This is a genomic window from Actinokineospora terrae, from assembly GCF_900111175.1.
GTDB classification, from domain to species: domain Bacteria; phylum Actinomycetota; class Actinomycetes; order Mycobacteriales; family Pseudonocardiaceae; genus Actinokineospora; species Actinokineospora terrae.
In genome coordinates this window covers 371,342-427,477 of the sequence record NZ_FOGI01000006.1, presented here as the reverse complement: position 1 = coordinate 427,477, position 56,136 = coordinate 371,342, and the positions used below count along the sequence as shown (strand labels likewise).

General features: G+C 71.3%; 58 protein-coding genes and 1 riboswitch (2 of these 59 only partly in view). Of the genes, 18 read left to right on the top strand and 40 right to left on the bottom strand.

Going from position 1 to position 56,136, the window contains the following annotated elements; all coding sequences use genetic code 11:
* From BMY07_RS16015 to BMY07_RS16005, 3 genes are all read left to right on the top strand, one after another.
* On the top strand, window positions 1-497 hold the 3' portion of the coding sequence (locus BMY07_RS16015) for an ABC transporter permease (protein ID WP_092778906.1). The gene continues 238 nt to the left of window position 1, outside the view; only the last 497 of its 735 coding nucleotides appear in the window; the start codon falls outside the window, past its left edge; its stop codon occupies window positions 495-497.
* Between the two features lie 90 nt (window positions 498-587).
* Window positions 588-1,169, top strand: coding sequence for a S1 family peptidase (locus tag BMY07_RS16010; protein ID WP_092778905.1), 582 nt, complete (start codon window positions 588-590; stop codon window positions 1,167-1,169).
* A 51-nt stretch (window positions 1,170-1,220) separates the two neighbouring features.
* Complete coding sequence (locus BMY07_RS16005; protein ID WP_143073511.1) at window positions 1,221-2,171, top strand: DUF3558 domain-containing protein; 951 nt, start codon at window positions 1,221-1,223, stop codon at window positions 2,169-2,171.
* Window positions 2,172-2,202: 31 nt separating this feature from the next.
* On the opposite strand, the gene BMY07_RS16000 is transcribed toward BMY07_RS16005, so the two are convergent.
* Window positions 2,203-3,858, bottom strand: coding sequence for an alkaline phosphatase D family protein (locus tag BMY07_RS16000; RefSeq protein WP_092778902.1), 1,656 nt, complete (start codon window positions 3,856-3,858; stop codon window positions 2,203-2,205).
* 143 nt (window positions 3,859-4,001) lie between these two features.
* On the opposite strand from BMY07_RS16000, the gene BMY07_RS15995 reads away from it, so the two are divergent.
* The 3 genes from BMY07_RS15995 to BMY07_RS15985 all read left to right on the top strand — a co-directional run bounded on the left by BMY07_RS15995 (window position 4,002) and on the right by BMY07_RS15985 (window position 5,332).
* Window positions 4,002-4,331, top strand: a complete 330-nt coding sequence (locus BMY07_RS15995; RefSeq protein WP_092778900.1) for an ArsR/SmtB family transcription factor — start codon at window positions 4,002-4,004, stop codon at window positions 4,329-4,331.
* Window positions 4,328-4,804, top strand: coding sequence for an SRPBCC family protein (locus tag BMY07_RS15990; protein WP_092778898.1), 477 nt, complete (start codon window positions 4,328-4,330; stop codon window positions 4,802-4,804). The genes BMY07_RS15995 and BMY07_RS15990 overlap by 4 nt, the downstream gene beginning before the upstream one ends.
* Before the next feature lie 138 nt (window positions 4,805-4,942).
* Complete coding sequence (locus BMY07_RS15985) at window positions 4,943-5,332, top strand: PPOX class F420-dependent oxidoreductase (RefSeq protein WP_092778896.1); 390 nt, start codon at window positions 4,943-4,945, stop codon at window positions 5,330-5,332.
* Window positions 5,333-5,532: 200 nt separating this feature from the next.
* Here BMY07_RS15985 and priA read toward each other — a convergent pair whose 3' ends face one another.
* Window positions 5,533-6,258 (bottom strand): bifunctional 1-(5-phosphoribosyl)-5-((5-phosphoribosylamino)methylideneamino)imidazole-4-carboxamide isomerase/phosphoribosylanthranilate isomerase PriA, encoded by a 726-nt coding sequence (gene priA, locus BMY07_RS15980; RefSeq protein WP_092778895.1) that lies wholly within the window; start codon window positions 6,256-6,258, stop codon window positions 5,533-5,535.
* A 9-nt stretch (window positions 6,259-6,267) separates the two neighbouring features.
* A complete protein-coding gene (gene hisH / locus BMY07_RS15975) occupies window positions 6,268-6,903 on the bottom strand; it encodes an imidazole glycerol phosphate synthase subunit HisH (protein ID WP_092779166.1) in 636 nt (211 codons plus the stop codon).
* Window positions 6,904-7,019: 116 nt separating this feature from the next.
* Between hisH and BMY07_RS15970 the strand changes: the two genes are divergently transcribed.
* Window positions 7,020-7,283, top strand: coding sequence for a hypothetical protein (locus BMY07_RS15970; protein WP_092778894.1), 264 nt, complete (start codon window positions 7,020-7,022; stop codon window positions 7,281-7,283).
* A 1-nt stretch (window position 7,284) separates the two neighbouring features.
* Here BMY07_RS15970 and BMY07_RS15965 read toward each other — a convergent pair whose 3' ends face one another.
* A complete protein-coding gene (locus BMY07_RS15965; RefSeq protein WP_245782434.1) occupies window positions 7,285-7,755 on the bottom strand; it encodes a DUF3558 family protein in 471 nt (156 codons plus the stop codon).
* Window positions 7,756-7,837: 82 nt separating this feature from the next.
* Window positions 7,838-8,236: a hypothetical protein gene (locus tag BMY07_RS15960; RefSeq protein WP_245782414.1), complete on the bottom strand. Its 399-nt coding sequence runs from the start codon at window positions 8,234-8,236 to the stop codon at window positions 7,838-7,840.
* A 113-nt stretch (window positions 8,237-8,349) separates the two neighbouring features.
* On the opposite strand from BMY07_RS15960, the gene BMY07_RS15955 reads away from it, so the two are divergent.
* From BMY07_RS15955 to BMY07_RS15945, 3 genes are read left to right on the top strand one after another with little or no spacing between them, the layout of a single operon-like run.
* Window positions 8,350-8,907, top strand: a complete 558-nt coding sequence (locus BMY07_RS15955) for an RNA 2'-phosphotransferase (protein WP_092779162.1) — start codon at window positions 8,350-8,352, stop codon at window positions 8,905-8,907.
* A 10-nt stretch (window positions 8,908-8,917) separates the two neighbouring features.
* On the top strand, window positions 8,918-9,382 hold the full coding sequence (gene soxR / locus BMY07_RS15950) for a redox-sensitive transcriptional activator SoxR (RefSeq protein ID WP_092778892.1): 465 nt from the start codon (window positions 8,918-8,920) through the stop codon (window positions 9,380-9,382).
* A gap of 22 nt (window positions 9,383-9,404) precedes the next feature.
* Window positions 9,405-10,091 (top strand): nitroreductase family protein, encoded by a 687-nt coding sequence (locus BMY07_RS15945; protein ID WP_092778891.1) that lies wholly within the window; start codon window positions 9,405-9,407, stop codon window positions 10,089-10,091.
* A gap of 4 nt (window positions 10,092-10,095) precedes the next feature.
* Here the strand turns inward: BMY07_RS15945 and BMY07_RS34360 are convergent, their stop codons facing one another.
* The 6 genes from BMY07_RS34360 to BMY07_RS15920 form a co-directional block, all read right to left on the bottom strand.
* Window positions 10,096-10,254 carry a hypothetical protein gene (locus tag BMY07_RS34360; RefSeq protein WP_177215599.1) on the bottom strand — a complete coding sequence of 53 codons (159 nt, stop codon included), beginning with the start codon at window positions 10,252-10,254 and terminating at the stop codon, window positions 10,096-10,098.
* Window positions 10,254-10,856, bottom strand: a complete 603-nt coding sequence (hisB, locus tag BMY07_RS15940; protein WP_092778889.1) for an imidazoleglycerol-phosphate dehydratase HisB — start codon at window positions 10,854-10,856, stop codon at window positions 10,254-10,256. Before hisB ends, BMY07_RS34360 begins: the two co-directional genes overlap by 1 nt.
* Window positions 10,856-11,956 (bottom strand): histidinol-phosphate transaminase, encoded by a 1,101-nt coding sequence (locus tag BMY07_RS15935; protein ID WP_092778887.1) that lies wholly within the window; start codon window positions 11,954-11,956, stop codon window positions 10,856-10,858. The genes hisB and BMY07_RS15935 overlap by 1 nt, the downstream gene beginning before the upstream one ends.
* The gene (gene hisD, locus BMY07_RS15930) at window positions 11,953-13,275 is read right to left on the bottom strand and encodes a histidinol dehydrogenase (RefSeq protein WP_092778885.1); all 1,323 of its coding nucleotides are present in this window, start codon (window positions 13,273-13,275) and stop codon (window positions 11,953-11,955) included. The genes BMY07_RS15935 and hisD overlap by 4 nt, the downstream gene beginning before the upstream one ends.
* A 73-nt stretch (window positions 13,276-13,348) precedes the next feature.
* The gene (locus BMY07_RS15925; RefSeq protein ID WP_245782413.1) at window positions 13,349-14,530 is read right to left on the bottom strand and encodes an aminotransferase class V-fold PLP-dependent enzyme; all 1,182 of its coding nucleotides are present in this window, start codon (window positions 14,528-14,530) and stop codon (window positions 13,349-13,351) included.
* Window positions 14,515-16,008, bottom strand: a complete 1,494-nt coding sequence (locus BMY07_RS15920) for an ABC transporter substrate-binding protein (protein WP_143073509.1) — start codon at window positions 16,006-16,008, stop codon at window positions 14,515-14,517. Before BMY07_RS15920 ends, BMY07_RS15925 begins: the two co-directional genes overlap by 16 nt.
* A gap of 36 nt (window positions 16,009-16,044) precedes the next feature.
* Between BMY07_RS15920 and BMY07_RS15915 the strand changes: the two genes are divergently transcribed.
* Entirely contained in the window at window positions 16,045-16,824 is a 780-nt protein-coding gene (locus tag BMY07_RS15915) for a carbon-nitrogen hydrolase family protein (RefSeq protein WP_092778880.1), read from the top strand.
* Window positions 16,825-17,174: 350 nt separating this feature from the next.
* On the opposite strand, the gene nadC is transcribed toward BMY07_RS15915, so the two are convergent.
* The 3 genes from nadC to nadA are packed head-to-tail and all read right to left on the bottom strand — an operon-like array spanning window position 17,175 to window position 20,684.
* A complete protein-coding gene (gene nadC / locus BMY07_RS15910; protein WP_092779160.1) occupies window positions 17,175-17,999 on the bottom strand; it encodes a carboxylating nicotinate-nucleotide diphosphorylase in 825 nt (274 codons plus the stop codon).
* A 58-nt stretch (window positions 18,000-18,057) separates the two neighbouring features.
* Window positions 18,058-19,680 (bottom strand): L-aspartate oxidase, encoded by a 1,623-nt coding sequence (locus BMY07_RS15905; RefSeq protein WP_092778879.1) that lies wholly within the window; start codon window positions 19,678-19,680, stop codon window positions 18,058-18,060.
* Entirely contained in the window at window positions 19,677-20,684 is a 1,008-nt protein-coding gene (nadA, locus tag BMY07_RS15900) for a quinolinate synthase NadA (RefSeq protein ID WP_092778878.1), read from the bottom strand. Before nadA ends, BMY07_RS15905 begins: the two co-directional genes overlap by 4 nt.
* Window positions 20,685-20,743: 59 nt before the next feature.
* Between nadA and BMY07_RS15895 the strand changes: the two genes are divergently transcribed.
* Window positions 20,744-21,451, top strand: coding sequence for an NUDIX hydrolase (locus BMY07_RS15895; RefSeq protein WP_281245067.1), 708 nt, complete (start codon window positions 20,744-20,746; stop codon window positions 21,449-21,451).
* 64 nt (window positions 21,452-21,515) lie between these two features.
* Window positions 21,516-22,196: an LON peptidase substrate-binding domain-containing protein gene (locus BMY07_RS15890; protein WP_092778877.1), complete on the top strand. Its 681-nt coding sequence runs from the start codon at window positions 21,516-21,518 to the stop codon at window positions 22,194-22,196.
* Window positions 22,197-22,516: 320 nt separating this feature from the next.
* Here the strand turns inward: BMY07_RS15890 and BMY07_RS15885 are convergent, their stop codons facing one another.
* The 4 genes from BMY07_RS15885 to bioD form a co-directional block, all read right to left on the bottom strand.
* A complete protein-coding gene (locus BMY07_RS15885; RefSeq protein WP_092778876.1) occupies window positions 22,517-23,128 on the bottom strand; it encodes a DUF2567 domain-containing protein in 612 nt (203 codons plus the stop codon).
* Between the two features lie 53 nt (window positions 23,129-23,181).
* Complete coding sequence (gene bsaP / locus BMY07_RS15880) at window positions 23,182-23,376, bottom strand: biotin synthase auxiliary protein BsaP (protein WP_092778875.1); 195 nt, start codon at window positions 23,374-23,376, stop codon at window positions 23,182-23,184.
* A gap of 9 nt (window positions 23,377-23,385) precedes the next feature.
* Complete coding sequence (gene bioB, locus BMY07_RS15875; RefSeq protein WP_092778874.1) at window positions 23,386-24,426, bottom strand: biotin synthase BioB; 1,041 nt, start codon at window positions 24,424-24,426, stop codon at window positions 23,386-23,388.
* Window positions 24,427-24,510: 84 nt separating this feature from the next.
* Complete coding sequence (gene bioD, locus BMY07_RS15870; RefSeq protein ID WP_092778873.1) at window positions 24,511-25,227, bottom strand: dethiobiotin synthase; 717 nt, start codon at window positions 25,225-25,227, stop codon at window positions 24,511-24,513.
* A 59-nt stretch (window positions 25,228-25,286) separates the two neighbouring features.
* On the opposite strand from bioD, the gene BMY07_RS15865 reads away from it, so the two are divergent.
* Entirely contained in the window at window positions 25,287-25,529 is a 243-nt protein-coding gene (locus tag BMY07_RS15865) for a glutaredoxin family protein (protein WP_092778872.1), read from the top strand.
* On the opposite strand, the gene BMY07_RS15860 is transcribed toward BMY07_RS15865, so the two are convergent.
* The 4 genes from BMY07_RS15860 to dnaE form a co-directional block, all read right to left on the bottom strand.
* Window positions 25,526-26,794, bottom strand: a complete 1,269-nt coding sequence (locus BMY07_RS15860) for an adenosylmethionine--8-amino-7-oxononanoate transaminase (protein ID WP_092778871.1) — start codon at window positions 26,792-26,794, stop codon at window positions 25,526-25,528. The genes BMY07_RS15865 and BMY07_RS15860 overlap by 4 nt on opposite strands.
* 46 nt (window positions 26,795-26,840) lie before the next feature.
* Entirely contained in the window at window positions 26,841-27,512 is a 672-nt protein-coding gene (locus tag BMY07_RS15855) for a hypothetical protein (RefSeq protein ID WP_143073508.1), read from the bottom strand.
* A 152-nt stretch (window positions 27,513-27,664) separates the two neighbouring features.
* A complete protein-coding gene (locus tag BMY07_RS15850) occupies window positions 27,665-28,873 on the bottom strand; it encodes a cytochrome P450 family protein (protein ID WP_092778864.1) in 1,209 nt (402 codons plus the stop codon).
* An 82-nt stretch (window positions 28,874-28,955) separates the two neighbouring features.
* Window positions 28,956-32,489, bottom strand: a complete 3,534-nt coding sequence (gene dnaE, locus BMY07_RS15845) for a DNA polymerase III subunit alpha (RefSeq protein ID WP_092778863.1) — start codon at window positions 32,487-32,489, stop codon at window positions 28,956-28,958.
* A 128-nt stretch (window positions 32,490-32,617) separates the two neighbouring features.
* On the opposite strand from dnaE, the gene BMY07_RS15840 reads away from it, so the two are divergent.
* Complete coding sequence (locus BMY07_RS15840) at window positions 32,618-33,253, top strand: nucleoside/nucleotide kinase family protein (RefSeq protein WP_092779156.1); 636 nt, start codon at window positions 32,618-32,620, stop codon at window positions 33,251-33,253.
* Window positions 33,254-33,332: 79 nt separating this feature from the next.
* Window positions 33,333-34,292: an AsnC family protein gene (locus BMY07_RS15835; RefSeq protein ID WP_177215608.1), complete on the top strand. Its 960-nt coding sequence runs from the start codon at window positions 33,333-33,335 to the stop codon at window positions 34,290-34,292.
* A 1-nt stretch (window position 34,293) separates the two neighbouring features.
* On the opposite strand, the gene BMY07_RS15830 is transcribed toward BMY07_RS15835, so the two are convergent.
* The 7 genes from BMY07_RS15830 to BMY07_RS15800 form a co-directional block, all read right to left on the bottom strand.
* Complete coding sequence (locus BMY07_RS15830; RefSeq protein ID WP_092778860.1) at window positions 34,294-35,052, bottom strand: hypothetical protein; 759 nt, start codon at window positions 35,050-35,052, stop codon at window positions 34,294-34,296.
* Window positions 35,053-35,130: 78 nt separating this feature from the next.
* Window positions 35,131-36,015, bottom strand: a complete 885-nt coding sequence (locus BMY07_RS15825; RefSeq protein ID WP_092779154.1) for an RluA family pseudouridine synthase — start codon at window positions 36,013-36,015, stop codon at window positions 35,131-35,133.
* Window positions 36,016-36,056: 41 nt separating this feature from the next.
* Window positions 36,057-36,650: a signal peptidase II gene (gene lspA / locus BMY07_RS15820; protein WP_245782412.1), complete on the bottom strand. Its 594-nt coding sequence runs from the start codon at window positions 36,648-36,650 to the stop codon at window positions 36,057-36,059.
* Between the two features lie 43 nt (window positions 36,651-36,693).
* On the bottom strand, window positions 36,694-38,049 hold the full coding sequence (locus BMY07_RS15815; RefSeq protein WP_092778856.1) for an aminotransferase class V-fold PLP-dependent enzyme: 1,356 nt from the start codon (window positions 38,047-38,049) through the stop codon (window positions 36,694-36,696).
* Between the two features lie 39 nt (window positions 38,050-38,088).
* A riboswitch (SAM riboswitch) is annotated at window positions 38,089-38,204 on the bottom strand.
* A gap of 55 nt (window positions 38,205-38,259) precedes the next feature.
* The gene (locus BMY07_RS15810) at window positions 38,260-39,741 is read right to left on the bottom strand and encodes a potassium/proton antiporter (protein WP_425426300.1); all 1,482 of its coding nucleotides are present in this window, start codon (window positions 39,739-39,741) and stop codon (window positions 38,260-38,262) included.
* An 85-nt stretch (window positions 39,742-39,826) separates the two neighbouring features.
* Window positions 39,827-40,105 carry a DUF167 domain-containing protein gene (locus BMY07_RS15805; protein WP_092778853.1) on the bottom strand — a complete coding sequence of 93 codons (279 nt, stop codon included), beginning with the start codon at window positions 40,103-40,105 and terminating at the stop codon, window positions 39,827-39,829.
* Window positions 40,102-40,674, bottom strand: coding sequence for a TetR/AcrR family transcriptional regulator (locus BMY07_RS15800; protein WP_245782411.1), 573 nt, complete (start codon window positions 40,672-40,674; stop codon window positions 40,102-40,104). The genes BMY07_RS15805 and BMY07_RS15800 overlap by 4 nt, the downstream gene beginning before the upstream one ends.
* 55 nt (window positions 40,675-40,729) lie before the next feature.
* Here BMY07_RS15800 and BMY07_RS15795 point away from each other — a divergent pair, with 55 nt between their 5' ends.
* Window positions 40,730-41,209, top strand: a complete 480-nt coding sequence (locus BMY07_RS15795; RefSeq protein WP_092778851.1) for an SRPBCC family protein — start codon at window positions 40,730-40,732, stop codon at window positions 41,207-41,209.
* A 703-nt stretch (window positions 41,210-41,912) separates the two neighbouring features.
* On the top strand, window positions 41,913-43,703 hold the full coding sequence (locus tag BMY07_RS15790; protein WP_143073507.1) for an ArnT family glycosyltransferase: 1,791 nt from the start codon (window positions 41,913-41,915) through the stop codon (window positions 43,701-43,703).
* Here BMY07_RS15790 and BMY07_RS15785 read toward each other — a convergent pair.
* The 11 genes from BMY07_RS15785 to ftsZ form a co-directional block, all read right to left on the bottom strand.
* On the bottom strand, window positions 43,700-45,337 hold the full coding sequence (locus BMY07_RS15785) for a penicillin-binding transpeptidase domain-containing protein (protein WP_245782410.1): 1,638 nt from the start codon (window positions 45,335-45,337) through the stop codon (window positions 43,700-43,702). The genes BMY07_RS15790 and BMY07_RS15785 overlap by 4 nt on opposite strands.
* Window positions 45,338-45,458: 121 nt before the next feature.
* Entirely contained in the window at window positions 45,459-48,596 is a 3,138-nt protein-coding gene (ileS, locus tag BMY07_RS15780; RefSeq protein ID WP_092778848.1) for an isoleucine--tRNA ligase, read from the bottom strand.
* Window positions 48,597-48,812: 216 nt separating this feature from the next.
* Window positions 48,813-49,436 carry a ceramidase domain-containing protein gene (locus BMY07_RS15775; protein WP_092778847.1) on the bottom strand — a complete coding sequence of 208 codons (624 nt, stop codon included), beginning with the start codon at window positions 49,434-49,436 and terminating at the stop codon, window positions 48,813-48,815.
* Window positions 49,437-49,447: 11 nt separating this feature from the next.
* On the bottom strand, window positions 49,448-50,674 hold the full coding sequence (locus tag BMY07_RS15770; protein ID WP_092778846.1) for an MFS transporter: 1,227 nt from the start codon (window positions 50,672-50,674) through the stop codon (window positions 49,448-49,450).
* A 75-nt stretch (window positions 50,675-50,749) separates the two neighbouring features.
* Window positions 50,750-51,310: a hypothetical protein gene (locus BMY07_RS15765; protein ID WP_342741544.1), complete on the bottom strand. Its 561-nt coding sequence runs from the start codon at window positions 51,308-51,310 to the stop codon at window positions 50,750-50,752.
* Window positions 51,311-51,367: 57 nt separating this feature from the next.
* Complete coding sequence (gene wag31, locus BMY07_RS15760; protein WP_092778845.1) at window positions 51,368-52,192, bottom strand: DivIVA-like cell division protein Wag31; 825 nt, start codon at window positions 52,190-52,192, stop codon at window positions 51,368-51,370.
* Between the two features lie 49 nt (window positions 52,193-52,241).
* Window positions 52,242-52,526: a YggT family protein gene (locus BMY07_RS15755; RefSeq protein ID WP_372440361.1), complete on the bottom strand. Its 285-nt coding sequence runs from the start codon at window positions 52,524-52,526 to the stop codon at window positions 52,242-52,244.
* A 19-nt stretch (window positions 52,527-52,545) separates the two neighbouring features.
* Complete coding sequence (locus BMY07_RS15750; protein WP_092778844.1) at window positions 52,546-53,169, bottom strand: cell division protein SepF; 624 nt, start codon at window positions 53,167-53,169, stop codon at window positions 52,546-52,548.
* A gap of 113 nt (window positions 53,170-53,282) precedes the next feature.
* Window positions 53,283-54,011 carry a YggS family pyridoxal phosphate-dependent enzyme gene (locus BMY07_RS15745; protein ID WP_092778843.1) on the bottom strand — a complete coding sequence of 243 codons (729 nt, stop codon included), beginning with the start codon at window positions 54,009-54,011 and terminating at the stop codon, window positions 53,283-53,285.
* The gene (gene pgeF / locus BMY07_RS15740; protein WP_092778842.1) at window positions 54,008-54,712 is read right to left on the bottom strand and encodes a peptidoglycan editing factor PgeF; all 705 of its coding nucleotides are present in this window, start codon (window positions 54,710-54,712) and stop codon (window positions 54,008-54,010) included. Before pgeF ends, BMY07_RS15745 begins: the two co-directional genes overlap by 4 nt.
* A gap of 67 nt (window positions 54,713-54,779) precedes the next feature.
* Window positions 54,780-56,136, bottom strand: partial view of a cell division protein FtsZ gene (gene ftsZ, locus BMY07_RS15735; protein ID WP_092778841.1) — the 3' portion only. The gene runs 47 nt beyond the window's last position; the window shows 1,357 of its 1,404 coding nt (coding positions 48-1,404); the start codon falls outside the window, past its right edge; its stop codon occupies window positions 54,780-54,782.

Here is a 56,136-nt window from a genome sequence, read left to right as displayed (position 1 = left end):
CGCTCGAGCGCCTGATGACCATGCCGATGGGCAAGCTCGACCTGATCCTGGGCTACGCCATCGCCTTCGGTGCAATCGCCGTCGTCCAAGTCGGCATCGCGACCACGGTGAGCGTGCTGTGGCTGGGGTTGGACGTGGTCGGTTCGGTGTGGACACTGCTGCTGATCGCCGTGCTGGACGCGGTGCTGGGCATGGCACTGGGCCTGTTCGTGAGCGCGTTCGCGACCAGCGAGTTCCAGGCGATCCAGTTCATGCCGCTGTTCGTGCTGCCGCAGTTCCTGCTGTGCGGGCTGTTGCAACCGAGGGACCGCATGGGCTGGCTGCTGAACTGGCTGTCCGACGTGATGCCGCTGTCGTACGCGGTGGACGCGCTGACGAGGGTCACCACGTCAGCGGACGTCGATACCGCGCTGGTGCTCGACCTGGTCGTGGTGGTCGGGTGCGTTGTCGCCGCGCTCGCGCTCGGGGCGGGCACGTTGCGCCGTAGGACGGACTGAACGGGAACCGCATAGGCCGATCAGCGGCTTCCGGTGTGTCCGGTCCGCCTCTTACCGTCAGGGCTTGTCCTTTCGGGGAAGGCGGCTGCGATGAGGTTCCTGGCAACTCTGTGCGCCCTGGCGCTGTGCGTGCTCACCGCTCCCACCGCGGCGGCGGGGCAGGTCCTCGTCGGCGGAGACCGGGTCACCATCAACGGCAGGTTGTGCGTGATCGGCTTCAACGCCCACACCGCGGCGGGCGTCCGCAAGATCATCACCACCGGGGCGTGCACGGGCGCGAGCACACCGGTCACCGCCGTCACCGCGCCCGCGGACTCGACGTCCACCCCGTTGGTGCGCACCGGTCCCGGCACGACGGCCGTCGTCGCGGGCACGACCGAGGCCGCGATCGGCGCGACCGTGTGCCGATACGGCCCGGCCACCGGCTGGCGGTGCGGGACGCTGCAGGCCAAGAACCAGACCGTGAACTTCCCCGGCGGCCCGATCTCCGGTCTGTCCAGGACCAGCATCTGCCTGGAGCCGGGCGATCCCGGTGGGCCGGTCCTGGCGGGCAAGCAGGCGCAGGGCGTGCTCATCGGCGGCTCGGGGAACTGCTCCTCGGGCGGCACGAGCTACTTCGTGCCGATCCGCCCGGTGCTCAACACCCATGGTCTGGTCCTCTACACCGGGTGATCGCCTACGATCCGTCCCCAGTGGAAACACGAGAGCGTCTCGGGGGCGTTGATGCGTGGTCTGGTTCGATTAGCCGTGTTCGGCGTCGCGGTACTGGCGGTATCGGGGTGCACGCAGGTGGTCGCGCCACCGCTGAACCGCGCCAAACCGGTGCCCAGCTACAAGCCCGCGCCGGTGGACGTCAAGAAGGTCCTGGGTGATCTGAGCACCCTGGACCCGTGCTCGCTGTTCGAGCCGTCCGACTTCGGCGGTGGCAAGGTCATCCAGTCCGGTTCGTGGGACGAGTGCCCGGTGTCGCTGCCCGCGGTGAACGGGTCGCAGATCGTCTCGATCGGGTCGGTCGGCAGGTTGGACACGTTCCAGGCGGTGTCCAACCCCGAGCTCAAGGACGGGTTCTCGACCTCCATCTACGCCGGCCCCATGGCGCCCTGCGGCAGGCTCCTGCACCTGGGCGACGGCACGGCGCTGTCGGTGCACGTGATGCTGTCCGGGGAAGGACATGCCTCCGCGGTGTGCCCGCAGGTCGGCACGGGCTTCGAGAAGATCCTGGAGCGCTTGAAGAAGAAGCCGAAGTCGGTCGAGCACCACACGTTCCCGCCCGGCTCGATGGCCGCGATGGACCCTTGCCAGGTCACCCCGGCCGCGGCGCTCGCGGCGTTCCCGACGCGGAAAGACTGGCCCGCCAAGCACACCTGCGAGTGGAACGACCCCGCGGGCAACACCGTGCGCCTGACTTTCGGCCGGACGGACCCGTTGTGGAACGGCCACCTGCCCGTCGTCACCGTCGCGGGCAGGCCGAACCTGAAGCTGGAAGCGCCCGGCGGCCGGGACGCGACCTGTGTGCTGATGACCAACGGACCCAAGGCGCCGGTGTCCGATGGTCAGGTCGAACAGGCCTCGCTTGCCTTGACGCTCAAGGGAAACCCCGACATGGCGGCGGCTTGCGGGCAGGTCACGCAGCTCGCCGAGCAGGTCTGGCCGGTGGTGCCGCCCGCGGCGTGAACGGGCGGCACCCCTGACCTGGAACCGAGACCTAGGCGACGGGTCCGGAGACCGCCTTGACCTTCTGCGTGCCGTCCGCGGTGGCCAACGACTTGGCGTGGCTCGCGGTCGAGGTCGGGCTGAGCCGGTCGGCCACGTAGTACCAGTCGGTCTGGACGCGCTGCGGGTTCACGTCCACGACGGAGTACCCGTGCGAGTCCAGCTCGACGTAGCGCACGTGCAGGTTGCCCACGTGCAGCGCGGCCTCGGCGGCGACCGAGAGGGTGCGCGGGGCGACCTTGAGCAGGTCGTCGATGTTGTCGCTGGTGACCGAGGTCGTGACGAACTCGGTGGCCACGGAGTTGCCGTTCCACCAGTAGCTCGACCGGTCGATCGGCACCTCGGCGCCCCACGAGGAGTGGATGTCGCCGGTGAGGAACACGGTGTTCTTGACCCGGTTGTCGCGCAGGTGCCCGAGCAGCTCCTGGCGGTCGGCGGTGTAACCGTCCCAGGCGTCGGCGTTGGCCGCGACGCTGCCGATGGGCAGGCCGAGCAGGGAACCCAGTGACTCCAGGAACTTCGACTCGACGGTGCCCAGCGAGATCGGCGTGATCATCACCGAGTTGCCGACGAGCTTCCACTTGGCGTCGGTGCCCGACAGGCCGTTCTTGAGCCAGGCCATCTGCGGGTCGCCGGTGATGGTGCGGTTGGGGTCGCCCGGGTCGCCGGAGGACGGAGTGGTCTGCTTGGAGCGGTAGCTGCGCAGGTCCAAGAGGGACAGTTCGGCGAGGCGGCCCCAGCGGAACCGGCGGTAGATCTCGCCGCCCGCGCCCTGGCGGACCGGCATCCACTCGAAGTAGGCCTGCCGGGCGGCGGCCTTGCGGGCCGACCAGTCGCCCTCGCCGGGCTGGTGGTTCTCGGCGCCGCCGGACCAGGTGTCGTTGGCGTACTCGTGGTCGTCCCAGGTGATGAACCACGGCTGGGCCGCGTGCAGGGCCTGCAGGTCCGGGTCGGTCTTGTACTGGGCGTGGCGGCGGCGGTAGTCCGAGAGGGTCAGCATCTCGTTCGCCGGGACGTGCGGGCGGATCGTGACGCCGCGGGCACCGTAGCCGCCCGCCTGGTACTCGTACAGGTAGTCGCCGACGTGCAGGACGCCGTCGAGGTCGCTGCGCGCGGCGAGGTGGCGGTAGGCGGAGAAGTAGCCCGCCTGCCAGTTCGAGCAGGAAACCAGGCCCAGCCGCAGTTTGCTGACGTCGGCGTTGGTGGCCGGGGCGGTGCGGGTGCGGCCGGTGCCGGAGCGGACGCCGTCGAGGGTGAAGCGGAAGTAGTACGCGGTCGCGGGGGCCAGACCCGCGGCGGCGACCTTGATGGTGTGGTCGCGGTCGGGGCCGGTGGTGACGGCGCCGGAGGAGACGACGGCGGCGAACCCGGCGTCGGTGGCGACCTCCCAGCGGACCTCGACGGTCGGGCCCGCGCCGGAGCCGGGGGTCGACTCGGGGGTGGGGGTGACGCGGGTCCAGAGCAGGACGCCGTCGGGCAGCGGGTCACCGGAGGCGACACCGTGCGCGAACTGCGGGACGGCGGCGGCCGAGGCGGTTCCGGCGAGGGTGGCGGGGATGAGCAGGGCGCCGCCCGCGATCGCGGAGGACTTGAGGAAGACGCGGCGGTTCGGGGAGGAGGGTGTGGTGGTGGGCTCAATGGGAGTCACGCCTGTCAGTGATACACCGGCAAGGTAAGTGTCACACCCACCTGCGGGGTGAACATCATCGGAACTCGCCCTTGACTCCCGACCGCCTGGCCTACATTCTTAACTCGTTGGTTTCAGAACAAACTGGTTATGGAGAGGGAGACGTGGTGGACCAGCTCAGCGCGGTCTTCGCCGCACTCGCCGACCCGACCCGCCGGGCGATCCTGGCGCGGTTGCGCGACGGCGAGGCGACGGTGGCCGAACTGGCCGAGCCGTTCGCGATGTCGCAGCCCGCGGTGTCCAAGCACCTCAAGGTGCTGGAGCAGGCGGGCCTGATCACCCGGACCCGGCGGGCCACCGCCCGGTTGAGCCACCTGCGGGCCGAGCCGCTGCGCGCGGCCCGCGACTGGCTGGGCGACTACCGCGCGTACTGGCTGGAGAGCCACGACCGCCTCGACGACCTGCTGACCGAACTACAGGAGAAGGACCGATGAGCGAGACCGTCATCACCGCCGAGCCCGGCAGCCCCTACATCGAGATCACCCGCGAGTTCGACGCGCCCGCGGACCTGGTGTTCCGCGCGTTCACCGACCCGGACCTGGTGGCCAGGTGGCTCGGGCCGCGCAGGCTGACCATGAAGGTCGACCACTGGGACGCCCGCCACGGGGGCGGCTACCGCTACACCCACCTCGACCCCGAGGGCGGCGAGTACCACTTCCGCGGCACCTTCCACGGCACCCCGTCGCTCGACGACGGCATCGTGCAGACCTTCGAGTTCGAGGGCGCGCCGGGGCAGGTGGCCCTGGAGCGGATCGGCTTCACCGAGGTCGACGGCAAGACCACGGTGCACTCGATCAGCGTCGGCTTCTCGGTCGCGAGCCGCGACGAGTTCCTGGCCAGCGGCATGGAGCACGGGGTGCGCGACTCCTACGACCGCCTCGGCGAACTCCTGGCGACCCTGGGCTGACCCCCGCCGCACTGGTCGCGCCCACTCGCCACGCCCGCCCAGCGATGCCGGGAACGATGCCGGGTGGGGACGTGGGGGTGGGCGGTGGGAGGAATAGGCGCAGTGGTGGGAGGAATCGGCAGGGCCTAGCCTGGCCGGATGGACGCGTGGACCGCCCTTGGCGAGGGCAAGTACCTGCTGGTGACCACGTTCAAGCGGGACGGCACCCCGGTCGCCACCCCGGTCTGGGTCGCCGTCGACGGCACCGACCTGGTTTTCTGGACGGTCCGCGACTCGGGGAAGGTCAAACGCCTCCGCCGCGACCCCCGCGTCGAGGTCGGCCCGTGCGACCTGCGCGGCAACCCCCTCGGCGAGTCGACAGCAGCCAGGGCCCGGCTGCTGGACGACCCCACCTCCGACCACGTCCGCCGCCTCATCCAGCGCAAGTACGGCATCCTGGGCCGACTCACCATCGGCGGCAGCCGCCTCCGCCGAGGCGCCAAAGGCACCATCGGCGTCGCCATCAGCCAGGATTCCCCTCCGGCCTGACCCCAGAAAGGGAACATCCGGGAGCGCGGCCGCGAGCAGGCTCCACCACGGGAGTTGTCCACAGGCACTCCCGCCGCTCGCCCCGTGCTGTCGACCACCCCCGGTGAGCTGTACATCGGGGGCTGCTCAGCCCGGTTTGATCTTGCGGCGACGCGGGTCATCTCGGAATCCGCCGCGGCGAGCTCGCCGGGAGCGCCAGGTCAGGCGACGGCCGCCAGCGCCTCGGGGAGGGTGAAGTTGCCGTTGTAGAGGGCCTTGCCGATGATCGCACCCTCCACACCGGACACCTTCGACAATGCCACCAGGTCGTCCACACTGGACACTCCGCCGGAGGCGACCACGGGGGCGTCGGTCTTGGCGCACACGTCGCGCAGGAGGTCGACGTTCGGGCCCTGGAGGGTGCCGTCCTTGCCGACGTCGGTGACGACGTAGCGGGCGCAGCCGTCGCGGTCGAGGCGGGTGAGGACCTCCCAGAGGTCGCCGCCGTCCTTGGTCCAGCCGCGGGTGGCGACGCGGTGGGCGCCGTCGGTGATGCGGACGTCGAGGCCGACGGCGATCCGGTCCCCGTGCGCGGCGATCGCGCGGGCGCACCACTCCGGGTTCTCCAGGGCGGCGGTGCCGAGGTTGACCCGGGCGCAGCCGGTGGCCAGGGCGGCGGCGAGGGTGTCGTCGTCGCGGATCCCGCCGGACAGCTCGACCCTCACGTCCAGCGTGCCCACGACCTCGGCCACCAGCGCCCGGTTGTCACCGCGCCCGAACGCGGCGTCGAGGTCCACCAGGTGCACCCACTCCGCGCCGCCCTCCTGCCAGGCGAGGGCGGCCTGGAGCGGCGACCCGTACCGGGTCTCGGTCCCGGCCTCCCCCTGGGTCAGGCGGACGGCTTGTCCGTGGGCGACGTCGACGGCGGGCAGCAACTGGAAGCTCACCCGGGCAGCCTAACCGGTGGCGTTCCTGAGCCAGTTCTCCAGCAGCCGCGCGCCCGCGTCGCCGGACTTCTCGGGGTGGAACTGGGTCGCCGACAGCGGCCCGTTCTCCGCCGCGGCAACGAAGTCGTCACCGTGGGTGGCCCAGGTGACCAGGGGCGCGGGCATCGGCGGCTCGGGGTTGAGCTCCCAGCGGCGCGCGGCGTACGAGTGCACGAAGTAGAACCGCGTGTCCGCGTCCATCCCCTCGAACAGCACGGACTTCTCCGGCGCGCGCACCGTGTTCCACCCCATGTGCGGCACGACGTCGGCCTCCAGCCGGTCGACCACCCCGGGCCACTCCGCGCAGCCCTCGGTCTCCACGCCGTGCTCGATGCCGCAGCCGAACAGGATCTGCATCCCCACGCAGATCCCCAACACCGGCCGCCCACCGGCGAGCCTGCGCCCGATGATCCGCTCACCCCGGACCGCCAGCAGCCCCTTCATGCACGCCGCGTATGCGCCCACCCCGGGCACCACCAGCGCGTCGCACTCCAGGGCGGCCTTGAAGTCCCCGGTCACCTCGACATCCGCCCCCACCCGGCGCAACGCCCGCTCCGCCGACCGGAGGTTCCCAGACCCATAATCCAACACGACGACTGATGCCACGCAGGTCAGCGTAGTCGCCACCGGCCGTGACAAAACCGTGACATCCCCGGACGATTGAGCGGCGTCGCGGCCGGGTACCCCCTCGTCGAATGGTGGGTCTGGGGATGGAGGCACCCATGGCGAGCAAGAGACGTGTCCGCTGGTCGTTAGCCGCGATCCTGACCACAGCCGCGGCGGTCGACGTCTACCTGGCCCTCTCCGAATCGGTCTGGTGGCCCCTGACCCTGGCCCCCATCTGGCTCGGCTTCGCCGCCGCCCTCCTGCTCCCCGCCCCGGAGCCGGTCACCATCCCCATGCCCCGCACCGCCCGCGAAGCCCTCTCCCTCGAAGGCTGGACCCTCCCCAGCCCCACCGGCCTGGCCACGGGCAGCGCCCGCTAGATCAGGGCAGTCGGGCCTCGACCTTTTCGGCCACCGCCATCGCGGGCTCACACAACGCGGCCGAGTTCCGCCCGATGGCCCGCACGTCAACCCGCGACTTGGCCGTGACCTCCAGGGCGACGATGCAGCCGGAGTCCATGTCACCGAGGGCCTTGACCCCTCTACGCCCTCCTACCTGAACCGGCGTTCTCTCGTGCTCGGTGACGAGGTCCCCGACCGCGCGCTCCTTGTAGAAGGTCACGTCGATCGAGTAGCTGTCGGCGGCGAGCGGCTTCTCCACACGCCACAGGCAGGAACTCCTGGTCTTGGTCTCCTGCTCCTCACCCTCGGTCGAGATGGCGAGCGCCCTGATGTCCGAGGCAGACAGCAACGAGCACGCCTTGATCGAGGCCGAGGGCACCGGACTCGATCCAGAGGACGTGGGCGGGGTGGCCGAGGGGGTCGCGGGCCAGGTCCGCACCTCAGTCGGCATCCCCGGCGTTTGCGAGGTGCAGCCTGCCAACACCGCGACGGCGACCGCCGCCACCCCGAACAACCATGACCGCCTCACGTGATCAACTTCCCCCTTCGCCGAGCCCGTTCGCGGCCTGCGCGTCGGCCTCCTGGTAGTTCGCCATCGCTTGCACGATGGCCTGCTCCGCCGCGACCAAGGACTCGCCGAAGCGGAGGATCTGGGTGATGAATCCGGCCTCGTCGCCTGCAACGCGCCGCATGAAGGGTTTCATCACCTCAGCGTTGGTCGAGCTCCCCAGCATCGGCTCTTGGTGGAGGCGGTCGAAGTTGACGCGCTCCCGGTCGATCCAGGCAAGCATGTCACGGATGGGCTTCAGCAGGGCTTGGCCGCCGTGGTCGTTGACGCTGAAAGCGCCGCGGGCGGCCAGGGCGGCGAACTCGCCCACGGCGGCTCCGATGGCTCCGGGTGGGCCGGGGTCGGGGGGAGTCTCCTCGCTCACGGGGCGACCGTAGCGGGGTTGCCCTGGTGGCAACCGGTGGATCGGTGGGGATACTCCGAACGTGGTGGAAATGGGGTGTGGGCGGCTGTGCGGGCGTGTTCTACTCCCATGACATGGAAGATCAGATGGTTGTTCGCCTCTCGAAGAGGCTTTCGAAGGTGCTCAGGCACGATCCCGGCAGTATCGGCGTCACGTTGGACGCGGCTGGGTGGATCGATGTAGACGAGTTGCTCCAAGCGCTTGCGCGGCATGGCACGAGGATGTCGCGGGGCACTCTGGATCGGGTTGTGGCTGAGAACAACAAGTCCCGGTTCGCGTTCGACGAAAGTGGGACGAGGATTCGGGCGAGCCAGGGGCATACCGTTGCCGTGGAGCTCGGGCTGCCGGAGGCGGTTCCTCCCCCCGTCCTCTACCACGGCACCGTGGCCGCGGCGATGGAGGGGATCCGCGCGGAGGGGTTGCGGCCCATGAAGCGCCACCACGTGCACCTGTCGGCGACCACGGACACGGCTACCAGGGTGGGTGCCAGGCGGGGTGTGCCGATCGTGCTCGCGGTCGATGCCAAGGGGATGGCCGGGGCCGGGCACGTGTTCCTGATCAGCGAGAACGGTGTCTGGCTCACCGCGCACGTGCCGGTGGAGTACCTCGACCTACCTGGAGCTGCCGGGTAGGGTCGGCGGGGTGTCCACACTGCCCGACTCTCTGACCATCGGCGAGGTCGCCGACCGCAGCGGCGTCCCGCACACGGCACTGCGGTTCTACGAGGAGCGCGGGCTCATCTTCTCCGAGCGCACGTCGGGCAACCAGCGGCGCTACCCGAGGGCGGTGCTGCGCAGGCTCGCGTTCATCCGCACCGCGCAGCGGGTCGGCCTGAGCCTGGAGGAGATCCACGCCGCGCTGGACACGCTGCCCGAGCGCCGCACCCCCACGAAGCTCGACTGGGCCAGGTTGTCCAAGGCGTGGCGGACCGAGCTCGACGCCCGCATCGACGCGCTGCAACGCCTGCGCGACAACCTGACCTCCTGCGTCGGGTGCGGCTGCCTGTCGCTGAAGTCCTGCCACCTGGTCAACACCGACGACCGGCTGGCCGCGTTCGGACCCGGTGCCCCGCGCCTCAAGGCCGCGAGCGAGGGCGGCATCGACTGACCCGGGGGTCCATGATGGTCCGATGGAACCCTGGAGCCCCATCCACGGCAGGCCGTTCGCCCCGGTCCCCTACCGCCCCGCGCGGATGCCGGTCGACGAGTCCCTGCAGGTCGCCACCCAACTGCGGCACCGCATGCAGCAGCGGCGCACGGTCCGCCAGTTCTCCCCCGACCCGGTGCCGGAACAGCTCGTGCTCGACGCGATCGCGGTGGCGGCGACAGCGCCGTCCGGAGCACACCAGCAGCCCTGGACGTTCGTGCTCGTGCGCGATCCCGACGTCCGCGCCAGGATCCGGGCCGCCGCCGAGGAGGAAGAGCGCATCTCCTACGAGGGCAGGCTCGGTGACGAGTGGCTGTCCGCGTTGCTCCCCCTGGGGACCGACACCCACAAACCGCACCTCACCGACGCCCCGTTCCTGCTGGTGGTCTTCGAGCAGCGCTACTACCTCGACGGCGACACCCAGCACAAGCACTACTACGTGGGCGAGTCCGTGGGCATCGCGGTCGGCATGCTGCTCACCGCGCTGCACCTGTCCGGCCTGGCAGCGTTGACGCACACGCCCAGCCCCATGCGGTTCCTGGCCGAGGTGCTCGACCGGCCGCGCAACGAGAAGGCGTTCGCGGTCATCCCGATCGGCTACCCCGCCGACGACGCCGTGGTACCCGACCTGGTCCGCAAGGGCATGGACCAGGTGGTCGTCGAGCGGTGACGGCTCAGGACGTGTACCAGGCGATGGCGCCGCCGACGGCGAGGACGGCGAGCACCGCCAGCACACCGGCGACGACCTTGGCCGTCTTCCACGTCGTGTAGACGCCGCCGACGAGGACGCCCGCGAGGGCGACCAGCGCGACGACCACCACCTCTTTCGGCACTACAGCACACCCTTCGTGGACGGGATGCCGCCGATCCGGGGATCCGGCTCGGCGGCGGCCCGCAGCGCGCGGGCGAAGGCCTTGTACTCGGCCTCGGTGATGTGGTGCGGGTCGCGGCCGTGGACGACGCGCAGGTGCAGGGCGATCTGGGCGTGGAAGGCGATCGACTCGAACACGTGCCGGTTGAGCACCGTCGGGTAGTTGCCGCCGACGGTGAAGCCGACCATGACCTCGGGTTCGCCGGTGTGCACGCAGTAGGGCCGACCGGAGACGTCGATGGCGGCGTGCGCCAGGGTCTCGTCCATCGGGATCCAGGCGTCGCCGAAGCGGCGGATGCCCGACTTGTCGCCGAGCGCGGCGCGCAGGGCCTGGCCGAGCACGATCGCGACGTCCTCGACGGTGTGGTGCGCGTCGATGTGGGTGTCGCCGGTCGCGCGGACGACCAGGTCCAGCGCGCCGTGGCTGCCGAAGGCGGTCAGCATGTGGTCGTAGAACGGGACGCCGGTGTCGATCTCGACCTTGCCGGAGCCGTCGAGGTCGACCTCGACGAGCACCGAGGACTCCCGGGTGGTCCGCTCGACGCGGCCGACGCGGTTGCTCATCACACGATCTCCTTGCTGGCGGCCAGGAACGCGTCGTTCTCGGCCGGGGTGCCGACGGTGACGCGCAGGTGACCGGGGACGCCGACATCGCGCACGAGCACCCCACGGTCCAAATAGGACTGCCAGGCGGCCTGCGGTGACCCGAACTGTCCGAAGAGGATGAAGTTGGCGTCGCTGGGCACGACGGCGAACCCGAGTCCGGTCAGCTCGGCGACCACCCGGTCGCGCTCGGCGGCCAGGGCGTGCACCGACGCGAGCGTTCCCGGGGCGTGCCGGAGCGCGGCGCGGGCGGCGGCCTGGGTCAGCGAGGACAGGTGGTACGGCAGGCGCACCAGCAGCAGCGCGTCGACCACGGCGGGCGCGGCGGCGAGGTAGCCGAGCCTGCCCCCGGCGAACGCGAACGCCTTGCTCATGGTGCGGCTGACGATGACCCGCGTGGGGAACTCGTCGATGAGGTGCACCGCGCTGTCCTGCGGGGAGAACTCGGCGTAGGCCTCGTCGACCACCACGATCCCCGAGGTCGCCTCGACCAGCCTGCGCAGGTCGGCCAGCGGGATCGACTGCCCGGTGGGGTTGTTGGGGCTGGTCACGAACACCACGTCCGGGGCCCGTTCGGCCAGCACGGCCACCGCCGCGGCCACGTCGAGCGAGAAGTCGGCGCGGCGCGGGGTGGGCGCCCAGTCGGTGCGGGTGCCCGCGGCGATGATCGGGTGCATCGAGTACGACGGCTCGAAGCCGAGTGCGGTGCGACCCGGGCCGCCGAAGGCCTGGAGGATCTGCTGGAGGATCTCGTTGGACCCGTTGGCGGCCCACAGGTTCGCCACCGTCAGCGGGGCACCGGTTGCTCCGGCGAGGTAAGAGGCCAGGTCAGTGCGTAGAGCGACGGCGTCGCGATCGGGGTAGCGGTGCAGGGTCTCCGCGATCTCCGCGACAGCGGCGGTGAGGTCGGCGACCAACTCCGGCGGTGGCGGGTAAGGGTTCTCGTTGGTGTTGAGCTGGACCGGTACGTCCAACTGTGGCGCCCCGTATGGGGTGCGGCCACGCAGGTCCTCGCGCAGCGGCAGGTCTGACAGTGCCGCCCGCTCTCCGGGGGCGCTCACGAGAGGTCCCGGAAACGCGCGGTGACAGCCTGGCCGTGCGCGGGCAGGTCTTCCGCGTTGGCGAGCGCGACGACGTGACCGGCGACCTCGCGCAGCGCGTCCTCGGTGTAGTCGACGACGTGGATGCCGCGCAGGAAGGTCTGCACGGACAGGCCTGACGAGTGCCGCGCGCAGCCACCGGTGGGCAGCACGTGGTTCGATCCGGCGCAGTAGTCGCCGAGCGAGACGGGGGCGTAGGCGCCGACGAAGACCGCGCCCGCGTTGCGCACCCGGGCCGCCAGTTCGCGGGCGTTCGCGGTCTGGATCTCCAGGTGCTCGGCCGCGTAGGCGTCGACCACGCGCAGCCCGTCCTCCACAGTGGACACCAGGACGGTGCCGGACTGCGGGCCGGTCAGCGCGGTGGTGACCCGCTCGCTGTGCTTGGTCGCCTTGACCTGCCTGGCGAGCTCGTCGTCGACCGCGTCGGCCAGCTCGACCGAGTCGGTGACCAGGACGCTGGCCGCCAGCGGGTCGTGCTCGGCCTGGCTGATCAGGTCGGCGGCGACGTGCACCGGGTCGGCCCCGGCGTCGGCGAGGATCGCGATCTCGGTGGGCCCGGCCTCGGAGTCGATGCCGATGAGGCCGCGCAGCAGCCGCTTGGCCGCGGTCACGTAGATGTTGCCGGGCCCGGTGATCATGTCGACCGGGTCGAGCGCGGCGCCGTCGGTGTCGGTGCCGCCGTGCGCGAGCAGGGCGACCGCCTGCGCGCCGCCGAGCGCCCACACCTCGTCGACGCCGAGCAGCGCCGCGGCGGCCAGGATCGTCGGGTGCGGCCTGCCGCCGAAGTCGGCCTGCGCGGGCGAGCACACCACCAGCGACTCGACGCCGGCGGCCTGCGCCGGGACGACGTTCATGACCACGCTGGACGGGTACACGGCCAGCCCGCCCGGCACGTAGAGGCCGACCCGGCCGACCGGGACCCAGCGCTCGGTGACGGTGCCGCCCGGGACGACCTGGGTGGTGACGTCGGTGCGCCGCTGGTCGCCGTGCACGCGCCTGGCGCGGGCGATCGACTCCTCCAGCGCGGCCCGCACGGCCGGGTCCAGCTCGGCCAGCGCCGTGGTCAGCTCGGCGGCGGGCACCCGCACGGAGGCGGGCCGGACGCCGTCGAACTGCTCGGTGTAGTCGAGGGCGGCGGCGACACCGCGGGCGCGCACGTCCTCGACGATCGGCCGGACCCGATGCAGCACCTGGTCCACGTCGACCTCGGCCCGCGGCAGCGTGGTGCGCAGCTCGGCGGACGACGGGAGGGCGGAACGCAGATCGGTACGGGAGAGCATGGGGTCCTTCCATCGACGGGACCCGACAAGAATATGCGCTCGCGTTATGACCGTCCGCGCCCGGTACCGCAGGTCACAGCCTCGCGACCGCGTCGACCGCCCGTTCGATCTGACCGTCGGCGACGAAGTAGTGCGGTGACGCCCGAACTACCTGCTCAAGGCCTCGTCGGCTCATGTCGTGGCGAGTCGAGGTCACCCTGCTGACGGTGACGGTGATGTCGCGTTCGGCTAGAGCGGCCTTGACGTCATCGGCGGCCATACCGTCGATGGTGAAGCTGACGATGCCGCTGGGGTGCTCGCCCAGGTCGCGGACGGTAGCCCTGGGCAACCGCGCTAGGCCTGCCCGGAGGCGGTTGGCCCTGTCGGTGACGCTAGCGGCGATGCGGTCGAGGCCCAGGTCCAGCGCGTAGCGGAAGGCCACGAGCAGGCCGAGCCGGTCGGCGATGCTGTTCTCCCAGAGCTCGAACACCCGGGCGTCCTCGCGGAGGGCGATCTCGCTCGGTCCGGTCCAGGTGGCGCCCGCGAGGTCGACCAAACGGGGGCGGAGGCGGGTGAGGGCGTCGCGGCGGACGACGAGGACGCCGGTGCCGCGCGGGCCGCGCAGCCACTTGCGGCCGGTGCCGGTGATCACGTCGGCGCCGGTGCCCGCGAGGGTGACCGGCAGTTGGCCGATGGACTGGCAGGCGTCGAGGAGGACCAGAGCGCCTGCCTCGCGGGCGATGGCGGCGGCTCCCGCGACGGGACTGACCACGCCGCCGTTGGTGGGCACGTGCACCAGCGAGACCAGCTTGACCCGTTCGTCCAAGGTGTCGCGTAGGGCGTCGAGGTCGATGAGGCCGTCCGCACCTGATGGCACTAGCTCGACCGTTGCGCCTACCTGCTGGGCCAGGTTCAGGAGTGCGATGGCGTTGCCGCCGTACTCGACCTCGGTGGTGAGGATCCGGTCCCCTTGCGTCAACGGGACGGCGTCGAGGACGGACAACCAGGAGCGGGTAGCGCTGTCGGTGAAGGCCACCTCATCAGGCGCACACCCGAAGAACTCCGCCGCGAGGCCGTAGCCGGCCTCTAGGTCGTCGAGCCGCTCTCCGTATGCGCGGTAGCCGCCGACCTCGGCCTCGCGGCGCACATGGTTGACGACCTCGTCGACCACCGACTGCGGCGGTAGGGACGAACCCGCGCTGTCGAGGAAGACCTGTGTGGCCGCGCTAGGGGTGTCTTCTTGAGCTAGTTCTGCCGGGATCAGTTGGGTGTCCACGCTTGCAGGTTCCACCAAGGCCCCCAGGTGTGGTCGGTGCCGGTGGCGTCTACCACCGGCGTGTAGCCGGTCCAGTTGTCTCGCAGGACGTAACTGTGGGTCGGTACGGCCAGCACTGCCATCGACGGCGTGGTGGCGTAAGCGCGTTGCAGGGCACGGAACGCGACGGCGCGTTGGGCTGGATCGGTCGTGGTGCGCGCGACGTCGAGTGCGGAAGAGGTCTCCCCGCCCGCGGGGTGCAAGAGCGGGTAGAGGGCTTGGTCGAGCGTGAACGGGTCGCCGTAAGAGAACAGCCACGGTAGTGACTTGGCCGTTGAGTCGGCGGTGACCTTGATGCCGATCGCGGCGGCCGCTTTGGTGAACTCGGTGGCCAGGTCGCGGTCGACCACGTCGGTCGGCGGGAAGGCCAGGGCGAACTCGGCCCGCTCCCCCGCCTTGACCCGCACGCCGTCCGGACCGGGCACCCACCCGGCGGCGTCGAGGACGGACTTGGCGCGGGTGACGTCGTGGTCGATGTGCGCGCCGGGCTCGACGAACTCTGGGAGCACCGGCGGCACCGGTAGCGACAACGGCACGCCCTGGCCCGCTAGAGCGTCATTCACGATCTCTTGCCGATCCACGGCGAGGTTGAGCGCGAGCCGCACGGCAGGGTCAGCGGTGACTCCCTGGTCTGCGAACGCGACAGCGTGCACATCCGCCGCGCGCTGCTCGACAACGGTGAGGCCGTCGGCTTTGCTGAACTCTCGCGCCAACCGCGGCGGCAGCTCTGTCCCGTCGAGTTTGCCGTCACGCATGCGCTTGGCGCGGTCTTGGTCGTCCTGGATGAACTCGACGGTCACGGTCGTGATGGCAGGCCTACCGCCGAAGTAGGCCTTGTTCGCGGTCAGCGTCATCTGCTGACCTGGTCGCCACTCGACGAGTTGGTACGGCCCGGTGCCGATCGGCTTGGCCGGAGTGCTGGCCTGCGCGGGGATACCGAGCACGAGCAGGTCCAGGAAGTCCGCATAGGGCTGACGGAGGTCGAACCGCACAGTGCGCTGGTCGACGGCGTTGACCTTGTCGAGCATCCAGAACCGGTCACGAAGCGCGGACGCCGGGTCGAGCACCCTCCGGTACGCGGCTGCCACCACTGCGGCGTCGAGCGCCCCGCCGTTGGTGAACGACACGTCGTCCCGCAGGCGCGCGGTCCAGGACAGGCCGTCCGCGCTCGGCTCCGGCAGGGCACTGGCCAGCACGGGGCGCAGCGTGCCGCTCGGCTGGTGCTCGACCAGCCCGTCGAAGATCTTCGCGGCCCCGAACAGCGCGTACCCGTCCACCGGGTCCAGCGAGTTCGGCTCGGCGGCCACCCCGATCACCATCGACGTGCCCGCCGGGTCACCCGAGGCGGGCGGCGCGGGATCCGGGGTGCAGGCGAGCGTCGCGCAGCCAAGTACCCCCAGGACGATGACGAGAACCGGTCGGCGCGGCAGGATCGGCACAGACGCCGACACTAGTCCACAACCAGGGAGACCCCCGTGCGCGTAGCGCTGAGTCAGATCAGCTCCACCCCGGACCCGGCGGCCAACCTCGACCAGGTCCGCGCCCAGGTCGCGCTCGCCGCCGCCGAGGGCGCCAGGATCGTGCTGTTCCCCGAGGCGACGATGGCCAACTTCGCGGTGCCGCTGGGGCCGATCGCCGAACCGCTGGACGGCCCGTGGGCGAGCGCGGTCCGGCAGATCGCCGACGACGCCGGGGTGGTGGTCGTGGCGGGCATGTTCACCCCGTCGCCGGACGGCCGGGTGCTCAACACGACCCTGGTGACCGGCCAGGGCCTGCACCTGGGCTACGACAAGATCCACCTGTTCGACGCCTTCGGCTTCCAGGAGTCCCGCACGGTCGCCCCCGGCACCGAGGTCGTCACCTTCGACCTCGACGGCCACACCTTCGGCCTCGCGACCTGCTACGACATCCGCTTCCCGGAACTGTTCCGCGCCCTGGCCGACAAGGGCGCCACCACGATCCTGCTCGGCGCGTCGTGGGGGGCGGGCCCGGGCAAGCAGGACCAGTGGAACCTCCTGCTCCGAGCCCGCGCCCTCGACGCCACCACCCTGCTCCTGGCCGCCGCCCAAGCCGACCCCGGCCCCGTCGAGGGCAACACCCCCCTCGGCATCGGCTACAGCGCCGCCATCGGCCCCCGCGGCGAGGTCCTGGACCAACTGGGAGCCGACCCCGCGACCATCCTGACCGACATCGACCCCGCTCGCGTGGAGGAAGCCCGCACCGCCATCCCCGTCCTGGCCAACCGCCGCCTCTGACCCGTGGCCCCTGCCGGGCCAGGTCCCACCCCTGCCCAGCCCCCACCCACTCCGGGGGGCGTCCCTGTGCCAGTCTATCGGTGCCCCCCGACAGGCGATCTTGAAACCAGCCCCGCCAAGATCCAGATGTGGATAACTTCTGTCGCCCACAAGGGGGAACTCCGGTCGGGGGTCACGCGGGGAGACGCAGGTCAACGGCGTGGGGCCGGGTGAGGGAGGGCGCAGGCACGGCAAGTCGGGAAACCGGAGCGGCGACAGGACAGGATCCAGTCGCTCCACGAGGACCTGGTGATCGACGGCGATGGCCAGGGTGCGCGCCCTGGCCATCACGTGCCTCAACAGCCCTGAGGTCAGGGGGCGCGGAGGTCCATGCCGAGGTCCAGGGCCGGGGAGGAGTGGGTGAGGGCGCCGACCGCCAGGTAGTCGACGCCGGTGGCGGCGTAGGCGGGGGCTTGGGGGAGGGTGAGGCCGCCGGAGGCTTCGAGGCGGGTGGTGGTGCCGGTGGCCCGGCGGACGGCCTCGACGCAGTCGGGGATGGTGAAGTTGTCCAGGAGGACGAGTTCGGCGTTCTCCGCCAGGGCCTCGTCGAGCTGGTCCAGGGTGTCGACCTCCACCTCGACCGACAGGTGGGGGGCGTGCGCGCGGGCCGCGAGCAGGGCGGCACGCACGGACCCGGCGGTGACGACGTGGTTGTCCTTGATGAGGATCGCGTCGCCGAGGCCGAGGCGGTGGTTGACGCCGCCGCCGCAGCGCACCGCGTACTTCTCCAGCAGCCGCAGGCCGGGCAGGGTCTTGCGGGAGTCGCGGACCTGGGCGCCGGTGTCGGCGACCGCGGACACCCAGGCGGCGGTCGCGGTCGCGATGCCGGACAGGTGGCACAGGAAGTTCAACGCGGTGCGCTCGGCGGTCAGCAGTTGCCGCACGTTGCCCCGCACGACCAGGACGGGCTTGCCCGCCAGCACCGCCGACCCATCCTCCACACAGGACTCGACCGCCAGGTCGGACACGACCCGCCGCAACACTTCCAGCGCCACCGGCACCCCGGCAACGACCCCACCCCGGCGCGGGGTGAACTCGGCGACCGCCACCGCCGACGCGGGGACCGTGGCCTCCGTCGTCGCGTCCGGCCCGTAGCGGAGGTCCTCCGCCAAGGCCGTCTCCACGGCCCGCACCATGTCATCCCGGTCGATCACGCCACACCTCGCCCAGCCGTCACGATTGCCCACCACGGAGTCATGCCGCACCGCGGTGGGCGTTGATGGTGCCCAGCACCGGCTGGCCGGTCGGGGTCAGCCGGACCAGCTGGCTGTGGCGCCAGGTCTCCTCGCGCTGGGGGAAGTCGAGGCGCACGTGGCAGCCGCGGGACTCCCGGCGCTGCGAGGCCGAGGCGATGAGCGCCCGGCCGACGAGGGTCAGCGCCGCGTCCTCCACCAGCACCCGCGACGTCAGCGACCGATCCACAACGGACACGTCGAGCACCGAGCCCACCACGGCCAACCCCTCGGCGTCGCGGCCGATGGCGGCGTAGCGGCTCATCACCCGCTGCAGCGAGTCGCGGTCCGCCACCGGGGCGACCGGCAGCGCACCGACGACGGCGGTGCGCGGGTCGGCCAACCGGCCGCAGGCCAGGTCGGCGGCGACGGCCTCGGCGGCCCGCGCCCCCACCACCAGCCCCTCCAGCAAGCTGTTGGACGCCAACCGGTTCGCGCCGTGCAGGCCGTTGCTCGCGACCTCGCCGGCCGCGTACAGGCCGACGACCGGTGTGCGTCCATCCACATCGGACACCACGCCGCCGCACGCGAAGTGCGCGGCGGGCGCCACCGGGATCGGCTGCGCGGACGGGTCGACCCCCGCCGAGGCGCAGGCCGCGTACACCGTCGGGAACCGCGTGCGGAACGTCGCGGCGTCGAGGTGGGTCGCGTCCAGGAAGACGTGGTCGTCGACGCCGCCGCGCTCCAGGGCCATGTGGCGGGTGATCGCGGCGGCCACGACGTCGCGCGGGGCCAGGTCGGCCAGCGGGTGCACCCCCTGCATCACGCGCTCCCCCAGCGCATCGATGAGAACAGCGCCCTCGCCGCGCACAGCCTCGGTGACCAACGGGCAACGTCCCCGCGCGCCCTGCCCCGTGTAGAGCACGGTCGGGTGGAACTGCACGAACTCGACGTCCGCAACAGGCGCCCCGGCGCGCAACGCCAGCGCCAGGCCGTCTCCCGTTGCGACGTCAGGGTTCGACGTCGCCTGGTAGAGCTGTCCGAGCCCGCCCGTTGCGAGCAGGACCGCCGAGGCCGTCAACACGCCGGGCACGCCCGCACCGTCGAGCACGTGCAGCCCCGCCACCGCACCGGACGGCGCCTTCAGCGCCTGCACCGCGACGTGGTTCTCCAGCACCGGGATCCGGCCGTCCCGGGTCGCCGAGAGCAACGCGCGCTCGACCTCCGCACCCGTCGCGTCCCCGCCCGCGTGCACCACCCGGAACGCGGTGTGCCCGCCCTCGCGGGTCCGGGCCAACCTGCCGTCGGGACCGGAGTCGAACACCGCCCCCAGGTCCATCAACCGGGCCACCGCGGCCGGACCGCCGAAGACGATCTCGCGCACGGCGGCCTCGTCGCACAGCCCGGCACCGGCCACCAGGGTGTCCGCGACGTGCCGCTCGACCGAGTCGCCGTCGTCGTGCTCACCGGGCAGCACCACCGCGACGCCGCCCTGCGCCCAGCGGGTGTTCCCGTCGCCCGCGGCCCCCTTGGTGACCACGAGGACCCGCAGTCCCAACGACTGCGCGCGCAGTGCCGCGGTCAGCCCCGCGACGCCCGTCCCGACGACGACCAGGTCGGCGCGGGCCTCCCAGCACGGGCTCATTCCCCACCGCCGGGTTGGCCGATCTCGATCATGCGCTGCACCGCGCCGCGCGCCCTGGCCGCGGTGTCGGGGTCGACGTGCACCTCGTCGCGGTTCTCCCGCAGCGACCGCAGCAGCGCCGCCGGGGTGATCATCTTCATGTACCGGCACGAGGCGCGGTCGTTGACCGCGGAGAACTCGATGTCCGGCGCCGCCTTGCGCAGCTGGTGGATCATGCCGATCTCGGTGGCCACCAGCACCGACTTGGCGCTGGTCGCCCGCGCCTGGGTGACCATGTCGCCGGTGGAGAGGATCTTGACCCGCTCCGGGGCGACGATGCCCTCGCCCGCGAGGTAGAGCGCCGAGGTGGCGCACCCGCACTCGGGGTGGATGAACAGGTCGGCGTCGGGGTTGGCGGCGGCCCGCTCGGCCAGCTCCGGGCCGTTGATGCCCGCGTGCACGTGGCACTCCCCGGCCCAGATGTGCATGTTCTCCCGGCCGGTCTCGCGCTTGACGTGCGCGCCGAGGAACTGGTCCGGCAGGAAGAGCACCTCGCGGTCGGTCGGGATCGAGCGCACGACGTCGACGGCGTTGGACGAGGTGCAGCAGATGTCGGTCTCGGCCTTCACCTCGGCGGTGGTGTTCACGTAGGACACCACCACCGCGCCGGGGTGCTCGGCCTTCCAGGCGCGCAGCTCGGCGCCGGTGATGGAGTCGGCGAGCGAGCAGCCCGCGCGCTCGTCCGGGATCAGGACGGTCTTCTCGGGACTCAGGATCTTCGCGGTCTCGGCCATGAAGTGCACGCCGCAGAAGATGATGGTCGATGCCGAGCTGGAGGCGGCGATGCGGCTGAGCGCCAGCGAGTCACCGGTGTGGTCGGCGATGTCCTGGATCTCGGGCAGCTGGTAGTTGTGCGCCAGCAGCACCGCGTCCCGCTCCCGCGCGAGCTCGCGCACCTCGTCCCGCCACGCGGCGTCCGCCTCCACCCCGCCGTAGGGGGTCAGGTCGATCGTGTCCGCGGTCATGGGGTCCTCCTGTCGTGTCCGATTTCCGATCCCGAGGTTTTCGCCTTAGGATCGAAAACATGACCGATGCTACCACCGGCGCCCCACCGCTCGTCCACGAAGTACTGGCCGCGGTGCTGCAGGTGAGGCAGGGATCACTGCGCGTGCTGCTGTGGGAGCGCGCCATGGAACCGCACGCGCACCGCTGGTCACTGCCGGGCGGGCGGCTGCGCGCCGACGAGGACGTGGAGGCCTCGATCCGCAGGCAGCTCGCCGAGAAGGTGGACGTGCGGCAGGTGTCGCACGTGGAGCAACTGGCGGTGTTCAGCGCGCCGGAGCGGGTCCCCGGTCCCCGGGTCGTCGCCACCGCGTTCCTCTGCCTGGTGCCCTCCCACCTGGACCCGGAGCTGCCGGAGGACACCGCGTGGCAGCCGCTGTCAGCGCTGCCGCGGCCGGCCTTCGACCACGAGTCGATCGCCTTACGCGCCCGTAATCGGCTGCGTGCGAAGCTGTCTTACACAAACATCGGATTCGCCCTCGCCCCGCCCGTGTTCACCATCTCCGCGCTGCGGGAGCTGTACTCGGCCGCGCTGGGCTACCGGGTGTCGGCGACCAACCTGCAGCGGGTGCTGTCGCGGCGGGGGCTGCTGGAGCCGACCGGGCAGACCGCGCGGCCGGGTCGGGCCGGTGGGCGACCGGCGGCGCAGTTCCGGTTCGCCGACAGCACAATGGCCGTCACCGACCCGTTCGCGGTGCTCAAGCCCCCTGCCGACGAGCGCGGGAAGTAGCCGGGAATCGACCGGCCGCCACTATCGGACAGCGGGCGGTTGCGCTTCGTCGTAGCGTTGTCGCGTGGCCGATTCGCTTCCGCTGTTCCCGCTTCGGGCGGTGCTGCTACCCGGGGCGAACCTGCCTTTGCACATCTTCGAGCCCCGCTACCGGCAGCTGACCGTCGACCTGGTGACCGGCGCGCTGCCCGAACGCGTGTTCGGCGTGGTCGCGCTGCAGCCCTCCACCGACCACGAGGTCACCGACATCTCCCAGCTGCGCCCGATCGGCTGCTCGGCGGCGTTGCGGCAGGCCAAGCGGCTGCCGGACGGGCGCTACGACATCATCAGCACCGGGGACCGCCGGTTCCGGCTGCTGGAGATCGACACCACCGCGGCCCCCTACCTGATGGGGACCGTGGAGTGGGTGCCCGACACCGAGCAGCCCACCTCGGCGGTGGAGTCGGTGACGATGCTGGTGGACGCCGCCAGGGCCGCGCACCGCCGCTACTGCAACGCGGCCTGGCGCAGCGACGACTGGACCGAGCCGGACGCCGACACCGAGACGGTGAAGCTGGCGCACACCCTCGCGGCGGACTGCCTGCTCAGCCTGGAGGACCGGCAGCGGCTGCTGGAGGAGACCAGGCCGCTGCACCGGCTGCGGATGGTCGGGCAGCTGCTCAACCGGGAGGCCGGGATCCTCTCCGCCCTGCACGCGGTCCCCGCTCCGCCCTCGGAGTTCAACACCCCGCTCTGCCTGAACTAGCCGCTCAAGATCATCCGTGCTGAGCAGCCCCGGTACACAGCCTTCCGCAGCGCACCGACAGGGATCGGTGCGCGCGCGGGAGGCTGTGGAGCGTCACGGGGTTGTGGACAGCGTGGTTGTGGACAGCCTGGTAGTGGACAGCGTGGATGTCGCACGACGTGGTCGTGGACGACTCCGTGGTGCACGGAGCGCGCGGTGGTCCTGTGGGTGACTCGCGAGCGGCATGACGGTTCCGCGGTCGCTGTGAGTGGGCTCGCGGCGAGCGGGGGCGTCGGCCGGGGTCGCGGTCTGCCGTGAGCTCCGGCACGGCGCGAGCCGGGTCAGCCGAGGCGGCGGCCTAGGTCGTCGCGACCGTTCCAGGCGGCGGCGATGCCGTAGCTGAGGGCGGTGCCGAGCGGCCAGGCGAGCACGGCCCAGGCGGATTCCAGGCGCGGGGCCAGGGTCAGCACGTCACCGACGGCGGGCGCGGAGGGCAGCGCGAACCGGGCCTGCGCCCACGACAACCCCACCTGGTACGCCAACCACGCGGCCAGCACCGAGCCGAGCACGGCGGCGATCAGCAGCACCGGGCCACGGCGTTCGCGCAGCAGCCACACCGCCGCACCGGTGACGACGCCCGCGGCGAGACCGAGGAGCATGAACAGCACCAGGTCGTCGAACCGGTGGTAGCTCTCCGTGCGCAGCGCGACCGGGGTGCCGTCTGCCACGACCTGCACCAACAGCCCCGGCGCGAGCCGCGACCACAGGTAGCCGACCGCGAGACCGAGCAGCGAGACCGTGGACAGCACGCTGAGCGCGGGCAGCAGGTCGCGCTTGACGTGCACCTGCGGCGGGACGCGGTCGGGCCACGACGACGGGTACGCGGGCAGCGCTCCGGGCGGCACGGGTAGTGGCTCCTGCGCGTCCTGCGTCCGCACCGGCTGATCCGCCACCCGTCGACCTCCACCTCACGAGCACTCGGACCGGGTCCGGTCCGCCCGCGAGACTAGCCCGTCCGCGCCGCGCTGGTCGTGTCACCGTGCCTGCTGCACCGCGCGGACCAGCCGACCGGGGTCACCTGGACCACCATCCGGCGGGCGCAGTCGGGGCAGAAGCGCGGCGGCTCCAACGCGGCGCGCGGACCGCGGCAGCCGGGGTGCTCGCCCTCGGCGTCGGGTCGGCCGCAGTGCACGCAGTACACGGGTGGCTCCTAGAGCGTGTCGCTGAGTGCCTTGATCGGCATCTTCAGGTCGGCCAGCATGTCCAGGTCGCGCTGGGCCGGGCGGCCGAGGTTGGTCAGGTAGTTGCCGACGATGATCGCGTTGACCCCGCCGAGCATGCCCTTCTCGGCGCCGAGGTCGCCCAGGGTCAGCTCGCGGCCGCCCGCGAAGCGCAGCATGGTGCGCGGCAGGGCGAGCCGGAACGCGCCGACCAGCTTGAGCGCCTCGCGGCCCTCGATCGGCTCGTAGGCCTCGTACGGGGTGCCCGGCTGCGGGATGAGGAAGTTCATCGGGACCTCGTGCGGGTCCAGTTCCGCGAGCTGCACGGCGAACTCGGCGCGCTGCTCGGCGGTCTCGCCCATGCCGAGGATGCCGCCGCTGCAGACCTCCATGCCCGCCTCGCGGACCATCCGCAGGGTGTCCCAGCGCTCCTCCCAGGAGTGCGTGGTGACCACGTTCGGGAAGTGCGAGCGGGCCGTCTCCAGGTTGTGGTTGTAGCGGTGCACGCCCATCGCGACCAGCTCGTCGACCTGCTCCTGGGTGAGCATGCCCAGCGAGCAGGCGATCTGGATGTCGTTGCCGGACTCGCGGATGGCCTTGATGCCGTCGCGGACCTGGGAGAGCAGCCGGGCGTCGGGGCCGCGCACGGCGGCGACGATGCAGAACTCGGTGGCGCCGGTGAGCGCGGTCTGCCTGGCGGCCTCGACCAGGCCGGGGATGTCGAGCCAGGCGGAGCGGACCGGGGTGGGGAAGCGGCCGGACTGCGAGCAGAAGTGGCAGTCCTCCGGGCAGCCGCCGGTCTTGAGGCTGATGATGCCCTCGACCTCGACCTCGGGGCCGCACCAGCGCATCCGGACCTCGTGCGCGAGGGCGAGCAGGTCGTCGAGTCGGTCGTCGGCGAGCCGGAGGACCTCGAGCACCTGCTGCTCGGTGAGGCCGACCCCGCGCTCGAGCACCTGCTCGCGGGCGACGGCCAGCACGTCATCTGCGGGCGCGCTGTCGTGGGTGCGCTCGTCGGCGGCGGCGGTCACAGGGGTCCTCCTCGGGGGGTTGGCCCAGGTTGGGGTCAGTGCGTCAGTCTGCCGCATCGCCCTGGCCTGGATGAGCGATGAATGTCACGCGGGGTGCGTGTCGGCGAAGTCCTTGGCGTCGAAGGTGCCGCCGAGCACGGGGGCCAGCGCGGCCCGCGCGACCCGCGTGAACGCGGCCGGGTCGAGCGCGGCGGCACCCGCGGGGACCGCGCCGAGCAGCGGGGCGCCCGCGACGACGGGCAGGTCCTCCACGTTGCACCGGGTGGCGAGGTCCGGCGTGCCGGGCCAGGAGCCGATGACGACGCCGCAGAAGACGACACCCCGGCGGCGCAGGGCCTCGGCGGTCAGCGCGGTGGCGTTGAGGGTGCCGAGACCGGCCTCCGCGACCACCACGACCGGCGCGCCCAGGGCCCACGCCACGTCGGCGAGGGTGCCGCCGTCCGGGTCGAAGCGCACCAGCAGACCGCCCGCGCCCTCGACGAGCACCAGGTCGTGGTCGCGGTCCAGTTCGACGGCCGCGGCGGCGACCTCGGACGGGCGCACCGGCGGCATGCCGACCCGGCGGGCCGCGGTGTCGGGGGCCAGCGGGTCGGGGAAGCGGCGCAGCTCCCCGGTGGTCACCCCCGGGACCCGGGCCCTGACCTCGTCGACGTCACCCGGCTCGGTCGCGGTGACACCGGTCTGCGCCGGTTTGAGCACGGCCACCCGCTGGCCGTTGGCCGCGGCCAGCGCGGCGATCCCGGCGGTGACGACGGTCTTGCCGACGCCGGTGCCGGTCCCGGTGATCACGAGGACACTCACGGGCACACAGGTTAGCGGTTGATAACTTCCGCGACGCCGCGGCCGGGTTAGGGTCGGGTGTGACCACCGATACCGTCGTGCTCTACAGCGCCGGGTGGTGCGGCGACTGCCGCCGCGCCAAGTCCTGGCTCACCACCAACGCGATCCCCTTCACCGAGATCGACGTCGAGAACGACCCCGAGTCCCGCGACATCGCCGTGGCTCTCGCCGAAGGCCGCCGCACCATCCCGGTCCTGCTCCTCCCGGGCGGCGGCGTGCTCGTCGAACCGACCGACGCCGAACTGGCCACCGCCCTCGGCTAGCCCGCTGCCGCCGCGGCGACGACACCCGCGGTGATCGTGGCGATGTCGTCGGAGGTGCTGATGTAGGGCGGCATCGTGTAGACGAGGTCCCGGAACGGGCGCAGCCACACGCCCGCGGCGACGGCGGCCTTGGTGGCGGCGGCCATGTCCACCGGGTGATCGAGCTGGACGACGCCGATGGCACCGAGGACGCGGACGTCCCGGACGCCGGGGAGGTCCCTGGCCGGGGCCAGGCCCTGGGTCAGTTCGGCCTCGACGCGCCGCACGGTGCCACGCCAGTCACCTGCCAGGAGCAGGTCGATGGAGGCGAGGGCCACCGCCGAGGCGAGCGGGTTGCCCATGAAGGTGGGGCCGTGGGCGAGGACGGGGACCTCGCCCCGGGAGATGGCGTCGGCGACGCGTTCGGTGCACAGCGTCGCCGCCATGCTGAGGTAGCCGCCGGTCAGCGCCTTGCCGAGGCACAGGATGTCGGGGCTGATGCCCGCGTGGTCGGCGGCGAACAGCTCGCCGGTGCGGCCGAAGCCGGTGGCGATCTCGTCGAAGATCAGCAGGACGTCGTTGGCGAGGGTCAGCTCGCGCAGCACGTGCAGGTAGCGGGGGTCGTGGAAGCGCATGCCGCCCGCGCCCTGCACGACCGGCTCGACGATGACAGCGGCCAAGTCGTCGGCGTGGGTCTCGATCAGGTCGGCGAGGTGGGCGACGTAGTCGTGGTCGAACTCGGCGGGCGGTTCGTCGGCGAAGACCTGCTCGGGCAGGACACCGCGCCACAGGCTGTGCATGCCGCCGTCCGGATCGCACACGCTCATCGGGTTGAACGTGTCGCCGTGGTAGCCGCCGCGCCAGGTCAGCAGCTTGGTCTTGCGGGTGTCGCCCAGCGACCGCCAGTGCTGCAACGCCATCTTGATGGCCACCTCGACACCGACCGAGCCGGAGTCGCAGAGGAACACGTGCCGCAGCGGCTCCGGGGTGATCTCCACCAGCCGGGCGGCCAGGCGCACGGCGGGCTCGTGGGTGAGACCGCCGAACATGACGTGGCTCATCCGGCCGAGCTGGTCGGTGACCGCCGCGTCGAGCACCGGGTTCCGGTAGCCGTGGATCGCCGCCCACCACGACGACATGCCGTCGACCAGCTCGCCGCCACCGGCCAACCTCAGCCGAACCCCCTGCGCCGACTCGACGACCAGGGGCTCCTGGGTCCCGGGCATCGGCCCGTACGGGTGCCACACGTGCGCGCGATCAAGGGCGACCAACTCATCCCGAGTCATGGCCGCAGGCTAAGGAATGGCCGATTCCTCCTGCCAACCACCCCCGCTAGATACCTGCGAGTTCCTTGCGGCGGGCGACCAGGCGGGCGATCTCCCGGCCGTGGTCGGTCGGGACGATCCACTCCCCCGGCGGCACCGTGATCCGCACCGCGGGCCCCGGCGTCACCGTGACGCGCAGCTCTCCCACACCGGGCACCGGCAGCGTCGCCCGGCGGGCCACCATCACCTGTTCGACGGTCCCCACGCCGCTCAACGCCACCATCGGCCGCACCAGCCGGAACGGCCCCCGCCCGCCGGACAGCGTGATCCGGTCGTGGGCGACGAGCAGTTCGAGCCCCTTCGCCCCGCGCGCCTGCCACGGCACCTCGACCGGCGAGTCGGCCAGTTCGGGTGTGTACGGCTCGAGCACGCTCTCGCGCGCCCGGCGAGCGACCACCCAGCCACCCAGTCCGAAGAGGACAGCGGCGGGCGAGAGCCACGGGCTGATGGCACCCAGGTAGGAACCGCCGGCAGCACCGAGAACCGCCCCGGCGACCGGCCACCGGCGCGGCCGGAACCGGCGGCTGCGGAAGTACCAGGCGCCCAGTCCAAGTAGGACAGCGGGGACCACGAGTCCCGGCAACCAGCCGCCCACTGCGGTGAGCACCCCTCCGATCACCGGACCCACGGCGACGACCAGGCCGAGGTGCGGCCGCACCCGCCGAAGCCGGGCACCCACTACCCCACCTGCCACCTGCTCATCTCGCCCCCGCACCCGGTCACGGTACCCAACCGGACTCGCAAAACGCGGTATTGAGGACGAATGTCAACCCCTTGGCGTTTGACGCCACCGAACTGGCGTGATCCGCGAAAGCCCTCAAGCGCGCCGGCCTAACGCAGCCTGACGGGGAGGGTGTGCAGCGATCGGACGATGGTGCTTTCGCGCCACGTCAACGGGGTCGAGGTCAGGGCGAGATCGGGGAACCGGGCCAGCAGGGCGCCGATGGCCACCTCGCCCTCCATCCGGGCCAGGGGGGCGCCGACGCAGTAGTGGATGCCGTGGCCGAAGGCGAGGTGGGTGTTGAGGTCGCGTTCGATGTCGAGGACGTCCGGGTCGGGGAAGGCGGTGTCGTCCCGGTTGGCTGAGCTGAGGGCGACCACCACGAACTCGTCGGCCGGGATCTCCACTCCTGCCACCACTATGGGTTCGGTCGTGTAGCGCATCGTCGCCGTGTTGACCGGGCTTTCGAAGCGGAGCAGTTCTTCCACCGCGCGCGGCAACAGAGCCGGGTTCGCGCGCAACGCGGCTGCCTGTGCGGGGGATTGCAGCAACGACAGCACCCCGTTCGCAATGAGGTTGACCGTTGTCTCGTGGCCCGCGAGCAGCAGCAGGAACGCCATCGACAGCAGTTCGTTCTCGCTGAGCCGGTCGCCGTCGGAGCGGGCCTCGACCAACGCGGTCAGCAGGTCCTCGCCCGGCGTGGAGCGCTTGGACTCGATCAGCTCCATCACGTACCCGCCCGCCGCGACCCCGGCCTCGGTGATCTCCGTGGCGGTGGACGCGGTGGACAGCAGGGTGCTCGTCCAGCCGTGGAAGGCCTCGCGGTCGGACTCGGGGACGCCGAGGAGTTCGCAGATCACCGTCATCGGGACCGGGAAGGCGAGCGCGGGGATGAGGTCGACCTCGTCCAGGCCGTCGAGGGCGTCGAGCAGGTCCGAGGTGATCCGCTCGACCCTGGGCCGCAGGTGGCTGACCCCGCGCACGGTGAACGCCTTGTTGACCAGCTTGCGCAGCCGCGTGTGGTCGGGCGGGTCCATGTTGAGCATGTGCGCCTGGAGTTCCTGGCCGAACTCCGGGCGCGGGCTGCCCGGCTCGCGGTTGATCTCCAGCAGCGCGCCGGCCCGGACGTAGTCCTTGCTGACCCTGGGGTCCGACAGCACCGCCTTGGCGTCGGCGTACCGGGTGACCAGCCAGCCCCGCACACCGCGCGGTAGCACGACCGGCCGGACCGGGCCGGTGCGGCGCAGGTCGGCGTAGAGCCGGTGCGGGTCCTGGAAGAAGTCCGCGCCGATGCGGACCACCTCGTCCTCGACAGTCACGGTTCCCCCCTAGGTGCGCGTCCACCACCCACCGTACCCGCGATCACACCGGGAGTCAGGAAAGCGAGTCGGGGGCGGCGGATCAGGAAAGGCAACCGGGGCCGAGCAACGCCTTCAGGTCGCCCATCAGCGACGGCGACGGGCTGACCCGCAGCGCGTCGTCGAGCCGCAGCAGGGTCTGCCGGGGGCCGTTGATCAGCTTGAGGTGCACCTCGGTGGTGCCGGGGTGCGCGCCGAGCACGTCCTTGAGCTGGGCGACCAGCGGCGGGGTGCACTTGGTCGCCGCCATGCTCAGCCGGAACGGCGCGCCCGCGGCGTTGGACAGGTCCGGCACCGCGAGGTCGTTGGCGATCAGCGAGATCCGGTCCTCGCGCTTGGCGACCCTGGCCTTGACCAGCACGATCGCGTCCTCCAGCACGCCCATGCCGATCACCGCGTAGGTCTTGGGGAAGAACAGCGCCTCGATGCCACCGGCCAGGTCCTCCAGCTGCGCCGAGGCCCACGACTCGCCGTTGCGGTTCACCCTGCGGTTCACCGAGGCGAGGATGCCGCCGATGACCACCTGGGTGCCGTCGGGGATGTTGCCCTCCAGGATGGCGGCGATGGAGGTGTCGGACTGCGAGGTCAGGATGTGCTCGACGCCGTTGAGCGGGTGGCCGGAGACGTAGAGGCCGAGCATCTCCCGTTCCAGCGCCAACTGGTGCTTGGTCTCCCACACGTCGTCGGGCACCCTCACGTCGAACACGCTGGAGACGCTCTCGTCGGCCCCGCCCGCCGCGCCGAACAGGTCGAACTGGCCGACAGCCTCCGCCTTCTTGGTCTCCATGATGGCGTCGATGGCGTCGGTGTGGATGAGGAACAGGCCCTTGCGCGGGTGCTTGAGCGAGTCGAACGCGCCCGCCTTGACCAGCGACTCGACGACCTTCTTGTTGCAGCCCGACGCGTCGACCTTGCGCAGGTAGTCGGAGAAGTCGGCGAACTCGCCCTTCTCGGTGCGCGCCTTGATGATCGAGTCGACCACGTTGGCGCCGACGTTGCGGATCGCGCCGAGGCCGAAGCGGATGTCGTCGCCGACCGGGGCGAACTCCTTCTCCGACTCGTTGACGTCCGGCGGCAGCACCGTGATGCCCATCCGGCGGCACTCCGACAGGTAGACCGCGGCCTTGTCCTTGTCGTCGCGGACGCTGGTGAGCAGACCGGCCATGTACTCGGCCGGGTAGTTCGCCTTGAGGTAGGCCGTCCAGTAGGACACCAGCCCGTACGCGGCGGAGTGCGCCTTGTTGAAGGCGTAGTCGGCGAACGGGACGAGGATGTCCCAGAGGGTCTTGATCGCGTCCTTCGGATAACCGTTCTTCTCCATACCGCCGGAGAAGTTGACGAACTCCGCGTCCAGGACCTCTTTCTTCTTCTTGCCCATGGCCCGGCGCAGCAGGTCCGCCTGGCCGAGCGTGTAGCCCGCCAGCTTCTGCGCGATGGCCATGACCTGCTCCTGGTACACGATCAGGCCGTAGGTCGTGCCGAGGATGTCTTCGAGCGCCTCGGCCAGCGACGGGTGGATCGGGGTGATCTCCTGCTGCTTGTTCTTGCGCAGCGCGTAGTTGGTGTGCGACTTGGCACCCATCGGGCCCGGCCGGTAGAGCGCGCCGACCGCCGAGATGTCCTCGAAGTTGTCGGGGCGCATCAGCCGCAGCAGGTCGCGCATGGGGCCGCCGTCGAGCTGGAACACCCCGAGGGTGTCGCCGCGGGAGAGCAGCTCGTAGGTGTTCTTGTCGTCGAGGCCCAGCGTCTCCAGGTCGGGCACCGGCTTGCCGTTGCGCTCGATGTTGCGCAGCGCGTCGTCGATCACCGTCAGGTTGCGCAGGCCGAGGAAGTCCATCTTCAGCAGGCCCAGCGACTCGCAGGTCGGGTAGTCGAACTGGGTGATGATCGACCCGTCCTGCGGCCGCTTCCACAGCGGGATGGTGTCCATCAGCGGCTCGGCCGACAGGATCACCGCGCAGGCGTGCACCCCGGCGTTGCGGATCAGGCCCTCCAGGCCGCGGCCGGTGTCGATGATCTCCTTGACCTGCGGGTCGCTGTTGTAGAGCTCGCGGATCTCGGTGGCCTCGGCGTAGCGCTTGTGGCTGGGGTCGAACAGGCCGTTGAGCGGGATGTCCTTGGCCATGACCGCGGGCGGGTAGGCCTTGGAGATCTTGTCGGCGATGGCGTAGCCGGGCTGGCCGTAGAGCACCCGCGCGGAGTCCTTGATCGCCGCCTTGGCCTTGATGGTGCCGAAGGTGATCACCTGGGCGACCTTGTCGGCGCCCCACTTCTCGGTGGTGTAGCGGATGACGTCGCCGCGGCGGCGCTCGTCGAAGTCGATGTCGATGTCGGGGGGGCTGACCCGGTCCGGGTTGAGGAACCGCTCGAAGATCAGCCCGTGCGCCAGCGGGTCGAGGTCGGTGATGCCCATGGCGTAGGCGATCAGCGCGCCCGCGGCCGAGCCGCGGCCGGGGCCGACCCGGATGCCGTTGTTCTTCGCCCACTGGATCAGGTCGGCGACCACCAGGAAGTAGGCCGGGAAGCCCATCTGCAGGATGACGCCGATCTCGAACTCGACCTGCTTGGCGTGCACGTCGTCGACGCCCTCGGGGAAGCGCCTGCGCATCCCCTCCCACACCTGCTCGCGGAAGTACTCGTCCTCGGACTTGCCGTCCGGGATCGGGAAGCGCGGCATCAGGTTGCGGAACTCGAACATGCCCGCGATGTCGACCTTCTCGGCCACCAGCAGCGTGTTGCGGCAGCCCTCCTGCCACGGGTCGGACTGGTCGACCGCGCGCATCTCGTCGGGCGACTTCAGGTAGTAGCCGTCGCCGTCGAACTTGAACCGGGTCGGGTCCTGCAGCGTCTTGCCGGTCTGCACGCACAGCAGCGCGTCGTGGGAGTCGCTGTCGGACTTGTAGGTGTAGTGCGAGTCGTTGGTGACCACGAACGGGATGTCGAGCTTGCGGCCGATCTCGACCAGCCCGCTGCGGACCCGGTTCTCGATCTCCAGGCCGTGGTCCATCAGCTCGACGGAGAAGTACTCCTTGCCGTAGATCTCCTGCCAGGTGGCCGCCGCCTCCATGGCCTCCTTCTCCTGGCCGAGGCGCAGCCGGGTCTGCACGTCGCCGGAGGGGCAGCCGGTGGTGGCCATCAGGCCCTCGGAGTGCGCCGCGATCAGCTCCTGGTCCATCCGGGGCCACTTGCCGAGCTGGCCCTCCATGGAGGCCAGGCTGGAGAGCTTCATCAGGTTGCGCAGGCCGGTGTCGTTGCGCGCCCAGATCGTCTGGTGCAGGTAGGCGCCGGACGCCGAGACGTCGTCGCTCTTCTGACCGGGGTCACCCCAGCGCACCCGGTCCTTGCTGAACCGCGAGGCGGGCGCGATGTAGGCCTCGATGCCGAGGATGGGCTTGATGCCCGCGCCCTTCGCCTGCCGGAAGAAGTCGTAGATGCCGTTGGTGTGCCCGTGGTCGGTGATCGCCACCGACTCCATGCCGAGCCGCTCGCACTCGGCGAACATGTCCTTGAGCTTGGCCGCTCCGTCGAGCATCGAGTACTCGGTGTGCACGTGAAGGTGAGCGAAGGAGTCAGCCACCCGGTCACCCTAGCGACCCGGGCCGCGATCGTCCCGCATTGGGTGTGCGACGCGCCGGAAGTCGTTGGTACGACTGGGAAAGCGGGAATCGGATGACGGGCGGGCGGCGGAGGGGACAGAGTGTGACCATGCGCCTGCGCCCGGTGTCACCCGACGTGGTGATCGATGAGCTGACCGCGATGGTCCACACCCGGACCGGTGGCGGCCGGGTCAGGGTGCTGGTCGACGGCGCCCCGCCCACCGCGCCCGCCGAGCTGGCCGACGCCGTCGCCGAGCGGCTGCGGGTGCTGGGTCGGCCCGTGCTGCGGGTGTCCGCGGTGGACTTCCTCCGCCCTGCCTCGTTGCGGTTTGAACGCGGCAAGCAGGACCCGGACGCGCGGTACGAAACCTGGCTCGATGAGGGCGGTCTGCGACGCGAGGTCCTCTCGCCTCTAGCGGAGACAGGCACGGGCAAGGTCCTCCCCTCGTTGTGGAACGCGGCGACGGATAGGGCTACCCGAGCCGAATACGTCGACCTGCCCCCGGGTGGCGTACTGCTGCTCGACGGCGAGTTGTTGTTGGGCAGGGGCCTGCCGCACGAGGTGTCGGCGCACCTGTGGCTGTCGGCGCCCGCGCTGGTCAGGCGGCTGCCCGCGGCCGAGCACTGGGCGCTGCCCGCGTTCGCCCGCTACGACGCCGAGGTGCGGCCGCTGCACACCGCGGACCTGGGCGTCCGGGTGGACGACCCACGCCACCCCGCGGTGCTCGACGAACGCCCGGTGTGAGCGGATGATCACCGAGGGCCAAGATCACGTGTCGGCCCACGGCTTCCGGGGCGGGCCGTGGGGCGACCGGGTAGCGTCCGTGGGCGTGACGGATCCGGTTGACGCCCGCCTGCTCGGTGTGGTTGCCGAGATGGGCAGGGCCGCGGTGCACGAGGTGGCCGCGCGGCTTGGCATGGACCCCAGGGAGGCGGCGGCCCGGCTGGTCGCGCTCTCCGGCTCGGGGCTGCCCCTGCTGGTCGGCGTGGAGTGCGACCCCAACGGCCTGCGCGCGGCGCTCGCGCGGATGTCGGCGCCGATGGGCTACCCGCCGCCCCAGCAGCAGCCCGGCTACCAGCAGCCCTACCCGCAGCCGGTCATGCAGCAGCCGGTCCAGCAGTACGTCCCGCAGCCGGACCCGTTCGGGCAGAACTACCAGCAGCCGCACAGCGGTCCGGTCCGGACCGGACCGCCGAGCACCCCGTTCCCGGTGCCGACCGGTCCGCCGAGCCAGCCGTTCCCCGCGGTCAGCGAGCCGATCAGCACCTGGGGGCCGCCGCAGAGCTCCAGCTGGGCGCGCGGCGACCAGCCGCCGAGTGCCGGCGGCGGCCCGATGGACCGCACCCAGCCCGCGGTGCGCACGCCGCGCCAGGGCAAGGTCGGCGCGGTCCTGGAGACCTCCGGCCTGGAGGGCGAGCGGCTGGCCATCCAGCTGGTCGAGGTCGTCGACCCGGCCGACTACCTGTTCACCGCGGCGGGCTACCGGTTGCAGCCCGGCGAGCGCTCGATCGTGGTGCACACCGAGCTGACCAACCGGGGGACCACCCCGTTCGCCACCCTGCCGGACCTGTACCTGGTGCTGGTCAGCCCGGACGGCCAGTCGATCTCCAAGGCGCCGGTGTCGCTGTCGTCGCGGCCGCCGCACCGGATCGGGGTGCAGCCGGGCGAGATCGCCAGCGGGCACACGGTGTACGTGGTGCCGGAGCCGACGGTGATCACCTCGGTGCGCTGGAGCCCGCGCCCCGACGAGGAAGCGCTGACGCTGACCTGGTCGGTGGAGTAGCTCACCAGACGTTGCGCCGCTCCCACTCGGCCCACCGCTGTTTCCTGACCGCGGTCTTCTTCTTACCGCGCGCGGTAAGAAGCGCTCCGATCGCGACAAGAGTGGCCAGCACCACGAGCCCACTCGCGGCGTTGCCCCCGGCGTTGCCCGCGACCAACGAGACCAGCCACCCGATCAGAAACACCGCGGACGGGTAGAGCTCCAGGATCCCGACCAGGATCGCCAGGAGCAGCCGCAGCACGAACACGAGGAACCCCAGCGGCGGCGTGGAGCCGATCACGGAGTCGTCGTAGACCAGCCGGAACCCGTCGAACGGGTGGTAGAAGGTGTTGGCCCACCAGCTGTTCGCGAGCTCGCGCGACGCCTCGGTCTGCCGGAACCCCACCTCCGACAGGGTCGCGTTGGTGATGTCGATGGTGAACTCGTGCGGCCTGGCGGTCAGCGGCGCCCTGCCCTCCAGCACCGCGTGGAACTCGTCGCCCGCGGTGCGCAGGTCGAAGCCCTGGTCGGTTCCCCTGCGGTAGTCGCGGAACACGACCCGGGTGGTGTCGGGCCGCAGCGGCTCGGTGAACTGCAGGCCGATGGCCACCTCGCCGAGCGGGGTCACCAGCGACACCTCGCTCTTGACCTCGACCTTGTTCTCGCCCACGGTCAGGCTGAACGACACCGGGAAGACATCCGGGGTGCGCACCGACACCTCGAGGTTCCCGCAGCCCGCCACCGCGGCGAGGACGGCCAGCAAGATCGCGAACTTCCGCATACCCGCCCCGTCGCACCGGAGGTGCCCCGGGTTAGCCGGTGTCCGTGTTCTGTCCAGCGGCCGGTCCGGGTGCGACGGTCAGTAGTCCGCCTCCAGCACGGCCAGCGCGCCCGCGAGGTCCGGCGGGTACTCGCTGGTGAACTCCACCCAGGAGCCGTCAGCGGGGTGGTGGAAGCCCAGCGAGCGCGCGTGCAGCCACTGCCTGCTCAGGCCCAACCTCTTGGCCAGCACCGGGTCCGAGCCGTAGGTGAGGTCGCCGACGCACGGGTGGCGCAGCGCGGAGAAGTGGACGCGGATCTGGTGAGTGCGACCGGTCTCCAGCCTGACGTCCATCAGGGACGCCGCGCGGAAGGCCTCGATCGTCTCGTAGTGCGTGATGCTCGGCTTGCCATCGGCCACGACCGCCCACCGGTAGTCGTGACGCGGGTGGCGGTCGATAGGGGCGTCGATGGTGCCCACGCTCGGGTCGGGGTGTCCCTGGACCAGCGCGTGGTAGCGCTTCTCGACGGTCCTCTCCTTGAACGCGCGCTTGAGGACTGTGTACGCGTGCTCGCTCTTGGCGACGACCATCACGCCGGTCGTACCGACGTCGAGGCGGTGCACGACTCCCTGGCGCTCGGCAGCGCCAGAGGTCGAGACCCGGATACCGGCGGCGGCAAGGCCACCGATCACCGTTGTCCCGCTCCACCCCGGACTCGGGTGCGCGGCGACGCCGACCGGCTTGTCCACCACCACCACGTCGTCGTCCTGGTAGACGATCTCCATGCCCTCGACCTTGATGGCCTTGATCTCCACCGGCCGCTCGGGCTCGGGCAGGGTGACCTCGAGCCAGGTCCCGGCCAGCAGCCGGTCGGACTTGCCCGCGGGCCTGCCGTCGACCAGGACGTCACCCGCCTCGGCGATCGCGGCGGCCACGGTGCGGGACAGGCCGAGCAGCTTGGACAGCCCGGCGTCGACCCGCATGCCGTCGAGGCCGTCGGGGACCGGGAGGGTTCGGGAGTCGCTCACGCGTCTTCCCCCTTGCGCTGCTTGCGGGTGATGGTGCCGTCGTAGTCGCGGCCGAGCAGGGCGAGCAGCACGATCAGGACGCCGCCCACGGAGATGCCCGCGTCGGCGACGTTGAACACCGGGAAGAAGTCGCCGTCGGGGGCGAACACGGACACGAAGTCGACCACGTGGCCCTGGAACACCGCGGGGGCGCGGAAGATCCGGTCGGTCAGGTTGCCCATGGCCCCGGCCAGCACCAGCCCGAGACCCAGTGCCCAGCCGGTGGAGCGCAGCTTGGGCATGATCCAGATGATGGCGACCACGACACCGGCCGCGATCAGGGTGAACAGCCAGGTCATGCCGGTCGCCATGGAGAACGCGGCGCCCGGGTTGCGCACCAGCTGCAGGTAGACGGCGCCGCCGAGCAGCCGGATCGGTGCCTCGCCCTCCAGCGTCGCGGTGACGATGATCTTGGTGACCAGGTCGGCGGCGTAGACCAGCACCGCGGCGACGATCAGGATCAGCCCCCGTTTGCGGCCGAGCCCACCCTGCTCGGGCGCGCCCTCCTGCTGTTGGGTGTCGGGACTGTCGTCGTCACGTTCGGTGCTCACCGGGCCATTGTCCACCGGACCATTGTCCACGAGCGCGCGCAGGCTATTGCGCCAGGAAGGCGGGCAGCGGCCGCGGGTCCTGGACCGGTGCCCAGCGACCGTCCACGACGGCGTACTCGACGGCAGGTCCATCGGCCACCAGCGAGCGCAGCGCGGCGACCACCCGGTCGACGTGCTCGGCCCTGGTGCCCAGGCCGATGCTGATCCGGACGGCGCGCTCCTCCTGCGCCCCGGCCCGGCCGAGCAGCCTGCGGGTGGCGATGTGCGCGCAGAACGCGCCGTCGCGCACGCCGATGCCGTGCTCGGCCGACAGCACGGCCGCGACCAGGCCGGACTCGATGCCGTCGACGGTGAAGCTGACGACGCCGACCCGGTCGTGGTCGTCGCCGAACAGGCTCAGCGACCGCAGGCCGGGGACCGTGGCCAGGCCGACGCGCAGCTTGCGCAGCAGCGCGCGCTCGTGGTCGACCACCGCCTCCCAGTTCTCGGCCAGGGTGTCGCAGGCGACCGCGAGGGCGTGCGCGCCGACGACGTTGGGCGAGCCCGCCTCGTGCCGCTCGGGGACCGCGGACCAGGCGACACCGAGCCGGTCGCCCCAGTCGACGACCTGGGCGGTGGCGCCGCCGCCGACCAGGTACGGCTCGGTGGCCTTGAGCCAGTCGGCGCGGCCGACGAGCGCGCCGGTGCCGAACGGGGCGTAGAGCTTGTGGCCCGACAGCGCCACGTAGTCGACGTCGAGCGCGCGGATGTCGATCGGACGGTGCGGTGCGAGCTGCGCGGCGTCTAGCGCTACCCGTGCACCGTGACGGCGGGCGACCTCGCTGAGCGCCTTGATCGGCCAGACCTCGCCGGTGACGTTAGAGGCGGCGGTCAGCACTACCAGCCGCGGACCGACCGGGGTGGCGCGAAGAGCCTCGTCGAGCGCGAGGACAGCGTCGCCCGCGCTCGCCGGGGTCTGCACGCGGTGCACGTTCGGGCCGCGCCACGGCAGCAGCGCCGCGTGGTGCTCGGTGTCGAACAGCACGACCGACGTCGCCCGGGGCAAGGCCTTGGCCAGCAGGTTCAGGCTGTCGGTGGTGTTGCGGGTGAACACCACGGTGTCGGAGGCGTCGGCGCCGACGAACCGGCGCAGCACGCGGCGCGCCCGCTCGTAGACCTTGGTGCTGACCTGGGAGGCGAACCCGGCGCCGCGGTGCACGCTGGCGTACCAGGGCAGCAGCTCGTCGACCGCGTCGCGGACGGTGTCGAGGCACGGCGCGCTGGCGGCGTGGTCGAGGTTGGCGTAGGGCACCTGCCTGCCGTCGACCAGCGGGACGTCGAGGCGCGCACCGGCGACCGCGGGCACGGCGGGTGCGAGGGGAGCCTGCTCGGCTCGGGCGGTGGGAACAGCGAGCGTCATGCCGACCTCCAGGTCCGGGACCCGGAGCGGTGATCGGCGGGTCCGCGCTTGTCCGCCCGCACTGCGCGGGAGGACCAGGTATTCACCCGGGGCACCCCACCGCGGAGGAGGGTTGCCGGCCAGCAAACCGGGGTTTGACGCTGGCGCTCATTACCTTGTCGAGCACTCTATCGGACGCTCGGCCGCCCATTCGAGGGGGTGAGGCCTGGATCACCCCTCCCCGGTCTCACCCCGCCACCGCGCGTAGCGGCCCGAACGGTCGACCGCGCGGATGCGCCGCTCGGTCGCGGCCTTGGCCTGCTGGGTCGCCACGATCAGGATCTGGTCGCCTTCCTGCAGGCGGGTCGTGGGCACCGGCGTGAACCCGGCGCCCGCCCTGGCCACGAGGCTGACCGTCGCGCCCTCCGGCAGCCGCAGTTCGGAGAGGTAGACACCGTGCAGTCTGGACCCGACGGGGATGGTGAGCTGGAGGAGTTCGGCGTCGAGTTCGTCGAGAGTGGCGGCGTCGACCTCGACCTCCTTGGGGTGCGCCCCGCTGTCGAGGCCGAGCAGCCTGGCCAGCCCGCCCAGCGTGCTGCCCTGCACCAGGGTGAGCACGATGACCAGGACGAACACCGCGTCCACCAGCCGTTGCGCGCCGGGCACGCCCTGCGACAGCGGGATCATGGCGAGCACGATCGGCACCGCGCCGCGCAGGCCCGCCCAGGACAGGAAGACCTGTTCGCGCCAGGGCATCCGGAACGGCAGCATCGAGATGAGCACCGACAGCGGTCTGGCTATCAGCGTGATCACGGCGCCCGCGACCAGCCCCGGCACGACCGCGTCGAGCAGCCGGGACGGGGAGGCGAAGAGTCCCAAGAGGACGAACAGACCGATCTGCGCGAGCCAGCCCAGTCCTTCGGCGAAGGAGATGGTGTCGGAGCGGTGGGGCAGTCGTGCGTTGCCCAGGACTAGAGCCGCCAGGTATGTGGCCAGCAGCCCGGAAGCGTGCAGGCTCTGTCCAGCAGCGAACGCCAACACACACACGGCGACTGTGGCCAACGGGTAGAGACCGGTCGACGGTAGGGCCGCCCGGCGCAGTGCGTGCGACCCGACCCAGCCGAGCGCCAAGCCGATCGCAGCACCCCCACCGAGTTCGTAGGCGGCGGTGAGGGAGAGAAACCAGTCGACTTCGTCGGACGAGGTAAGGACAACGACGGCGATGTAGCTGGGGGCATCGTTGATGCCGCTCTCCAACTCCAGCGACCCGACCAGCTTGCGCGACACGGACAACCGGCGCAGCACGCTGAACACCGCTGCGGCGTCGGTCGAGGCGAGCACCGCGCCCCACAGCAACGCCAACCGCCAGTCGAACCCGAGCAGCCAGTGCAACCCCGCGCCGGTGACCAGGACGGTGATCACCACGGCCAGTGTGGACAGCAGGATCCCGGGCAGCAGCGCGCTCCTCACCTCGCTCCAGCGCGTGGTGAGCCCGCCCTCGGCGAGGATGAGCACCAGCGCCGCGAGCCCGAGGGACTGGGTCAGCTCGGCGTTGGAGAACTCGATCCCCAGCCCCGCCTCGCCGATGACCAGGCCCAGCCCCAGGTAGAGCAAGAGCGACGGCAACCCGAGTCGGACCGATGCGCGTACCGCGAACACCGCGACCAGCAGAACAGCCGCACCGATCCCCAACGCGAAGGTGAGCTCCTGCACGCCACCTCCAGATCCCGTCCGTATCGCGAGCATTGTCCCTTGCCAGCCGCCGCGGTCGCGCACCCACCCGAAGGTGAGGCGATGATCACGAACCGGCGCCGAGCAGCCGTGCTAGCACCGCGGGCGCGTCCGGTGGCGCCGGGTCGATCTCCACGACCTTGTCCCGGCCGCGCTCCCCCGCCACGATCACCACGTCCCGCGACCGCACCCCGAACGCGTCGGCGAGCGCCTGCCGCACCGCCTCGTTCGCCTTACCCTCCACCGCGGCCGCGGCGACCGCGACGACGACAGCGTCCCCGTCGCCCCAACGCCCGCCGACGATTTCCCGCTTCGCGCCCGGTTTCACGCGTACCGCGAACCTCATCCGTCACCGTCCGGTTGGGCCAGGAGGATCAGCATCACGTCGGCGACGTAGGCCCGCTTGGCGGCGGGGGTGCGCGGGACGACCGCGGGGTTGGCCCGCTGGAGTTGGGCCTGCCCGAGGTAGATCGAGTAAGCGGTCGCGGCGCGGCGGCGGGCCTGGGCGCGGGTGAAGCCGAGTTGGGTGAAGAGGGTGACCACGTAGTCCATCCGCCGCGACCCGACCCTGGCGACGGCCGCGGCGACGAGCGGGTCGCCGAGGCTGGACTGCAACGCCAGCTCCACGTCCACCCCCCGCTCCGGGCGCACCACGGCGCTGATCAGCCGGTGCAGCCGCTCCACCGGCGTCGCGCCCTGCTCGGCGTGCGCGATCACCGCCTCGGTGTGCTCGTGCTCCCAGCGCAGCAGGGTCGCCTCGACCAGCGCGTCGCGGGTCGGGAAGTGCCAGTAGACGCTGCCCTTGGTCGCCCCGGCACGCGCGGCAAGCGGCTCGACGGCGACAGCCGCCAACCCGCCCTCCGCCAACGCCGCCAACGCCGCGGCCGTCCAGTCCTCCCGAGTCCTGCGCACCACGGCCATACGTTAGCGTACGGTCAAACCATACGGTCCCGTATGGAAGGCGCAGCAGATGATCTTCAACCGCCACCAGCGCGCGCTCCAGGCTCCCCCCGCCGAAGCCGCCCACCTCCTCGACGACCTGGCCCTGCCCGACACCGCGACCTGGCCGAGGGAGCACTGGCCCGCCCTCCGCCTCGACCGCCCCCTGTCCCCCGGCGCGACCGGCGGCCACGGCCCCATCCACTACACCTGCACCGACTACATCCCCGGCCACCGAGCCGAGTTCACCTTCACCCCCGACGCCCCCGTCCGCGGCGGCCACGCCCTCACCCTGTTGACCGGCCCCACCCCGGCGACATCGGTCCTCCGCCACGACCTCTACGGCCACCCCCAGGGCCTAGGACACCTCACCTGGCCCCTGATCTTCCGCTGGCTCCACGACGCCCTCATGGAAGACCTCCTGGACAACGTCGAACGCGCCCTAGGCACCCCACCCGCACACCCCGCCCACTGGACCCCCTGGGTCCAAACCCTCCGCCGCCTCCGCTGAGTCCATCCCCAACCAAGCCGGATCACTCTCCCCCGCCACGCCGAGCCACTCTCTTCCGCCACCCCCTCTCATCCCCACCCGGCACCGTCCCGACTCGGCAGGGCCACCGCCCACCCCTCGCCCTGTGTCGCACCGTTCTCGCCCGGCAACGTTCCCGGCCTGGCAAGACATCGCCCACGCCTTCGCCCCACGTCGCACCGTTCCCAACCCGACAGCGCCACCATCGCCAAGACGCCCCACCCACGCCCTCAACCCCCACACCGCCTCTTACCCCACCGCCCCCGGTTCGCGCCCGCGCGCGGGTCGAGCCTCGCCCAGCCCCCACCCACCCGGGGGGCGTCCCTGCGCCAGTGTATCGGGCCACGGTTGCGTTTCGCGAAAACGCGAACCGTCTGTGGACAACTGCGGCGTTGTGGATGGGCACGACCTGGGGGCGAGCGCGGCGGAAAGCGGGAATTCACCCGATCGAGGGCCAACCAAGCGCACATGGGGAACGAATGCGGGTGGCCGACCGCGGGCGCCCGAATGGCGCAGTGGGCGCTGCTGCATCACTCGTAAGGCCCTAGGGCCGAACACGTAAAGTTGCCCTGTGCACTTGCGTTTGCACGGGATTACGATGGGGCGACCGTCACGCCGGATCGGCCATCGAAGGGGGTTCCGGCTCGCGCCCGGTGCTCGCCGGGACGGCCGAGCGGGCTGCCACATGACCTCTCACCGCTGGAGCGTGGAGTCGGCCGACCGGGTGGGCGTGCGGAGCGTGTGGACCGCCGCGCAGGCGCGGGCCAGGGCTCTGGACCTCGACATCCTCACCACCGCCGCGGTGCTGGCCGTGGCGGCGCTCGCGGCCGTGTTGCGGCTCGGCGCGCTCGGTTCCCCCGCGCAGGCGGGCGAGGGCCGGAACGTGTCACAGGTGTTCGCCGTCGATTCGCTGGGTGCGCTATTGGATGCCAACGCGTCCCCTTTGGCATGGTTACAAGCTGGTGGCTACACGGCTCTTACCGAGGCGTTCGTAAGACACGAAACAGCCCTAGGCGCCGCGAGAGAGCCGATGGTCCTATTCGCTGTAATGACAGCCATCCTGATGTGGGTGCTATCGCGCAGGATGGGGTTATCGCGGCTGACGGGGGCAATAGCGCTCGGTATTGCCGCCCTCTCCCCCATGGCGCTAGGACTCCAGTTAGGCGTAAGACCCGAGAACGTCGCCATGCCCTGGGCCCTGGCCGGGATCGCCCTGCTGTGGACGCCGCGCAAGCACCGAAGACTCGCGCCAGACCTGTGGGCGACCCTGTTCCTTGTCATCGCCGTGATCACGGCACCGGTGACCGCGTTGCTGATCGTTACCGCCGCCTGGTTGATCTGGCGCCGCAGACGCAAACGGCTGTCCCTGATGCTCGCGTCCCTCTTCGTCCTAGGCACCGGCATCGGCATGGGCCTCGCGGCAGGGCTAGCTGGACTTCTCATCGCCGCCGAAGGACCCCGCGCCCAGGAGTGGATCGCCACAGACCCGCTGCTGGCCGCTGCCGGCCTCTTAGCCACTCTGCTGGCGCTCTTCTCTTACCGCCTCCGTCCCCTGGCAGTCGGAGTGCTCGCTCTTATCGCTGTCGCCGTCATCCCCGGCGGACCCGGGACAGCGGCTCTTGCCTTGGCGGTCGCCCCGGCGGCTCTTCTGGTCACCGGCGTAGTCGAGCGAGCGACCCGTCCCCCGCGGATACCGGCCGTGATCCTGGGCGTGGTCCTAGCGGCTACAGCGATCCCCTCATGGGTAGGTGGCCTGCGCGCGTCCATCTCCAACCGCGTCGACCCAGAGCCGGTCGCGGACGCTTCCCTTTGGCTGCAAGAGAACCTGCCGACCACACCTGTGGTCACCGACGGCATAACCTGGGTCGAACTGGTCCGCGGCGGCCGCGACCCTGAGGCCGCGAGACTCGTCGTCGACTGCCCCGCCACCTGCTCAGCCCAGTCGTGGCTCGTGGTCACCCCCGGACTACGGCTGGTCCTATCGCGGCGCCCCGCACTGGCTCAAGCAGCGGCGACAGGCCAGACCGTCGCCGTCTTCGGTACGGGTGACGACCGCGTCGAGATCCATCGGCCTTCTATCGCAGGCACCACGGACACCGAAGAGGAACGACAGGCCCGCGCGGAGGTCGGCGCCAAGGTGGCCGACTCCCCCAGGATCGCCGCGCCGATCACGGTCGACCAGACCCTAAGGACGGGCCGCACCGACCCCCGCTTACTCACAACGTTGGCCGCGTTGTCACAAACGCGCCCGGTACGGGTAACAGCTCTACCCGAGGTAGCGGGCGAAGACGCCGCCAACCAACCACGTCGACAGGCACTGCTCACTGCCGCAGAGGAGCCTGCCGACGAGATAGCGCAGTTCTTCACCAGCCAGAATGGCGTACTACGCCCGGAATCGGTCACCGCCACCGCCGAGGGCGTCCTTATCCGCTACCCGGCGGGCACCCCGGCGGGCCTGCTCATCCCGTTCGGTTAGATGGCCCCGAGGAACTTCCCCGTTACCGCTACTGCGGGCGCCGCCGCACCGGCGTTCTCCACCAAGACCGCGAACGCGACATCGTCGCGGTACCCGGCGAACCAGCCGTGCGCCTGCGACCCGTCGCCAAACTGCGCCGTGCCGGTCTTGCCGTGCACCGCGCCATACCCCTTCAGCGCCTCGCCGCGCCCGGCCGTGACGACCTCGCGCATCATCGAGCGCAGGTCCGCGATCACCGCGCCGGACGGTCCTTTGTAGCCGGTCTTCACCGTCGTCTTGACCGTGGTGAACAGCTGCGGCGTGACCGGCCCGCCCTTGGCCACGGTCGCCGCCATCAGCGCCAGGCCGAACGGGCTGGTCTGCACCGTGCCCTGCCCGATGCTGTTCTCCGCCTGCTGCGCGACACCGCTCGCCGCGTCGACCCGGCCGGTCTGGGTGGTCAGCCCGGGGATCTCGAAGTCGGCGGCGAGGCCGAACTGGGCCGCGGCCTTGGGCAGCGCGTCCAGCGGCAGGTCGGCGGCCAGTTGCGCGAAGGTGGTGTTGCACGACTTGGCGAACGCGGTGTGCAGCGGCACGTCGCCGAGGTCGAAGTCGGCGTTGCGGATGGTGCGCGTCCCGATCACCTTCGACCCCGGGCAGGGCAGCACGGTGTTCGCGGTCGTCTTCCCCGAGCCGAGCGCGGCCGCGCCGGTCACCACCTTGAACGTCGACCCAGGCGGGTACAGGCCGTTGAGCGCCTTGGGCGCGGTCCCAGCGGTCGTGTTCTGCGCCACCGCCAGGATCCCGCCGGTCGACGGCTGGATCGCGACCAGGTACGCGGGCGCCGACACCGAGTCCACCGCGGCCTGCGCGGCGTTCTGCGTCTTGACCCTGACCGTGGTGCGCAGCGGCTCCTTCGGCGGGGTAACGGTGCCGAACAGGTTCTCGATCTCCTTGCCCCCGCCGTCGACCAGCGCGATCCGGCTGGTGCCCGCCACGTCCTGCGGCGTCACCGACCTGGACATGGCCCCGACCAGCATCGGCGCCAGCTTCGGGTCGGCGGCCCTGGCGGTGCTGCCCTGCCAGGTCAGCACCGGGGCGCCGTCCTTGTCGACGACGGCGGTGGGCTGCCCGGCGGCGCCGATCAGGGCGAGCTTGGTGCCCGGCACCAGCCGCGGGTGCACCAGGGTCGGGTTCCAGCGCACCACCCAGCGCTGCCCGGAGCGGACCAGGCCGAAGGAGCTGGCGTACTTCCAGGTCTGGCCGCCGCCGATCTGCCAGGAGAGCTGGAAGGTGGCGGTGGGCTGCGCGGCTGTGTCCTCGGGCAACACGCTCGCGGTAGCGAGAACGACGTCCGGTCGCAGTGTGCTGTTGACCGCGGTAAGAACCGACTCCGCGGCGGCAGGGTCATCGGTCAACTGGGCCGCGGCGCTGAACTGCTGCGTGGAGAACGCGCGCAAGAACTGCTCGGATACCTGAGACGGGGTGAGTTGGGGCTGTGCGGCGGTGGTCTGACCGGTACCACCTTGCGCGCTGGCGAGGTCCGGCGCTGGGGCGCGATCACCCGGCAGCAGCACGAATAACGCGACTACGACGATTGCGACAACGGCGACCCCGCCTACAGCCAGGACCACCCGCCTACGCGCTTGCGACACGCCCTTACCCCCAGTGCGTCCCGAGTCGCGTGCCTCTCACGCGACTCGGCCACACGATGCCAGGCCGTGGCCTCCCGCTACCAGCGATCCTTCGGAAAGCCACGGCCCTGGCACCACACCATCACACCTTGCGCACATCCACGCGCACTACGAGACCGTCGCCGACAGTGCCCTCGGCGGCGGTAGCCGTACCGGCGTCGACCGCCTCCGCGAGGACCTCTTTCGCGATGAACTCGCGGTGCGCCGCGAGCACGGCGTCGAGCTCGGGCGCCGCGGAGGTGTCGACGGTCAGCACGATCCGGTCGGACACCTCGAGCCCCGCGTCGCGGCGGGCCTGCTGCACGATCCGGACCAGGTCGCGCGCGGCGCCCTCGGCGGCCAGGTCGGCGGTCACCTCGGTGTCGAGGACGACCAGCCCGGAACTGGCGGGCAGCTCGGCCGTCGCTCCGGGGTCGGTGGCCACCAGCCGCCGCTCGTACTCGCCCTCGCGCAGCTCGATGCCCGCCGCGACGACCGCGCCGGACTCGTCGGTCGACCACTCGCCCGCCTTGACCGCGCGGATCACCTTCTGCACGTCCGGTCCGAGCCGGGGGCCGGACACCCTGGCGTTGACCACGAGCTCGAAGTGCCCGTGCGCGGCGACGTCGGTGGTCAGCTCGACCGCCTTGACGTTCACCTCGTCGCGGACCAGGTCGGTGAAGGGCGCCAGCACCTCGGCGTCGGCCGCGGCGACCAGCAGCCGCGCCAGCGGCAGCCGCACGCGCAGCTTGTTGGCCTTGCGCAGCGCCAGCGCCGACGAGCACACCTGCCGCACCCGGTCCATGCCCGCGACCAGGGCGTCGTCGCCGGGCAGGTCGATGGCGTCCGGCCAGTCGGTCAGGTGCACCGAGCGGCCGCCGGTCAGCCCGCGCCACACGACCTCGGCGGTGAACGGCAGCAGCGGCGCGGTCAGCCTGGACACGGTCTCCAGCACCGTGTGCAGGGTGTCGATCGCGTCGGTGTCGCCCGCCCAGAACCGGTCCCGGGACCGGCGCACGTACCAGTTGGTCAGCACCTCCAGGTACTCGCGCACGGTCTGGCAGGCACCGGAGATGTCGTAGACGTCCAACGCGGCCGTGACCGACTCGACCAGCTGCCGGGTCTTGGCCAGTACGTAGCGGTCGAGCACGTGCGTCGAGTCCGTGCGCCACCTACCTTCCTTGCCCTCGGCATTCGCATAGAGGGCAAGGAAGTAGTAAGAGTTCCACAGCGGCAGCACGGCTTGCCGGACCGCGTCGCGGATACCGCGCTCGGTGACGACGAGGTCGCCTCCGCGCAGGATCGGGCTGGCCATGAGGAACCAGCGCATCGCGTCGGAGCCGTCGCGGTCGAATACCTCGTTGACATCCGGGTAGTTGTTGCGCGACTTGGACATCTTCTGCCCGTCGTCGCCGAGCACGATGCCGTGCGCCACGCAGGTGGTGAACGCGGGCCGGTCGAACAGCGCCGTGGCCAGCACGTGCATGGTGTAGAACCAGCCGCGCGTCTGACCGTTGTACTCGACGATGAAGTCGCCGGGGTAGTGGTCCTCGAACCACTCGCGGTTCTCGAACGGGTAGTGCACCTGGGCGAAGGACATCGCGCCGGACTCGAACCAGCAGTCCAGCACCTCCGGCACCCGGCGCATGGTCGAGGCCCCGCTGGGGTCGTCCGGGTTGGGCCTGGTCAGCTCGTCGATCGCGGGCCGGTGCAGGTCGGTCGGGCGCACGCCGAAGTCGCGCTCCAGCTCGTCGAGCGAGCCGTACACGTCGACGCGCGGGTGGTCCGGGTCGTCCGACACCCACACCGGGATCGGCGAGCCCCAGAACCGGTTGCGGGAGATGTTCCAGTCGCGGGCGTTGTCCAGCCACTTGCCGAACTGGCCGTCCTTGATGTGGCCGGGCACCCAGGTGATCTGCTGGTTCAGCTCGACCATGCGGTCCTTGAACCGGGTGACCGCGACGAACCAGGACGAGACCGCGCGCTGGATCAGCGGGTTGTCGCAGCGCCAGCAGTGCGGGTACGGGTGGTCGTAGGTCTCGTGCCGCAGCAGCAGTCCCGCGTCCCTGAGGTCGCGGATGATCTGCTTGTTGGCGTCGAAGACGTGCTGTCCCTCGTACGGCGCGACCTCGGCGGTGAACCTACCGTGCGGGTCGACCGGGATCACGACCTCGATGCCCGCCGCGTCGGTGACGACCTTGTCCTCCTCACCGAAGGCAGGGGCGATGTGCACGATGCCCGTGCCATCCTCGGTGGTGACGTAGTCGGCCGCGAGGAACTGGTGCGCGTTGGTGCGACCGACGAAGAAGTCGAACGGCGGCAGGTAGCGGGTACCGAGCAAGTCGCTGCCCTTGTACCGCGCGACAACAGGTAGGTCCTCACCCAGCTCACGCGCGTACGCGCCAACGCGAGCCTCGGCAAGCAGGTAGCGCTGACCGTTGGACTCGACCACGACGTAGTCGACATCGGGGTGCACCGCGGCGGCGAGGTTCGACGGCAGCGTCCACGGCGTCGTCGTCCACACGAGAGCGTGGACGCCATCGAGATCGGTACCGGGAGCCTGCACCCTCAGCCCTACCGTGACGGCAGGGTCCTGACGGTCACGGTAGGTGTCATCCATCTTGGTCTCGGTGTTGGACAATGGCGTCTCACAACGCCAGCAGTACCAGAGCACCCGGAAGCCCTCGTAGACCAAGCCCTTGTCGTGCAAGGACTTGAAGGCCCACATGACCGACTCCATGTAGTCCAGGTCGAGGGTCTTGTAGTCGTTGTCGAAGTCGACCCACCGCGCCTGCCGGGTCACGTAGTCGCGCCACTGGTCGGTGTAGCGCAGCACGGAGGTGCGGCAGACCTCGTTGAACTTCTCGATGCCGAAGGACTCGATGTCGCTCTTGGAGGCGAACCCGAGCTGCTTCTCCGCCTGCACCTCGGCGGGCAGGCCGTGGGTGTCCCAGCCGAAGCGGCGCTCCACGTGCTTGCCGCGCATGGTCTGGTAGCGCGGCACCAGGTCCTTGACGTACCCGGTCAGCAGGTGGCCGTAGTGCGGCAGCCCGTTGGCGAACGGCGGGCCGTCGTAGAACACGAACTCGTTGGCGCCGTTGTCCCCGGCGGGCCTGGCGTCCACTGAGGCCTGGAACGTCCGGTCGGCCGACCAGTGCTCCAGTACCGCGGTCTCCAGGTTCGGGAAGGACGGCTGGGCGGGCACGGTCGGCTCGCCGCTGTACGCCCTGGGGTAACCCATGGGTGGCACTCCTCGTACGGATCGGTGGGACCCACACGGGGACGACCAGGACGGCTCGTGCCGTCCCGCGCCGCGGTACCACCCCGCTTGCCGCCCTGGCGGGCGACCACTCGTCGGTCGGCTGTGACGGGCCGTCCCGTCCGGTTCTACAGGGCCAGCGCCCGTTCTTCCGGAGGCTCCCCGGTGATGGCCGGATCAGTGCCTGTGCCGTCGAGTCTAACTCCGCCGCGCAACCCGGTTCGCCGCCACCCGGATGAGCAGGTAGAGCACCAAGGCGTTGCACAGGTGCCAGGCGAAGTGCGTGCCGAGGGGGAACCCTGCGCAGACAGCGGTATCGACCGTGCGCAGGGTAAGCGACACCCCGAAGAGGGCAGCGATACCCGCGAACCACAGCGCGTAGTGCAGGTCGCCTCTGACTAGGAGCAGCACCCCGAACACGACCATCCCGAGCAACGCGGGCAGGTAGCTCCCACCGCCGATGACGAGGTTCACGAGCACGCCGAACGCGATGAACAACGGAGCGCCCAGCCAGGCCCACCGCCACCGGAGTTCGAGGAAGGTCTTGGGGAAGACCACCACGTAGGTGATCATGAACGCCAGGATGGGCGCCACGTCCAAAGTCGCCGCCCAGCGCGTCGCGACTGTGTGGAAGGTGAAGCTACCGAGCCCGATGACCGCGAGGAGCACTACGAGCGCCGTCACGCACCATGGCGCTCCCGTGCGGCGAACGTGCCGGTAGGCGAAGAACGCGGCGATCAGGAACGCGACGTTGGTCCAGGCGTTGACCGGCTCGGACCAGAACTCCGGCCCGGTGCGCTCGCAGTACCCGTCGACCGGCATGCCCACCTCCGCTAGGGGTGCCCCGCCTCGGCGGCGAACGCCGCAGGCCGGAACCCGCGCCACACCACGGCGGTCAGCGCAACCATAGCGACGCCCGCGGCCCAGAAGGGAGCGGTGACCCCGAACCCGCGCACGACGAACCCGCCCAGCAGCGAGCCGATCGCCGAGCCGCCGACGACCAGCAGCGAGTACACGCTGCCCACCCGGCCGCGCAGCCGCTCCGGCACCGCCCGGTGGCGCACCGAGGTCAGCACGACGCCGAGCACCGCGCCGTGCGCGCCGAACAGGACGTTGATCACGACCGCCACCCAGGCGTCGGTGGTGATGGCCAGCCCGAAGTGGGTGGCGGTCTCGATGAGCAGGCCGACCCGCACCAGCAGGCTGTCACCGACCCGCCGCTGCAGCCACGGGGCCGACGCCGAGCCGATCAGCCCACCCGCGGCCACGGCGGCGAACAGCAGGCCGAACCCGACCTCCGACAACCCCAGCCGCTGCTCGGCGTAGAGCACGAGGATCGAGACGGTCGCCATCAGCGCGATGTTCATCAGGCACAGCGACACCGCCATGGACCGCAGCAGCCGGTGCGACCACGCCCAGCGCACGCCCTCGACGATCTCGTCCCGCATCCGGCGCCGGTGCTCGACCCGGCGCGGCGGCGGTCGGTGCCGCAGCGTGGCGGCCACCACGGCGCCGAGGAGGAACAGCGCGGCCTCCAGGCTGAACGGCAGCGCGGCGGCCACGACGAACAGCGCCGCCCCCAGCGGCGGTGCGACGAACAGGTTGGTCACGATCGCCACGCCCTGCTGCCTGGCATTGGCACGCGGTAGCGCCTCGACCGCGACGACGTCCGGCACGAGGGCGGTCGCGGCGTTGTCCACCAGGGTCTCGCCGACCCCGACCAGGAAGAACGCCAGGTACACCAGCCACACGGTGACGGCGCCGGTGGCCACGGCCACGGCGAGGCCCGCGATGACGACGCCGCGGTAGACGTTGACCGCGACGACGACCCGGCGGCGGTCCCACCGGTCCACCAGCGCGCCGCTGATCAGCGAGAACAGCAGCCACGGCAGCTGCGCGACGAAGACGACCGCCCCGATGGCGGCGGGGTCGTCGGTCAGCCCGGAGATCAGCAGCGGGCCCGCGGCGATCATGATGCCGTCAGCGGTGTTGGTGACCGCCGAGGTCGTCCACAGGCGGGCGAAGTCCGGCCCGAGCCTGGGTGGTGTGGTGGTCGTCACCGAACCAGCTTGCCGACACGGCCCCCTCGGCAGGGGAGATCCGGGGTGACATAGATCATCCCACCGGCAGAACGGCTACTCCGACGCCTCGGTCCGCTTAGGACCGCGGCCCTCACGGTGGCGGGTAGCGAGAACGGCGTCCGGGGTGCAGTGGGCGCACGGGGTGAACCCGAGCTGCCGGGCCTCGGCGACCGGTAACGCTATCGACGACCGTGAGCCGAGCCAGCCGCAGCGCGTCAGGTGGTAGCGCGGCCGTTCGTCGAGGACCCGGACGTCCACCCGCAGGTCGGAGATCACCAGCAGGTCGGCGGCGTCGGTCGCCTCTTCCGCGGGCTCCTGCTCCTGGTCGAGATCGACCACGTCAGGACCAGCGGGGGGATCGACCGGTGGGGGTGGGTCGATGCGCTCGATGTCCGGGGCCCCGATCGGCCCCAGCGCGGCAGTGTCGAGCGGTGCGGGAGTGTCCACCGGTGTGCGGCGCCGCCGGGACCCGAGCCAGTCCACCAGCAGGATCGCGGCGGCCACCACGGAGATGACCACCGAGATCCACGCCCACACGGTGTTGGCCGTGGTGAGCGCGGCGACCAGCAACCCGAAGGCGCCGAGCACGAGGACCAAGACGAGGAACAGCACCATGCGTCCCCAGCCAGGGCGCGGCGGGTGTCAGCCACCCGCCGCCTGCCCGTGGACTGGTCAGCCCGCCTCGGCGCGCGGTCCGAAGGAGTAGCCGCTCTGCTGCCCGGCGCCCCTGCCCTCGGTGGTTGGCGCCGCGGAACCGCGGTCACCGAGCTCACGCAGGCTGGACTCCAGGAACGTCTTGAGCCGGGTGCGGTACTCGCGCTCGAAGGTGCGCAGCTCGTCGATCTTCTTCTCCAGCGTGGTCCGCTCGGCCTGCACGGCACCGATGATCTCGGTGTGCTGGCGCTGGGCGTCCCGCTCGAGCGTGGTGGCCTTCTCGCGGGCCTGCCGGTCCAGCGTCTCGGCCCTGGTCCGCGCGTCGTTGAGCATGGTCTCGGCCCGGGTGCGGGCCTCGTTCACCATGGTGTCCGACTTCGCGCGGGCCTCCGAGAGCAGCTGCTCGGACTTGGTGCGCGCCTCGGCGAGCATCCCGTCCGCCTCGGCCTTGGCCTCGCCGGTGAGCCGGTCGGCCATCTCCTGGGCGAGCCCGAGGACCTTGGCCGCCTGCACGTGGTGGTCGCCACCACCGCCGGGGTTGGTCTGCTCCAACGAGCTCGGCGGCGGGACCGGCTGCAAGCGCCGGGGCTCCTCCACCGGGCGCACCGGCGCGACCGGGGCACCCGCGCTGCGGGCGTCCTCCAGGTCGGCGCGGGTGGACTCCAGCTGCGCGTCGAGTTGCTCGACCTGCGCACGCAGGTCGTTGTTCTCCTCGATCAGGCGGGAGAGCTCCACCTCGACCAAGTCGAGGAACGCGTCCACCTCGTCCTCGTTGTAGCCCCGCTTGCCGATGGGAGGCTTGCTGAACGCGACGTTGTGCACGTCAGCGGGGGTCAACGACATCTGATCACCTCACGCACTCCAGGGCTGCGGGTTTCCCGGGGTTCCCCGTTCACCCGGGATACGCCAGTCGCATCAGAATGAATACGACCAACAGCAGCACCATAATCGATAGGTCCAGGCCCACGCCTCCGATCCGGATCGTCGGGATGAGCCGACGAACAAGACGTACCGGAGGATCGGTCACTGTGTAGATGGTCTCCAGCGTTACCGCAACCCCACCCGCCGGGCGCCAGTCCCTGGCGAACGTGCGGACGAGTTCCACCACGACCCGCGCGGTGAGCAGCAGCCAGAAGGCGAACAACACCCAGAAGGCGGCGAGGAGCAGTGGTTCCACGGGTCAACTGTGCCATCACTCAGCTTCGGGTGGCGAACCCACCCTCGGCCAACCGCCGCTTGTCCTCCGCGGTGGGGTCGACGTTGGGTGGTGAGATCAAGAACACCTTGTTGGTGACCTTGTCCATCGAGCCGCGCATGGCGAACGCCAGGCCCGCGGCGAAGTCGACCAGGCGTTTGGCGTCCGCGTCGTCCATCTCGGTCAGGTTCATGATGACCGGGCGGCCGTCGCGGTAGTGCTCGCCGATCGTGCGGGCCTCGATGTAGCTGCGCGGGTGCAACGTGATCACCCGTCCGAGTGGATATCCGGCGGGTTCCGGCTGCCGCTGCCGCACGGCGGGCGGCTCGCGGCGGGCGTCCACGGCCAACGCGCCGTGGGTGGGCTGCTCGGGGGCCACCGCGGGGGTCCACGCGGGGCGTGGGCGGGCGCGCTCGGCGGGCTCGTAGTCCTCCTCGGCCTCGTCCCGGTAGGGACCACGCTGACCGCCGAACCACCGGCGCCTGCCACCCGGGTAGTCCTCGAACTCGTCCTCGGCGTACTCCGGGCGGTAGCCGCGCCGGTCGTACTCCTCGGCCTCGTAGTCGTCGAGCTCGTCCGCCGGGACCATGCCGAAGTAGGCCTTCAGCTTCTGCAGCGTGCTCATAGCCGTTCCTCCGGATTCCCCGAGCGTGGTCGTGCGCGCGTTGTCCGACTACCACGTCCCCGCAAGGCTCAACCCCGGGCTTCGGCGATCTTGCCTGCCGGGGTCCGTTCCTGCTAAGGGGAGGCTAGCCCGCGTCCCCCCAGCAGCGCGGTTCCGACACGCACGCACGTCGACCCGTAGTCGATCGCCTGCTCGAGATCGTTACTCATGCCGCAGGACATCTCCGTCGCCGAGGGGTATTCGGCCCGCAACCTGCCCGCGGCAACCGCTAGACGTTCGAACGCCGCCTCGGGTTGCGTGCCCAGTGGCGCCACCGCCATGATCCCGCGGAGTCGAAGATCACTCGATCGAATTACCCGTTCGGCGAGGTCCGGGAGCTCGTCGAGCGGGCAGCCGCCGCGGGCCGGGTCACCGTCGATGCTGGCCTGGAGCAAGACCTCCAGCGGCTCGGCGCGCTCCCCCGCCCCGATCGCGGCGGCCGCGGCCTTGGCGAGTGCGTCGGCGAGCCGTCCTGAGTCGACGGACTGGACCTGCGCGGCCCAGCGCAGCACCGACCTGGCCTTGTTGCGCTGCAGCCTGCCCACCATGTGCCAGCGAACCGGGGCGCCGGGACGCAGCGCGGCCATCGCCTCCGCCTTGGGACCGGCCTCCTGCTCGCGGTTCTCGGCCAGGTCGAGCACGCCGAGGTCGACCAGGGCGGCGGCGTCCTGCACCGGGAACGTCTTGGTGACCGCCAGCAGGCGCACCCCGGCCGGGTCGCGCCCGGCGCGCGCGCACGCGGCGTCGACCCTGGCCCGGACCTCGGCGAGGTTCGCCGCGATCTCGGCGGCGCGGTCGGTCACGGCTCCACCCAGGTGACCGCGGCCAATCGCCCAGTGGTGCCTTCCCTGCGGTGACTGAACAGCGAACGCTCCTCGTTCGTGCACCGCGGGTCGATCCCGATCTTGGCGACCCCGGCGTCGGCCAGCTGCCGCCACAGCCCGGCGCGCAGGTCGAGTCCGGCGGTGCCCTTGCGGGTCCGGCAGGCCGTGCCGGGCAGGTGCTGCTCCACATCGGTCTGCATCGCCTGCGGGACCTCGTAGCACTCGCCGCAGACCGACGGGCCGAGCAGGACCTCGACGCGGTCGACATCGGCGCCCGCGGCCACCATCGCCGCGAGCGCGGCGGGGACGACGCCGACCCGGGCGCCGACCCGGCCCGCGTGCACCGCGCCGACGACCCCGGCCTCGGGGTCGGCGAGCAGCACGGGGACGCAGTCGGCGACGAGCACGACCAGGGCGAGGCCCGGCCGCGCGGTCACCACGGCGTCGGTCGCCTCGAGCTTGTCCGGCACGGGGCCGTCGACGACGCCGACGGTGCGGCCGTGCACCTGTTCCATCCAGACGAGGTGGTCGGCGGGCAGCCCGAGCTCGCGGGCCAGCCGGTCGCGGTTGGCGGCCACGGCCGCCGGGTCGTCGCCGACGTGGTCACCCAGGTTGAACGAGTCGTACGGCGCCTGGGACGCCCCGCCTTCGCGTGTCGTGACCACGCGCCGAATCCGCACACCACACCCCGCACCGCTAGAGGAGTTCGCCGACCCCAAACCTAGCGCCCCGCGACCCGTCCCGGTGTCAGCGCCGCATGAACGGCGGCACGTCGACCTCGTCGTCGGGGTCCTCGGTGACCGGGACGGCCCTGCCGTGCACGCCGCCGCCCTGGCTGGCCCGCACGCTCGGCAGCGGCTGCGCCGGGGCGGCCTGCTGCGCGTAGTCCTGGCGGTAGCCGACCGGCTGCTGCTGGTGCTGCGCGGGCTGCTGGTGCTGCCCCTGCTGGTGCTGGGTCTGCTGCGGCTGCTGGTGCTGGACCTGCTGGTGCCCGACCGGCTGCTGGGTCTGGTAGCCCTGCTCCGGCAGCGACACCGGCTGCTGGACCTGCTGCTGCGCGGGCGGTTGGTGCTGCGCGGGCTGCTGCTGGTGCTGGGCGGGCGCCTGCTGCGGCTCGGCGTGGACCTGGCCCGCCTGCGCGGCGGCGGTCGTGGTCGCGGACCTGGTGCCGAAGCCGACCGGGTCGAGCTTCTTGTGCGTGGGGCCGCCGCTGTCGAACCCGGCGGCGATGACGGTCACCCGCACCTCGTCGCCGAGCGAGTCGTCGATGACCGTGCCGAAGATGATGTTGGCCTCCGGGTGGGCGGCCTCCTGCACCAGCGACGCGGACTCGTTGATCTCGAACAGGCCGAGGTCGGAGCCGCCCGCGATGGCCAGCAGCACGCCGTGCGCGCCGTCCATCGAGGCCTCCAGCAGCGGCGAGTTGATCGCCTTCTCCGCCGCGGTCACCGCGCGGCCCTCGCCGCGGGCGGAGCCGATGCCCATCAGCGCGCTGCCCGCGCCGGACATCACGCTCTTGACGTCGGCGAAGTCCAGGTTGATCAGACCGGGGGTGGTGATCAGGTCGGTGATGCCCTGGACACCGGAGAGCAGCACCTCGTCGGCGGAGCGGAAGGCGTCCATCAGGCTCACGCCGACGTCGCCAAGCTGCAGCAGCCGGTCGTTGGGGATGACGATGAGCGTGTCGCACTCGTTGCGCAGCTCGGTGATGCCGTCCTCGGCCTGCCTGGCCCGCCGCTTGCCCTCGAAGGAGAACGGGCGGGTGACCACGCCGATGGTGAGCGCGCCGAGCTTGCGCGCGATGGAGGCGACCACGGGGGCGCCGCCGGTGCCGGTCCCGCCGCCCTCACCCGCGGTCACGAAGACCATGTCGGCCCCCTTGAGGACCTCCTCGATCTCCTCGCGGTGGTCCTCGGCCGCCTTGTGGCCGACCTCGGGGTTGGCGCCCGCGCCGAGGCCCCTGGTCAGTTCCCGGCCGATGTCGAGCTTGACGTCGGCGTCGGACATCAGCAGTGCCTGCGCGTCGGTGTTCACCGCGATGAACTCGACACCCTTGAGCCCGACCTCGATCATGCGGTTGACGGCGTTCACGCCGCCGCCACCG

Excerpts from the sequence above, each read along its gene's own strand:
- BMY07_RS16010 (WP_092778905.1), top strand. The coding sequence starts at position 588 with ATGAGGTTCCTGGCAACTCTGTGCGCCCTGGCGCTGTGCGTGCTCACC.
- BMY07_RS16005 (WP_143073511.1), top strand. The coding sequence starts at position 1,221 with ATGCGTGGTCTGGTTCGATTAGCCGTGTTCGGCGTCGCGGTACTGGCG.
- BMY07_RS15990 (WP_092778898.1), top strand. The coding sequence starts at position 4,328 with ATGAGCGAGACCGTCATCACCGCCGAGCCCGGCAGCCCCTACATCGAG.
- BMY07_RS15985 (WP_092778896.1), top strand. The coding sequence starts at position 4,943 with ATGGACGCGTGGACCGCCCTTGGCGAGGGCAAGTACCTGCTGGTGACC.
- BMY07_RS15970 (WP_092778894.1), top strand. The coding sequence starts at position 7,020 with ATGGCGAGCAAGAGACGTGTCCGCTGGTCGTTAGCCGCGATCCTGACC.
- BMY07_RS15965 (WP_245782434.1), bottom strand. The coding sequence starts at position 7,755 with ATGCCGACTGAGGTGCGGACCTGGCCCGCGACCCCCTCGGCCACCCCG.
- BMY07_RS15955 (WP_092779162.1), top strand. The coding sequence starts at position 8,350 with ATGGAAGATCAGATGGTTGTTCGCCTCTCGAAGAGGCTTTCGAAGGTG.
- BMY07_RS15945 (WP_092778891.1), top strand. The coding sequence starts at position 9,405 with ATGGAACCCTGGAGCCCCATCCACGGCAGGCCGTTCGCCCCGGTCCCC.
- hisB (WP_092778889.1), bottom strand. The coding sequence starts at position 10,856 with ATGAGCAACCGCGTCGGCCGCGTCGAGCGGACCACCCGGGAGTCCTCG.
- hisD (WP_092778885.1), bottom strand. The coding sequence starts at position 13,275 with ATGCTCTCCCGTACCGATCTGCGTTCCGCCCTCCCGTCGTCCGCCGAG.
- nadC (WP_092779160.1), bottom strand. The coding sequence starts at position 17,999 with ATGGTGCGGGCCGTGGAGACGGCCTTGGCGGAGGACCTCCGCTACGGG.
- BMY07_RS15905 (WP_092778879.1), bottom strand. The coding sequence starts at position 19,680 with ATGAGCCCGTGCTGGGAGGCCCGCGCCGACCTGGTCGTCGTCGGGACG.
- nadA (WP_092778878.1), bottom strand. The coding sequence starts at position 20,684 with ATGACCGCGGACACGATCGACCTGACCCCCTACGGCGGGGTGGAGGCG.
- BMY07_RS15895 (WP_281245067.1), top strand. The coding sequence starts at position 20,744 with ATGACCGATGCTACCACCGGCGCCCCACCGCTCGTCCACGAAGTACTG.
- BMY07_RS15860 (WP_092778871.1), bottom strand. The coding sequence starts at position 26,794 with ATGACTCGGGATGAGTTGGTCGCCCTTGATCGCGCGCACGTGTGGCAC.
- BMY07_RS15840 (WP_092779156.1), top strand. The coding sequence starts at position 32,618 with ATGCGCCTGCGCCCGGTGTCACCCGACGTGGTGATCGATGAGCTGACC.
- BMY07_RS15830 (WP_092778860.1), bottom strand. The coding sequence starts at position 35,052 with ATGCGGAAGTTCGCGATCTTGCTGGCCGTCCTCGCCGCGGTGGCGGGC.
- BMY07_RS15825 (WP_092779154.1), bottom strand. The coding sequence starts at position 36,015 with ATGCGGGTCGACGCCGGGCTGTCCAAGCTGCTCGGCCTGTCCCGCACC.
- BMY07_RS15815 (WP_092778856.1), bottom strand. The coding sequence starts at position 38,049 with ATGACGCTCGCTGTTCCCACCGCCCGAGCCGAGCAGGCTCCCCTCGCA.
- BMY07_RS15805 (WP_092778853.1), bottom strand. The coding sequence starts at position 40,105 with ATGAGGTTCGCGGTACGCGTGAAACCGGGCGCGAAGCGGGAAATCGTC.
- BMY07_RS15795 (WP_092778851.1), top strand. The coding sequence starts at position 40,730 with ATGATCTTCAACCGCCACCAGCGCGCGCTCCAGGCTCCCCCCGCCGAA.
- BMY07_RS15790 (WP_143073507.1), top strand. The coding sequence starts at position 41,913 with ATGACCTCTCACCGCTGGAGCGTGGAGTCGGCCGACCGGGTGGGCGTG.
- ileS (WP_092778848.1), bottom strand. The coding sequence starts at position 48,596 with ATGGGTTACCCCAGGGCGTACAGCGGCGAGCCGACCGTGCCCGCCCAG.
- BMY07_RS15775 (WP_092778847.1), bottom strand. The coding sequence starts at position 49,436 with ATGCCGGTCGACGGGTACTGCGAGCGCACCGGGCCGGAGTTCTGGTCC.
- BMY07_RS15765 (WP_342741544.1), bottom strand. The coding sequence starts at position 51,310 with ATGGTGCTGTTCCTCGTCTTGGTCCTCGTGCTCGGCGCCTTCGGGTTG.
- wag31 (WP_092778845.1), bottom strand. The coding sequence starts at position 52,192 with ATGTCGTTGACCCCCGCTGACGTGCACAACGTCGCGTTCAGCAAGCCT.
- BMY07_RS15750 (WP_092778844.1), bottom strand. The coding sequence starts at position 53,169 with ATGAGCACGCTGCAGAAGCTGAAGGCCTACTTCGGCATGGTCCCGGCG.